49 protein-coding genes are annotated in these 57,414 nt (G+C 69.5%); 17 read left to right on the top strand and 32 right to left on the bottom strand.

The window, feature by feature from the left end:
• The first annotated feature begins 71 nt into the window (after positions 1–71).
• Positions 72–491 (top strand): glycosyltransferase, encoded by a 420-nt coding sequence (locus tag ACFQS2_RS03995; RefSeq protein ID WP_377792807.1) that lies wholly within the window; start codon positions 72–74, stop codon positions 489–491.
• Positions 492–651: 160 nt separating this feature from the next.
• On the opposite strand, the gene ACFQS2_RS03990 is transcribed toward ACFQS2_RS03995, so the two are convergent.
• The 11 genes from ACFQS2_RS03990 to ACFQS2_RS03940 form a co-directional block, all read right to left on the bottom strand.
• Positions 652–1,782, bottom strand: a complete 1,131-nt coding sequence (locus tag ACFQS2_RS03990) for a Gfo/Idh/MocA family protein (RefSeq protein ID WP_377792821.1) — start codon at positions 1,780–1,782, stop codon at positions 652–654.
• Between the two features lie 45 nt (positions 1,783–1,827).
• Entirely contained in the window at positions 1,828–2,559 is a 732-nt protein-coding gene (locus ACFQS2_RS03985; protein ID WP_377792806.1) for a sugar phosphate isomerase/epimerase family protein, read from the bottom strand.
• A 70-nt stretch (positions 2,560–2,629) separates the two neighbouring features.
• A complete protein-coding gene (locus tag ACFQS2_RS03980; protein WP_377792805.1) occupies positions 2,630–3,469 on the bottom strand; it encodes a carbohydrate ABC transporter permease in 840 nt (279 codons plus the stop codon).
• The gene (locus ACFQS2_RS03975) at positions 3,462–4,439 is read right to left on the bottom strand and encodes a carbohydrate ABC transporter permease (RefSeq protein ID WP_377792804.1); all 978 of its coding nucleotides are present in this window, start codon (positions 4,437–4,439) and stop codon (positions 3,462–3,464) included. The genes ACFQS2_RS03980 and ACFQS2_RS03975 overlap by 8 nt, the downstream gene beginning before the upstream one ends.
• Before the next feature lie 76 nt (positions 4,440–4,515).
• On the bottom strand, positions 4,516–5,826 hold the full coding sequence (locus ACFQS2_RS03970) for an ABC transporter substrate-binding protein (protein WP_377792803.1): 1,311 nt from the start codon (positions 5,824–5,826) through the stop codon (positions 4,516–4,518).
• A 187-nt stretch (positions 5,827–6,013) separates the two neighbouring features.
• A complete protein-coding gene (locus ACFQS2_RS03965; RefSeq protein ID WP_377792802.1) occupies positions 6,014–7,051 on the bottom strand; it encodes a LacI family DNA-binding transcriptional regulator in 1,038 nt (345 codons plus the stop codon).
• A 423-nt stretch (positions 7,052–7,474) separates the two neighbouring features.
• Positions 7,475–8,902 (bottom strand): FGGY-family carbohydrate kinase, encoded by a 1,428-nt coding sequence (locus ACFQS2_RS03960; protein ID WP_377792801.1) that lies wholly within the window; start codon positions 8,900–8,902, stop codon positions 7,475–7,477.
• Positions 8,902–10,491, bottom strand: a complete 1,590-nt coding sequence (locus ACFQS2_RS03955; RefSeq protein ID WP_377792800.1) for an FAD-binding oxidoreductase — start codon at positions 10,489–10,491, stop codon at positions 8,902–8,904. Before ACFQS2_RS03955 ends, ACFQS2_RS03960 begins: the two co-directional genes overlap by 1 nt.
• Before the next feature lie 211 nt (positions 10,492–10,702).
• Positions 10,703–11,479: an SDR family oxidoreductase gene (locus ACFQS2_RS03950; protein ID WP_377792799.1), complete on the bottom strand. Its 777-nt coding sequence runs from the start codon at positions 11,477–11,479 to the stop codon at positions 10,703–10,705.
• Positions 11,480–11,523: 44 nt separating this feature from the next.
• Positions 11,524–12,813: a nitrate/nitrite transporter gene (locus tag ACFQS2_RS03945; RefSeq protein WP_377018934.1), complete on the bottom strand. Its 1,290-nt coding sequence runs from the start codon at positions 12,811–12,813 to the stop codon at positions 11,524–11,526.
• A gap of 376 nt (positions 12,814–13,189) precedes the next feature.
• On the bottom strand, positions 13,190–13,783 hold the full coding sequence (locus ACFQS2_RS03940; RefSeq protein WP_377018935.1) for a glycerol-3-phosphate responsive antiterminator: 594 nt from the start codon (positions 13,781–13,783) through the stop codon (positions 13,190–13,192).
• A 396-nt stretch (positions 13,784–14,179) separates the two neighbouring features.
• On the opposite strand from ACFQS2_RS03940, the gene ACFQS2_RS03935 reads away from it, so the two are divergent.
• Together ACFQS2_RS03935 and ACFQS2_RS03930 are read left to right on the top strand one after the other, a co-directional pair.
• Entirely contained in the window at positions 14,180–15,337 is a 1,158-nt protein-coding gene (locus ACFQS2_RS03935; RefSeq protein WP_377018936.1) for an aromatic acid exporter family protein, read from the top strand.
• A 136-nt stretch (positions 15,338–15,473) separates the two neighbouring features.
• Entirely contained in the window at positions 15,474–16,043 is a 570-nt protein-coding gene (locus tag ACFQS2_RS03930; RefSeq protein WP_377792798.1) for a YdeI family protein, read from the top strand.
• Here the strand turns inward: ACFQS2_RS03930 and ACFQS2_RS03925 are convergent.
• Positions 16,030–17,097: an SDR family NAD(P)-dependent oxidoreductase gene (locus ACFQS2_RS03925; protein ID WP_377792796.1), complete on the bottom strand. Its 1,068-nt coding sequence runs from the start codon at positions 17,095–17,097 to the stop codon at positions 16,030–16,032. The two genes, ACFQS2_RS03930 and ACFQS2_RS03925, sit on opposite strands and share 14 nt — an antisense overlap.
• A gap of 73 nt (positions 17,098–17,170) precedes the next feature.
• Between ACFQS2_RS03925 and ACFQS2_RS03920 the strand changes: the two genes are divergently transcribed.
• The gene (locus ACFQS2_RS03920; RefSeq protein ID WP_377792795.1) at positions 17,171–18,100 is read left to right on the top strand and encodes an AraC family transcriptional regulator; all 930 of its coding nucleotides are present in this window, start codon (positions 17,171–17,173) and stop codon (positions 18,098–18,100) included.
• A gap of 57 nt (positions 18,101–18,157) precedes the next feature.
• Here the strand turns inward: ACFQS2_RS03920 and ACFQS2_RS03915 are convergent, their stop codons facing one another.
• The 13 genes from ACFQS2_RS03915 to ACFQS2_RS03855 form a co-directional block, all read right to left on the bottom strand.
• Positions 18,158–19,816 (bottom strand): alpha-L-arabinofuranosidase C-terminal domain-containing protein, encoded by a 1,659-nt coding sequence (locus ACFQS2_RS03915; RefSeq protein ID WP_377792794.1) that lies wholly within the window; start codon positions 19,814–19,816, stop codon positions 18,158–18,160.
• Positions 19,817–19,841: 25 nt separating this feature from the next.
• Positions 19,842–20,696 carry a carbohydrate ABC transporter permease gene (locus ACFQS2_RS03910; RefSeq protein WP_377792793.1) on the bottom strand — a complete coding sequence of 285 codons (855 nt, stop codon included), beginning with the start codon at positions 20,694–20,696 and terminating at the stop codon, positions 19,842–19,844.
• 3 nt (positions 20,697–20,699) lie between these two features.
• A complete protein-coding gene (locus tag ACFQS2_RS03905) occupies positions 20,700–21,665 on the bottom strand; it encodes a carbohydrate ABC transporter permease (RefSeq protein WP_377792792.1) in 966 nt (321 codons plus the stop codon).
• A gap of 61 nt (positions 21,666–21,726) precedes the next feature.
• Positions 21,727–23,109, bottom strand: coding sequence for an ABC transporter substrate-binding protein (locus tag ACFQS2_RS03900; RefSeq protein WP_377792791.1), 1,383 nt, complete (start codon positions 23,107–23,109; stop codon positions 21,727–21,729).
• Complete coding sequence (locus ACFQS2_RS03895) at positions 23,106–24,593, bottom strand: sulfatase-like hydrolase/transferase (protein WP_377792790.1); 1,488 nt, start codon at positions 24,591–24,593, stop codon at positions 23,106–23,108. Before ACFQS2_RS03895 ends, ACFQS2_RS03900 begins: the two co-directional genes overlap by 4 nt.
• Positions 24,590–25,741: an ROK family protein gene (locus ACFQS2_RS03890; protein WP_377792789.1), complete on the bottom strand. Its 1,152-nt coding sequence runs from the start codon at positions 25,739–25,741 to the stop codon at positions 24,590–24,592. The genes ACFQS2_RS03895 and ACFQS2_RS03890 overlap by 4 nt, the downstream gene beginning before the upstream one ends.
• 103 nt (positions 25,742–25,844) lie before the next feature.
• On the bottom strand, positions 25,845–27,125 hold the full coding sequence (locus ACFQS2_RS03885) for an FAD-dependent oxidoreductase (protein ID WP_377792788.1): 1,281 nt from the start codon (positions 27,123–27,125) through the stop codon (positions 25,845–25,847).
• Positions 27,122–27,820, bottom strand: coding sequence for a class I SAM-dependent methyltransferase (locus tag ACFQS2_RS03880; RefSeq protein WP_377792787.1), 699 nt, complete (start codon positions 27,818–27,820; stop codon positions 27,122–27,124). Before ACFQS2_RS03880 ends, ACFQS2_RS03885 begins: the two co-directional genes overlap by 4 nt.
• An 83-nt stretch (positions 27,821–27,903) precedes the next feature.
• Positions 27,904–29,103, bottom strand: coding sequence for a type III polyketide synthase (locus tag ACFQS2_RS03875; protein ID WP_377018951.1), 1,200 nt, complete (start codon positions 29,101–29,103; stop codon positions 27,904–27,906).
• A gap of 107 nt (positions 29,104–29,210) precedes the next feature.
• On the bottom strand, positions 29,211–30,656 hold the full coding sequence (locus tag ACFQS2_RS03870; RefSeq protein WP_377018952.1) for a sulfatase-like hydrolase/transferase: 1,446 nt from the start codon (positions 30,654–30,656) through the stop codon (positions 29,211–29,213).
• Between the two features lie 2 nt (positions 30,657–30,658).
• The gene (locus ACFQS2_RS03865) at positions 30,659–31,510 is read right to left on the bottom strand and encodes a carbohydrate ABC transporter permease (RefSeq protein WP_377018953.1); all 852 of its coding nucleotides are present in this window, start codon (positions 31,508–31,510) and stop codon (positions 30,659–30,661) included.
• A 38-nt stretch (positions 31,511–31,548) separates the two neighbouring features.
• Positions 31,549–32,496 carry a carbohydrate ABC transporter permease gene (locus ACFQS2_RS03860; protein WP_377792786.1) on the bottom strand — a complete coding sequence of 316 codons (948 nt, stop codon included), beginning with the start codon at positions 32,494–32,496 and terminating at the stop codon, positions 31,549–31,551.
• A gap of 3 nt (positions 32,497–32,499) precedes the next feature.
• On the bottom strand, positions 32,500–33,750 hold the full coding sequence (locus ACFQS2_RS03855; protein ID WP_377018956.1) for an ABC transporter substrate-binding protein: 1,251 nt from the start codon (positions 33,748–33,750) through the stop codon (positions 32,500–32,502).
• Positions 33,751–33,899: 149 nt separating this feature from the next.
• Here ACFQS2_RS03855 and ACFQS2_RS03850 point away from each other — a divergent pair, with 149 nt between their 5' ends.
• Positions 33,900–35,156 carry an ROK family transcriptional regulator gene (locus tag ACFQS2_RS03850; RefSeq protein WP_377018957.1) on the top strand — a complete coding sequence of 419 codons (1,257 nt, stop codon included), beginning with the start codon at positions 33,900–33,902 and terminating at the stop codon, positions 35,154–35,156.
• 155 nt (positions 35,157–35,311) lie between these two features.
• Positions 35,312–36,460, top strand: coding sequence for an acyltransferase family protein (locus ACFQS2_RS03845; RefSeq protein ID WP_377792785.1), 1,149 nt, complete (start codon positions 35,312–35,314; stop codon positions 36,458–36,460).
• A 307-nt stretch (positions 36,461–36,767) separates the two neighbouring features.
• Here the strand turns inward: ACFQS2_RS03845 and ACFQS2_RS03840 are convergent, their stop codons facing one another.
• Positions 36,768–37,475 (bottom strand): GntR family transcriptional regulator, encoded by a 708-nt coding sequence (locus ACFQS2_RS03840; RefSeq protein ID WP_377792784.1) that lies wholly within the window; start codon positions 37,473–37,475, stop codon positions 36,768–36,770.
• Between the two features lie 86 nt (positions 37,476–37,561).
• A complete protein-coding gene (locus ACFQS2_RS03835; protein WP_377018969.1) occupies positions 37,562–38,458 on the bottom strand; it encodes a hydroxypyruvate isomerase family protein in 897 nt (298 codons plus the stop codon).
• 70 nt (positions 38,459–38,528) lie between these two features.
• On the opposite strand from ACFQS2_RS03835, the gene ACFQS2_RS03830 reads away from it, so the two are divergent.
• The 7 genes from ACFQS2_RS03830 to ACFQS2_RS03800 all read left to right on the top strand — a co-directional run bounded on the left by ACFQS2_RS03830 (position 38,529) and on the right by ACFQS2_RS03800 (position 47,973).
• Entirely contained in the window at positions 38,529–40,691 is a 2,163-nt protein-coding gene (locus tag ACFQS2_RS03830) for a family 10 glycosylhydrolase (protein WP_377792783.1), read from the top strand.
• Positions 40,688–41,554, top strand: coding sequence for an NAD(P)-dependent oxidoreductase (locus tag ACFQS2_RS03825; RefSeq protein ID WP_377018971.1), 867 nt, complete (start codon positions 40,688–40,690; stop codon positions 41,552–41,554). The genes ACFQS2_RS03830 and ACFQS2_RS03825 overlap by 4 nt, the downstream gene beginning before the upstream one ends.
• The gene (locus ACFQS2_RS03820; RefSeq protein ID WP_377792782.1) at positions 41,551–43,707 is read left to right on the top strand and encodes an alpha-amylase family protein; all 2,157 of its coding nucleotides are present in this window, start codon (positions 41,551–41,553) and stop codon (positions 43,705–43,707) included. Before ACFQS2_RS03825 ends, ACFQS2_RS03820 begins: the two co-directional genes overlap by 4 nt.
• Before the next feature lie 136 nt (positions 43,708–43,843).
• Positions 43,844–45,151 carry an ABC transporter substrate-binding protein gene (locus ACFQS2_RS03815; protein ID WP_377792781.1) on the top strand — a complete coding sequence of 436 codons (1,308 nt, stop codon included), beginning with the start codon at positions 43,844–43,846 and terminating at the stop codon, positions 45,149–45,151.
• Positions 45,148–46,092 (top strand): carbohydrate ABC transporter permease, encoded by a 945-nt coding sequence (locus ACFQS2_RS03810; protein ID WP_377018974.1) that lies wholly within the window; start codon positions 45,148–45,150, stop codon positions 46,090–46,092. Before ACFQS2_RS03815 ends, ACFQS2_RS03810 begins: the two co-directional genes overlap by 4 nt.
• Position 46,093: 1 nt before the next feature.
• Entirely contained in the window at positions 46,094–47,002 is a 909-nt protein-coding gene (locus tag ACFQS2_RS03805; RefSeq protein ID WP_377792780.1) for a carbohydrate ABC transporter permease, read from the top strand.
• Positions 47,003–47,025: 23 nt separating this feature from the next.
• Positions 47,026–47,973: a D-2-hydroxyacid dehydrogenase gene (locus ACFQS2_RS03800; protein ID WP_377018977.1), complete on the top strand. Its 948-nt coding sequence runs from the start codon at positions 47,026–47,028 to the stop codon at positions 47,971–47,973.
• 80 nt (positions 47,974–48,053) lie between these two features.
• On the opposite strand, the gene ACFQS2_RS03795 is transcribed toward ACFQS2_RS03800, so the two are convergent.
• Positions 48,054–48,791, bottom strand: coding sequence for a GntR family transcriptional regulator (locus tag ACFQS2_RS03795; protein ID WP_377792779.1), 738 nt, complete (start codon positions 48,789–48,791; stop codon positions 48,054–48,056).
• A 278-nt stretch (positions 48,792–49,069) separates the two neighbouring features.
• Here ACFQS2_RS03795 and ACFQS2_RS03790 point away from each other — a divergent pair, with 278 nt between their 5' ends.
• From ACFQS2_RS03790 to ACFQS2_RS03775, 4 genes are all read left to right on the top strand, one after another.
• Positions 49,070–50,047: a 3-hydroxyacyl-CoA dehydrogenase family protein gene (locus tag ACFQS2_RS03790; RefSeq protein WP_377792778.1), complete on the top strand. Its 978-nt coding sequence runs from the start codon at positions 49,070–49,072 to the stop codon at positions 50,045–50,047.
• Positions 50,048–50,094: 47 nt separating this feature from the next.
• Positions 50,095–51,486, top strand: coding sequence for an Nramp family divalent metal transporter (locus ACFQS2_RS03785; protein WP_377018980.1), 1,392 nt, complete (start codon positions 50,095–50,097; stop codon positions 51,484–51,486).
• A 3-nt stretch (positions 51,487–51,489) separates the two neighbouring features.
• The gene (locus tag ACFQS2_RS03780; protein ID WP_377018981.1) at positions 51,490–52,290 is read left to right on the top strand and encodes a TIM barrel protein; all 801 of its coding nucleotides are present in this window, start codon (positions 51,490–51,492) and stop codon (positions 52,288–52,290) included.
• Between the two features lie 156 nt (positions 52,291–52,446).
• Positions 52,447–53,616, top strand: coding sequence for a MalY/PatB family protein (locus ACFQS2_RS03775; RefSeq protein ID WP_377018982.1), 1,170 nt, complete (start codon positions 52,447–52,449; stop codon positions 53,614–53,616).
• Here ACFQS2_RS03775 and ACFQS2_RS03770 read toward each other — a convergent pair.
• The 4 genes from ACFQS2_RS03770 to ACFQS2_RS03755 form a co-directional block, all read right to left on the bottom strand.
• Entirely contained in the window at positions 53,611–54,390 is a 780-nt protein-coding gene (locus ACFQS2_RS03770) for an ABC transporter ATP-binding protein (protein ID WP_377018984.1), read from the bottom strand. The genes ACFQS2_RS03775 and ACFQS2_RS03770 overlap by 6 nt on opposite strands.
• Positions 54,387–55,448: an ABC transporter substrate-binding protein gene (locus ACFQS2_RS03765; protein ID WP_377792777.1), complete on the bottom strand. Its 1,062-nt coding sequence runs from the start codon at positions 55,446–55,448 to the stop codon at positions 54,387–54,389. The genes ACFQS2_RS03770 and ACFQS2_RS03765 overlap by 4 nt, the downstream gene beginning before the upstream one ends.
• Before the next feature lie 174 nt (positions 55,449–55,622).
• Entirely contained in the window at positions 55,623–56,840 is a 1,218-nt protein-coding gene (locus ACFQS2_RS03760; protein WP_377018986.1) for a FecCD family ABC transporter permease, read from the bottom strand.
• Between the two features lie 84 nt (positions 56,841–56,924).
• The gene (locus ACFQS2_RS03755) at positions 56,925–57,338 is read right to left on the bottom strand and encodes an ArsR/SmtB family transcription factor (protein WP_377792776.1); all 414 of its coding nucleotides are present in this window, start codon (positions 57,336–57,338) and stop codon (positions 56,925–56,927) included.
• Positions 57,339–57,414: the final 76 nt, after the last annotated feature.

The raw sequence follows: 57,414 nt of genomic DNA, 5'->3' as shown, positions 1-57,414 counted from the left end.
GTGGCCGCTGGTGACTGTATCCGTGCCTCGTGGTGGGCCGTATGGGTTGTGGCGATCTGTGAACGCGCACGATGCCGGGGAGTCAGGGCAGGGGTGGCCTCCTCGGCGGTGCCGGGTCATGGCCGCGGCTGGTCGCCCCGTGTTCCCTCGTCGCCCGCGCCTCGTGCCTGGTCTTCCCCATCCGCTGGGAGGAGCCCTTCGGGATGGTCATGGCCGAGGCCCTGGCCTGCGGCACCCCCGTCATCGCGACCCCGCGCGGCAGCGTCCCGGAGATCGTCCGCGACGGGCACAACGGGTTCCTGGCCACCGGGGTGGAGGCCCTGGCGGCCGCGATCGAGCGCTCCGGGGAGATCAGTGCCCAGGAATGCCGGCGCGATGCGCTCGAGCGGTTCGACCTGCCCGTGATGGCCGCGAGGTACGAGCAGATCTACGGGATGCTGGTCGAGGGCGGCACCAGCATCGAGGAGGTCACCCGGGCGATCGCCCGCTGACCGCGTCGCGCCGAGGGCCCCTGCTCCCGGGATGGGAGCAGGGGCCCTCGGCGGGTGCGCCGTGCGAGCCAGGGCGATCCTGCTCAGCGGTACTCCAGCGGCCAGGCGCGATGTATATAGCCGCGCCTGTGCGTGTGAGTACCGTCCAGCCGCGCGGAGCTCAGACGGTCGCCGCGGCGGTGCTCAGGGTCGAGGCGAACGGGTCGAAGTCGGCCGGCATGGGCTCGACCTCGGTGAACGAGGAGTTCACGGTGACCGTCTCGCCGCGGCTGATGGCGGTCTCGATGGCGACCATGATGTCCAGCACGTGGGCGGCGATCTCGCCCTGAGCGCGGTGGGGGACGCCGGCGCGGATCGCGCGGGCCATCTCCAGCACGCCCAGACCGCGACCCGTGGTGGCGCCCGTGGCGGGCACCGGAGCCGGCTCCTCGCCGCGGTACACCGTCAGCGCGGAGTCTCCGTCGAACACGTTGGGATCGGGGAAGGTCAGGGTCGCCTCGGTGCCGTAGACCTCGACGAAGCCGGCGCGCTTGTGCGGGGAGTCGAAGCTCAGCAGCACGGTCGCGTTCTGGCCGGACTCGAAGCGCAGCAGCGCCGAGACCTGGGTGGGCACGGTGACGTCGAAGACCTCGCCGGCCTTCGGACCCGAGCCGATGGTGCGCTGGTCGCGGGCCTTGGAGCCGACCGCGGAGACGCTGGTGACCGGGCCGAGGGCCAGGGCCAGGGTGGTGACGTAGTACGGCGCGATGTCGTACAGCGGCCCAGCGCCCTCCTGGAACAGGAAGGCGGGGTTGGGGTGCCAGTCCTCCGGGCCGGGGGACTGGAAGATCGTCAGCGCGCTGGCCGGATCGCCGATCGACCCGTCGCGCAGGGTGCGCAGCGCGGTCTGGATGCCGGCGCCGAGCACCGTGTCCGGGGCGCCGCCAATGCGGACGCCGTGCTTCGCGGCCGCCTCGAGCAGGGCGGTGGCGTCGGCCGGGATCGTGGTGATGGGCTTCTCGGTCCACACGTGCTTGCCGGTGGCCACGATCGACTGGGACACCTCGGCGTGCGCGGTGGGGATCGTCAGGTTGATGACGATCTCCACCTCGGGGTGGTCCAGCACGTCCTGGGCGGTGCCGGAGGCGGGGACGCCGAACTCCGCGGCGCGGGTCGCGGCGGCCTCGGGGTAGAGGTCACCGATGATGTGCACGGCCACGTCCGGGAAGGACGTGAGGTTCTTGAGGTACTCGGCCGAGATGGTGCCGGCGCCGATGATGCCGATGCCGACGGGTCCGGTGGGGTTCTGCAGGTTCACGGGATTCCTTCGTGAGTGGGGGTGGGGGTCGTCTCGGCCTCAGGCGCTGCGGAGGTACTCGAGCGAGGCGGCGATGCCCTCGAAGATGTCGCCGGCGTACTGGTCGAACTCGATGACGCCGTAGGCGACGCCGGCGGAGGCCTTCAGGGTCTCGGCCAGCGGCATCTTCCCGCCGCCGAGCGGCTGCTGGCCGGAGGGGTCCTCCGCCAGGTCGCCGTCCTTGAGGTGGACCAGCTGGACGCGGTCGCCGAGGTTACCCAGCAGTGCGGGGACGTCGGCCCCGCCGACGGCGGCCCAGTAGGTGTCGACCTCGAGGATGACGCGCGGGTCCAGCTCGGCGGCGAACAGCTCCAGGGCGCTGCGGCCCTCGAGGGTGGAGGCCAGTTCGAAGTGGTGGTTGTGGTAGCCGACGCGGATGCCGGTGCCCTCGGCCTGGGTCGCCCGTTCGTTCAGCCGGAGGGCGAGGGAGCGGACCTTGTCCGCGTCCTTCCAGTCCTCGGGGTTCCAGAACGGGTCGATGAGGTACTCGACGCCGACGGCGCCGGCCGCTGCCAGCACCTCGTCGAAGTCGACATCGCCGAGGAAGCCTTGGTGGGCGCTGGGGAAGGTGATGTCGAACTGCTCGCGGGCGGCGACCAGGTCGTCCTTGTGCTCGACGAGGTGGAACGGCTCGGCGCAGCGGAGGCCGAGCTCGGCCAGGCGGGCCACGGTGCCCTGGTAGTCGGCGGCCAGCGCCTCGCGGACGCTGTACATCTGGACGGAGATTTCCATGGTGCTCCTTCGGGGAAGTCGTGGTGGTCGGGCGAGCGGGGCCGGGAGCGGGTGGCTCCCGGCCCGCGCGTCACTTCACGGCGCCGGCGGTCAGGCCTGCGACGAAGTTCTTCTGCATCATCAGGAAGCCGGCGACGACGGGGATGGACACCGCGAGCGAGGCGGCGAGGACCTGGTTCCAGTACACGTTGGTCTGGGTGGCGTACTGCCGCAGGCCGACGGCGAGGGTGCGGGTGTCCTCCGTGGTCAGCACGGAGGCGAACAGCACCTCGCCCCAGGCCGTCATGAACGCGTAGATCGCCACCGCCACGATGCCGGGCCGGGCGGCCGGCAGGATGATGCGCAGCAGGATGGTGATGTTGCTGGCGCCGTCGACCTTGCCCGCCTGGTCGAGCTCCTGGGGGATGCCGTCGAAGTACCCGGCGAGCATCCAGATGGAGAACGGCAGCGAGAACGTCAGATACGTGATGATCAGGCCGATCCGCGTGCCCACCAGCGGAACCCCGAAGGTGGCGTCGATGTTGACGAAGATGAGGTACAGCGGCAGCAGGAACAGCACGCCGGGGAACATCTGCGTGGACAGCACGGTGGTCATGAACGGGTTGCGCCCGCGGAACCGCCAGCGGGAGACGGCGTAGGCGGCGAACGTCGCCACGCCCACGCTGAACAGGGTCGCGACCCCGGTGACGACCAGGGAGTTCATGAAGTAGCGGGCCAGCGGCACCGTCGACCACATCTGGACGAAGGGCTCGAACGTGATCCGCTCGGGGATCCACGAGAACCCGGCCTGCACGTCCCCCAGGGGCTTCATGGAGGTGGTGATCATGACGTACAGCGGCACCGCGACGAACACGGTCAGACCCACCAGCACGATGACGCGGAAGATCTTCTCTCCGACGGTCTCACGCATTGTTCTTCTCCTTCCTCCACTGAGTGAAGTAGAGGTATGTCAGCGACACCACCAGCAGGAACAGCAGCAGGAGCACGCTCATGGCGCTGCCGACGCCGAAGTCCCAGGACAGGAACGAGGCGTTGTAGATGTGGAAGCTGATGAGGTCGCCGGCCGGGGGCTGGGCCGTCCCGAACAGCACATAGGGGGTGTTGAAGTCGTTGAACACCCACAGGAACATCACCAGCACCATGGTCTGGTTCACCGGTGCCAGCATCGGCAGGGTCACCGAGCGCCACTGCCGGAAGGGGGTGGCGCCGTCCATCGAGGAGGCCTCGTACAGCTCCCCGGGGATGGACTGCAGGCCCGCCATGAACATGAGGAACGCGAAGGGCCACATGCGCCAGATCGCCACGATCACCACCGACAGGAACGCGTTGTCGCCGATCAGCCAGAACGGGGCGCCGTCGAGGATGCCCAGCTGGTCGACCAGGACGTGGTTGACCACGCCGGTGTCGCGCTGGAGCATGAAGTTCCAGGTGATCACCGCCGCGTACAGCGGCAGGGCGTAGGGGATCAGGAACAGGGTGCGGAACACCCCGCGGCCGCGGAAGGGCCGCTGCAGGGCGACGGCCGCGGCCATGCCCAGGCCCCAGCTGATGCCCACCACGAGGATCGTGTAGCCCACGGTGACCACGAAGGAGTTCAGCAGGCCCTGGCCGATCGGGGTGCTGAGATCGACCGAGATCTGGTAGTTCTCCAGGCCGACGAACGGGGCCTCGCCCCAGCGGCGGATGAAGAACTTGGTCAGCTCGATGAAGCTCATCCAGAAGCCGGTGACCATCGGGACGATGTGGATCAGCAGCTCGAGCAGCACCGCGGGCAGGATGATCAGGTACGGGAACCAGTTGCGGCGCGGGCGGCGCGGTGCGGGGTGCTCCGGACTCGAAGCGGGCGTCTTCGAGCCCTCCGGGGCGGTGAGGGTGGTCATGAAGCTCTTCTCTTCCTGGCGACGGCGGGCACGCAGCGGCCGACGGGAGGGCGTGTCCCGTCGGCCGCTGTGGGGCTCAGGCGCGGATGGAGTCCTGCGCCGTCTGCATGGCCGTCATGACGTCGTCACGGGTGACGGTGCCGCCGGTGGCGATGGTGGCGAACATGTCGTTCATCGCCTGGCCGACGGAGGTCTCGAACTGGTCCTCCCACGGCACCAGCGGCAGCGGCTCGGCCCGCTCGGCGTAGATCTCCATGAACAGTTCCGCCTGCTCGGTGTCCTCGGTGAAGGTCGGCTCGCCGTCCTTGAGCACCGGCAGCGCGGCGAAGGGCTTGCCCAGCTCCTTCTGCGTCTCCGGGGAGGTCATGAACTTCATGAACTCCAGTGCGCCGTCGCGGTTCTGGGTGTCCTTCATGATCGCCAGATTGATGCCGGCCAGGTGCGAGGCGCAGTCGCTGGCGGCGCCCTCCGGGGCGGGGAACGGGACCGCCGCGAACTGGTCCGGGGTCATCCCGTTGGACTCGATGGTGGAGTGGGCGTTGTTCTGGTTGATGATCAGCGCGGACTCCTCGTTGGCGAACGAGGTGACCGACATCGTGCCGTTGTCGAACTGGGCGTTGGAGGGATTGACGACCTTGTGCTTCTGCATCAGATCCAGGTAGCGCAGGATGCCGTCGACCACGCCGTCCTCGGTGAAGGAGGGCTCGCCGTCGGGCGTGTTCAGCGCCGCGCCGTTCTGGACGGCGTTGATGAAGGCGAAGTGGTTGTTCTCCGTGTAGGAGCCCGCGGCCAGGGACATGCCGTACACGCCGTTGTCGGGATCGGTGAGCTCCTTGGCGGCCTCGACCATCTCCTCCCACGTGGTGGGCGGCTCGAGGCCGGCCTCCTCGAACATCCGCACGTTGTAGAACATGCCGTAGGCCAGGCCGTACAGGGGCACGGAGGTGGGGTCGGTGTCCGGGGCGCCGCCGGTGGCCAGCGCCGCCTCCACGTACTTGTCGCGGCCGCCGAGCGCCTCGAACTCCTCGTCGCCGAGGTCGAGCAGACCGCCGGTGGACTGCAGGCTCACGCCCCAGGTGTTGCCGATGTTGACCACGTCGGGGCCCTGCCCGGAGGTGATCGCCGTCTGGATACGGGTCTGGAGGTCGTTCCAGCCGATGACCTCGAGGCTGACGGAGATGCCGGTCTCCTCCTCGAACCTCTCGAGGACCGGGGTGAGCACCTCTTTGTCGTGCTCGAGGCTGGTGCCCTGGTTGGACGCCCAGTAGGTGAGGGAATCAGGGCTCTCGTTGGAGCCGCCGCTTCCGGACCCTCCGCCACAGGCGGCGAGTCCGGTCACGCCGGCGGCGGCGAGAGGGGCTGCGGTCAGAAGTGTGCGTCGTCGCATCGGGGGACTCCTAGATACACCGTCATTGGTGGTGGGACTCGGAACGGGTCGGTGGCACCTCACCCCTCCGAGGGCTTCGGGCCGGATCTGCTTAATCGATTCGGACTTAATCGATTCGGCGAGTATTGCGCGGCGCACGTGCCGGTGTCAACTGCGTCACGTCACGACGTGGTCACGGTCCGCGGGATCAGGTGCGCGGCGGGGCGCCGGTGGACTGCCGGGGGACCAGGCCGGCCGGGGCGTTCTGCAGCTCCGCGCCGCCGAGCGCCTCGCCTTCGATCCGCCGTACCAGCAGGTCACCGGCGTGGTGGCCCATGTCGAACGGCTGGCGGGAGAGGGCGGTGATCCCGGGGGAGGCCACTTCCGCGATCAGCGAGTCGTCCCAGCTGACGATGCCGAGCGAGGCCGGCACGTCGAGTCCCCTCGCCAGCGCCGCGCGCAGCGCCCCGATCGCGAGCAGGTCGCTCGAGGCGATCACGGCGGGCCGCTCGCTGATGGCCAGGTCGGAGCGCTCGAACGCTGCGATGCCGGCGTCGATGGTGTACGAGCCGGAGGCGTGGGTGTGGGCGATGCCCTGCTCGCAGCACAGCTGCCGCAGCAGTTCCAGACGCCGGCGCTCGTGCGCGTAGCCGGCCGGTCCGGTCAGCTGGATGCAGCCGTCGTAGCCGCGGGCGACGATGTGCTCGACCACGGTGCGCGCGTCCTCGGCCTCGGCGGTGGTGACCTTCACGAAGTCCTCGGGGCCGGTGTAGTGGCCGAGCACGGCGAAGTCGAGGTTCAGCGACTCCAGGACGGCCGGGCGATGGTCGTCCTCCGCCAGGTCCAGCAGCACTACGCCGTCCACGCGGCGCTGGTGCGCCCAGCCGCGGAAAACCTCGATCTCCTCGTGGCGGCCGCCGCGCACGAAGCGGATCAGCAGCTCGTAGCCGTGGGACGAGCTGGCCGACTCGATGCCCGCGGTCACCGAGGAGTAGAACGGCTCCCGGGAGACCTCTTGCGGGTCCCTGATCAGCACGAGGCCGATGTTCCCGCTGCGGCCGCGGCGCAGTGCCTGGGCGCCGGAGTGCGGGGTCCAGCCCACCTTCTCGGCGTGCTCGACCACGCGGGTGCGCAGCGCGGCGCTGACCCCCGGCTTGTCGTTGAGGGCGTAGCTCACGGTGGCGGCGGAGATGCCGAGGTCGCGGGCGATGGTGGCGACAGTGGGGCGTTGGGTCTTCGGCGGCATGAGGGTGCTTCCGGTCTGACGGCCGCGAGGCCGATGACGAGGTCTCCAGCGCGGAGAACGCCGCTGTTCGGCAGGGCCACTGGATGGGCACATGATAGGTCCCGGCTCGGCGCGCGCAAGCATCGGGGCCGATCCGGTGCTGGTCCGCCGCGCGCGGAGGCACGCCGACCCCGCTGGGAGGCCGGCCAGCCCCGCGGGAAGGCAGGCCGACCTCGCGCGGAGGCACGCCGACCCCGCGGGAAGGCCGGTCCGCCCCGCGGGAAGGCCGGTCCGCCCCGCGGGAAGGCCGGTCCGCCCCGCCGGATCCGTGAGTGTGTTGGAACTCGGCGGCCATAACCACTGGGTCGCGGATCTGGCGGGGAGGGGACGGCTGAGGGTCCCCGCCGTTCGATGTGTGGTGGCGGGCGCCGACGCCCGGCAGCCCTAGCCGACGACCTCCCACGTGCGCCGGTAGATCCGGTCCGTCACGCCCCGCACGTCCCGGTAGACCGCGCCGAGCTGCCGGTACACCTCCGCGTTCTCGGCGAGAGGGGCGGTGCGGTCGGCCACGACGGCGAAGCGCTCCGCGCCCTCACGGAACGAGGGGACGATCCCGGTGGCGACGGCGGCGCAGATCGCCGCACCGCGACCGGCGGAGCTGCCGCCGGCCAGGCGCACGGTCTCCAGCCCGAAGACGTCCGCGAGGATCTGGGTCATGAGGTCCGAGGAGGCCCCGCCGCCGGTGATGACCAGCTGATCGAAGCGCGTGCCGAGCTCGGTCGCCATCTCGTCGGCCCGCTCCTTCATGGTCAGGGCGATGCCCTCGAGGATCGAGCGGAACATGTGCGCGCGGCCCTGCCGCCCGTCGAACCCCAGCACGCTGCCCTTGCGGGAAGGCACGTCGGCCGGGGCCAGCCAGTCGGGGACCGTCAGCAGCCCGTCCGAGCCGGCCGGCACCTCGAGCGCCTCCCGGCCCAGCATCTCCTCGACCGATTCGCCGCGCTCGGCGGCCTCCCGGGCGGTGCCCTCGCCGAGGAGGTCGCGGAACCAGCTGACCGTCCACATGCCGCGGCGGATGCCGCCGCTCTCGTAGAGGTATGTGCCGGGCTGCGACCCGAAGTTCGTCCAGAACGCCTCCGACCCGGTCGCGCCGGCCTCGCCGACGGACATCCCCGCGATGTAGGTGCCCAGTGACAGCAGCAGGGACCGGGGATCCTGCAGGCCCGCACCGAGGGCCTCGACCGCCTTGTCGTTCGCCGTGGCGATCACCGGCACGCCGCCCGGCAGCCCGGTCGCCGCGGCGGCCCGGGGCGTCAGCCGCCCCAGCACCTCTCCCGGCATGACCAGGTCGAACAGCAAGCTGCGCGGCATGCCGGTGCGCTCATAGTCGGCCTCGTCCTGGGACCAGGCCCAGGCCGCGGTGTCGATCGGCCACATGCCCTGGTAGTTCGCGACCGTGTCGGTGAAGTTCCCGGTCATCCGGTGGGTGATGTACCCGGAGGAGGTCGTGACGTAGGCGGCCTCGGCCGTCTCCTGACGGTACGGGCGGCCCACCCGCTCATCCATCCAGCTCTGGACCGGCTGGGCGAGACTGCCGTCGGCCCGCAGCACGGCCCGGCAGAACCGGATGGTGCACAGGCCGACGCCGACGATCTCCGTCGGGTCCCCCTCGAACTCGGCGATGGCCTGCCGGCTCGCCGCGGCGATCGACTCCCACAGGACGTCGTCGGGATACTCGACGACGCCGGGGCGGGGCGTGTGGTTCGCCGGCAGCGGCACGCGGCCCACCGCGCAGGTGCGGCCGTTCTCGTCGAAGATCGTGACCTTGGAGGATTGGGACCCGTTGTCGATCCCCACCACGTACCTCGTCATCAGTCCATGCCCTCGGTGCTCTCCGCGTCGGCGGTGTCCCCGGCGGCCTGCGCGCCGCCGGTTCCCTCAGGTCCCCGGCGCCACTGCGCCAGCTGGTCCTGCGGATGCGCGGCGGCCGGCTGGATCGCACCGTCGGCCGGGAAGATCGTGCCCCTGTTCATGATCCCGTTCGGGTCGAAGCTCTGCTTGAGAGCGGCCAGGATCGGGTAGGCGCTGCCGTGCTCCTGCTCCGTCCACGGGGTGCGGTACTTGCCGATCCCGTGATGGTGGACCATCGAGCCGCCGTGACGCAGCGCCTCCTCGACGATGATCGCATTGAGCGGCAGGTGGTACTTCTCGATCTCCTCCTCGGGGGAGGCCTCGATCCGGTAGTCGTAGACGAAGTACATGTTCGTGCCGGTCTGGTAGCTGTGCGAGGAGTGGCCGCCCAGCATCGTCAGGTCGCCCGCGTGCGGGTACTCCTCGCGGATGCGGCGGATGACGGACTCGTAGAGGTCCACGACCTGGGACCAGTCGGCCGAGACCTCCGTGGTGTATCCCAGGTGGTGGGACTCGAGCATGGCCGCCTTCTCGGCCTCGATCTTGTCGGGCCCCCAGTTGAGATTGTCGAACCAGGCCTCGATCAGGGACGGGTCGACCTTCACGTGCTCGTGCTGGTCGAGGACGCGCGTGATCTCCTCGCTGGTGGCGCGCACGATCCCCTCGGGCCCCTCCGCGACCAGCACGACGACGCACTTGCCCTGGCTGAAGTGGGAGAAGTGCTGGTTCGCGTCCTCGGGGGAGTACAGGCGGGCGACCGAGGGGCGGAAACCGTTCGTGATGATCTCGCGCAGCATGGCGATGCCGGTGGCCATGTCCTCCACCAGGGCGCCGTGGAACCGGTTGTTCTCCGGGTAGTAGCGGAACACCTTCAGCGTGACCTCGGTGACGACCGACAGGGCGCCCTCGTTGCCGATCACGATGTGGCGGATATCGGGGCCGGCGGCGCGGCGGGGCACGGCCTTGATGCGGGTGACCCGGCCGCCGGGGAAGACGGCCTCCAGGCCGACGACCATGTCCTCGATCGCGCCGTATAGCGTGGAGAACTGCCCGATGCTGCGGGTGGAGACCAGCCCGCCGTACTGGGCCAGCGGCTTGGACTGCGGGGAGTGGCCGGTGGTCAGACCCTGGGCGCGCAGCTGGTCCTCCAGTGTCTGCAGCGTGACCCCTGCCTGCACGGTGACCTGCATGTTCTCGGGATCGACCGAGAGGATCTGGTCCATGCGGGAGAGGTCCAGGACGATCGTGTCCGCCACGCTGGTCTCGAGCCCGCCCTCGGTCCCGGTGCGTCCGCTGCGGGCGACGATGTTGATGAGGTTCTCGTCGGCGAAGGCGAGCACGGCGGCGACGTCCTCGGTGGAGGTCGCGTAGGCGATCGCGACGGGCAGCGGTGCGCTGTAGACGCCGTGCACGGACTGGTACTTCTTGAACCGGTCGACGCTGGATTCCTGCAGCGCGTGCTCGTCGGTCTCGATCTGGTCCGGGCCGAGGATCGTGGTCAGCCGGTCGAGGATCTGGTCGCGGGACAGGGGCGAGCGGGATTCGATCATGGGGTGGAGGGTCCTCTCACGATGGGTGACGGCGCTCGGGCCGACGGGTCGGGTGGGGGTGATGGTCGTAGGCGGTCTGTGTGGTCGGGGATGGGCTGGTGGGCGATGCCGGCCGCTTGCCTCGGGGCCTCTGCGGGCCGACGGGAGCGGCGGGGCTGCGGGCTCCGGCGGGACTATGGGCTCCGGTGAGTAGGGCCGACGGGGAGGTGTCTCAGCGGACGAGGTATCCGCCGTCGACGGTGAGGACGTGGCCGTTGACGTAGTCGGAGGCCTTCGAGGCGAGGAAGACGGCTGCGCCCATCAGGTCGGAGACCTCGCCCCAGCGGCCGGCGGGGATGTGCTCGAGGATCTGGCGGGAGGCGTCCGGATCCGCGCGCGTCGTCGCCGTCAGCGCCGTCGCGAAGTACCCGGGCGCGATGGCGTTGACCTGGATCCCGTGCCCGGCCAGCTCGTCGCTGTAGGCCTTGGTGAAGCCGACGATGCCGTGCTTGGTCGCAGCATAGGCCGGGGAGGACTGGCCCCCGAGGAAGGCGAAGAGCGAGGCGATGTTGATGATCTTGCCGGAGCCCTGCGCGATGAAGTGCTCGACCGCTGCCTGGGAGAGGGCGAACGGTGCCGTGAGGTTGAGGTCGACCATGGGGTCCCACTGCTCCCGGTCGAACTCCTGGACGCCGGCGAGCTTCGAGATGCCGGCAGAGTTCACGATCACGTCCAGGCCTCCCAGGCGCTCGAGCGTGTCCTGGATGACGCGGGCCGGTGCCTCGGGGCCGGTGATGTCGATCTCGAGGAACTCGTAGCGGCGCCCGGTGGCCTCGATGAGGGAGCGGGTGGTGCCGTCGTCGTCGGCGATGCTCGGCACGAAGATGTCGGCGCCGGCCTTGGCGAGTGCGAGGGCGAACGCCTGCCCGAGGCCGGAGTTGCCGCCGGTGACGATCGCGACCTTCCCCTCCAGGGAGAAGACGTCGAGCGAGAAATCCGTGATGTCCATGGTCATGTCCTTCAGGGTGAGGGGTCGAAGTGGGGGAGCGGCGGTCACGTCGAGGAGAGCTCGGGTTCGGGCTCACGGGCTGCGTCCCGGCTCTCGCGGGCGTGGACCCGCATCGTCACGGTGCACAGGACCATGCCGATCACGGCCGCCAGGATCAGCACGGTGAACATCGCCGAGAATCCGCCGCCCTGGGCCGGGACGCCGTTGGCGGGGTCGCCGATCCACCACGAGGCGACGGCCGGCAGGAACGCGTCGGGCAGGTAGGCCAGTCCGGAGGCGAGGCCGATCACGCCGCCGCGCTGGGCGACCGGGATGCCCAGCTCGCCGACCGATGACCAGAACACCCCGCGCGCCGCGAAGACGGTGAGGCTCATGATGATCATCAGGGCGACGGCGATCCACAGCATGCCCGCCTGCCGGGGCAGGACGAGGTAGCCGACGGCGGTGAGGCCGACGATGACGAAGCTGACCCGCAGGAACCGCGGGGTGGAGCCGAAGTACTTGTCGACCAGGATGCCGCCGACGGGGCCGGCGAGGAACTGGAACACGTAGGTGCGGATCACGCCGATCACACCGATCATGCCCGCGGCGACGCCGAAACCGTCCTGCAGCAGCGGCGAGAGGTAGCCCATCAGGGTGTAGAAGCAGTACATCATCATCACGGAGCCGCCGATCAGCCACGTGTACTTGTTGGCTGCCGCCCGCAGCAGCTGCCGGGGGCCGACGGACTGGCGCTCCGCCTTGTCCAGCTGGTCCTTGCCCTGGTGGACGACGAACAGGACGAGGACCGCGAGCACGATCGCCAGGACCCCGTAGATCTGGATCAGCGTCGTCACGCCGGTGCTGGCCACGACGGCGCGCGCGACGATCACGGATCCGACGAGACCGATGATGGTGGTCGTCAGGCCGCGGATCCCCTCGAGGAAGCCGAACAGGCGGCCCTGCTCGCCCTCGCTGCCGAGCAGACCGATCGACTTCACCAGCGCCGACCAGTACAGCCCCATACCGAGCACCGCGAAGAGCACGTGCACGATCAGCACGGCCAGGTATCCCGGCGCTGTGGAGACGTACAGGTCCAGCACGCCGGTGCCCGCCATGGCGATGACGATCAGCAGCTTCGGCGAGAACCTGTCGGCGAACCAGCCGCCGACGAAGTACATGACGACGGCGACCGCGCCGAACACCGAGGTGACGGTGCCGTACTGCTGCAGGGAGAGGCCCAGGGCCTCCGCGCCGTCGTGGAGGAAGAGGAACCGCAGGTAGGCGACCTGGAAGACGACCCCTCCGGTCATCGCCAGGATCAGGAAGCTGACCGATCTTCGCATTCGGGTCATGAGGCCACTCCTTTGTGGGCTGATCGGGGAACGGGTGAGGGAGGCGGGAAGCCGCCCGCGATGACGGACGGGACCGCCACCAGGGCGGGGGCACCGCCCCGAGGGCGGGCGCACCGCCACCAGGACGGGGGGCACCGCCGTGAGGGCACAAAAAAAAGAGACCAGCAAGCAGTCGCCCCCCGAAGGGAGCGACGCCACTGATCTCTTGGTGTCTGTCGTGACGTCCGGGATGACCCCGGAGCTATGAAGTTTTGACGAAAGCTACCAGCGTGCCCGGCCGGGTGTCCAGACGGTCATCGATGCCGCGCGGGGGCGGCCCGAGCGAGCCCGTCCGTCGCGGGCTCGCGTGGCCCTCGCGGCAGCGTTCGTCGTCGGCTCACATCGCCCACACGGCCCGATCGGAGGTGGCCACGGCCAGGGCGCCGGCACCGAGCGCGGCGATGACGTCTCCGCGCTCGCAGACCAGTCCGCCGGCGATGACCGGTGTCGAGAAGTCCGCGCGCAGCCACTCGATGACGCGCGGGATGCATCCCGGCAGGATCTCGACGAAGTGGGGCTCGCCCTGGCGGAGCACCCGCGCCAGCTGGTGATACGAGATCGAGTCGACCAGGAAGTATCGCTGGACGGCGGTGAGGCCTGCCCGTCGGGCGGCCCGCACCACGGCCGGCTTGGAGGAGAGGATGCCATCGGCCTCGGTGTGGGTCGCCAGCCACTGGACGGCGACGTCCTGGGAAGACAGGCCCTCGATGAAGTCGACGTTGACCAGGACGATCTTGCCGGCCGCGATGCACCGGGCCACGGTCTCCTCGATGTCGATCAGGCTGCCGTAGAGCAGGAACAGGACCTCGTGGTCCGTCTCGAGAGCCGCCTCCAGCGCCCGGTCGTCCTTGATGCTGGTGATGACCGGATCGGACTGCAGCGACTCCCGGACGGCCTCCTCTCGGGACAGCGCGGCACGGTCCACACACATATCTGGTTCCTCTCGAGATGAACTGCCTCGCGGCCATGGCCTGCCGCGTCCCCGGAGAGCAGGGCGGGTGGTGCCGGCGGGAGGCACGTGCCCGATCGGGTCGGGGCCGCGGCGTCGAGGCGGGCCGGGAGCTTCCACGCTACCGGACCCGGAACGCGTGCCGACCGCGCGCGGACGCGCACGGCAGGGCATGCCGTGGGCCGAGCGGGAGCGGGGTTCTCGCGGCGCCTGTGATGTGCACGGGCACGGGTTCCGAACCGCAGACGTGGGTGGTTAGCTTGGCTCTGCAGGATTCCCGACCGGCCCTCGCCGATGTCCGGAGTGCGATGGCGGAGCACCTCGGAGTCGAGGCCGCCCCAGCGGCCCACGCCGCGCGATCACCGAACGGACTGACTCATGACCTTGTTCGCGCCCCTGCGACGGAGAGGAAGAGCGTTCCTCGCTCACCTGGCTGAACCGGAGTCGGTCACCAGCGGCCTGCAGATCCTCAAGGCAGTGGTCGCGGGCACCGCCGCGTGGTGGATCTCCGCCAATGTCCTGGGCTCCGAGCTCCCCTTCCTCGCCCCGTGGACCGCCCTGCTGACAGTGCACGCCACCGTGTACCGCTCGCTGTCTCGCGGAGCCCAGACCACCGTCGCCTCTGCCATCGGCGTCGGCCTCTCCTTCGCGATCGGTGCTGTGCTCGGCGTGAGCGTGTGGACCTTCGCCCTGGCCCTGCTGGTCGGGCTGGTCGGGGCTCGTGCCACCTGGATCCGCGACGAGGGCATCGCGATCGCGACCACGGCGATCTTCGTGCTCGGCAGCGGGTTCGGAGCCCAGCAGCCGTTGCTGAACGACCGGATCCTGGAGGTGGGGCTCGGTGTGGCCGTGGGGGTGCTGGTCAATCTCATGCTCATCCCGCCGCTGCGGGAGAGCCAGGCCGCCCGCTACGTCGACAGCATCAATCGCCGGATGGGCGAGCTGCTCGGTCAGATGGCCGAGGAGCTCTCGGAGGACTGGCAGACGGCTCACGCCGACAACTGGGTGGCCGAGACGCACGCGATGAGCGACGAGCTCACCACGGCCTGGCAGGCGGTCCGCTTCGCCCGCGAGAGCGAACGGGCCAACCCACGCCGGGGGCTGCGGCGGGCACGTGCACGGAAGAGTGGACGGAAGACCGGCGCCTCTGCGCAGAGCGAGGCCGAGAAGGCCTCTTACGAGGAGATCCTCACCCGCGTGGACGAGGGGATTTCACACCTTCGCCACCTGGCCCGGACACTGCGTGAAGCCGACTACGCCGACGGCGACTGGGATGCCGACTTCCGCGAGCGGTGGGTCGCGATCGTCCGCGACGCCGGCCGCGCCATCGCTGATCCCGACATCGAGGTGGAACCGATCGCCGACCGCCTCGAGGAGCTGACCACGGACCTGGCCGACCACACGGAGCTCCCGCGACGCTCGTGGCCGCTGTACGGGTCGCTGCTGGCGGGCATGCGCCACCTGGCCCTGATCGTCGACGACGTCGCCTCGGCGCGTGCGGCGCGCGAACAACGGGGGACGACCCCGACGGGCTGAGACGCCCGGCCACCCCGCCCGCTGATCACGGTTTCGACCACCTCGCCGCGGTCACCGACCTCCGACGGGAGGACATCGCGCCGGCGGCATGACGGGCGGACAGCTTCGGTCCGCACCGTCGGGGATACTGCACGACATGGACGAGAACATGCCGCCGGACCCGCTGGTCATCGCCGACCGCGCCGGCTGGCGCGCGTGGCTGGATCAGCACGAGCACACCTATGACGGGGTCTGGCTGCTGCTGGCGAAGAAGGGGCGGGATTCGCCGACGACGCTGACCTACCAGGAGGCCCTCGAGGAGGCACTGTGCAGCGGCTGGATCGACGGCCAGCGCACCACCTACGACGAGCGCAGCTTCCGGCAGCGATTCACGCCGCGGCGGACCCGGTCGATCTGGTCCCAGCGCAACGTCGTGATCGTCGCGCGACTGGCCGACGAGGGCCGGATGCGCGAGCGCGGCCAGGCGGAGATCGACCGGGCGAAGGCCGACGGGCGCTGGGAACGCGCCTACGCCGGCCCCGCCACGGCCGAACCCCCGCCGGATCTCCTGGCCGCGCTCGCCGCGGAACCCGAGGCTCAGGCGGCGTTCGAGCAGCTCACGCGCTCGGCCCGGTTCTCCGCGCTGAGCCCGATCCTCACCGCGGCCACGGAGCGCACTCGCGAGCGCAGGATCGCCGCGCTGATCGCCCGCCTCACCTGCGGATGAGCGTCTCGCTGAGCTCCCAGAGCCGGCCAGCCGCGGCCGGATCGACCGCGTGCGGCACGACGGTGGTCTCGGGAGCGGTCATGTCGATCGGCTGAGGATCCAGGTCCAGCTCGGAGATGTCGTTGTCCTTGAGGTAGACGCCCCCGACCTCCGCGAGCAGCGTACTGGTCGCCGCGAACACGCTGGTGCTGGCGCCCTGCTGGAGCGTCTTCTTCTCGTGCTCGGGGTCGATGATCTGCTGGCCGTGCTCGTTGATCAGTCCCTGCGCGCGCAGCGCCTCGGAGTCCATTCCGCCTCTGGCGGTCGCCCCCGGAGCCCGGGCCGGGCCCAGGCTCGTGGTGACGATGATGCCGGGGTGGACGGCATAGCCGCGGATCCCGTCGGCCGCCCATCGCCGGTCCAGCTCGACCGCGAAGAGCACGTTCGCGGTCTTGGACTGCCCGTAACCGAGCAGCCCCATCTCGTCGTAGCCCGACTCGAAGTGCGGGTCCTCCCAGCGGATGCCGGAGAGCCGGTGCCCGCCGGAGGTCAGGGTGACCACGCGGGCGCCGCCGGCGGCGCGCAGTGCCGGCAGCAGGGCGAGGGTGAGCTGGAAGTGGCCGAGGTGGTTGGTGGAGAACTGCGACTCGTAGCCACGTGCGTCCCGCACCAGAGGCCCGGCCATGAGGCCGGCGTTGTTCAGCAGCACATGCAGCGGGCGGCCGGTGGCGAGGTAGCGCTCGGCGAAGGCGTCGATCGAGTCGGGATCCATGAGGTCGAGCCGGCTGGTCTCGACCCGCTCGATGCCCGCGAGCTTCGCCGCGGCCGCTTCCGGGTCTCGCGAGCCGACGGTGACGGAGGCGCCGGCCGCGGTCAGGGCGCGGGTGGTCTCCCGGCCGATGCCGTGGTGGCCGCCGGTGACGACGACGTGGGTGCCGGTGAGGTCCCGACCGGCGAGGACGTCGTCGGCCGTATTCGCAGCGGTGAAGCCGCTGTCGAGGGGGCGCTGCTTGTCGAGGACGGACTGGGGGAGTTGGATGTCGGTGGCCTGTGCGGCGGGTATCTGTGTGGTCATGTCTCCACTGTGAGGCGACGGCGGCGAACTCTGAATACTTGTCAGTCCGGATTTCTTGCGCGAGAGTACGGGCATGCGCCCTGATCATCTGTCCCAGGTCTTCGATGTCGTCGACGTGCGGGGCGTCCTCTCGGGCGGCTTCGCGGTGCAGGGGCCGTGGGTCTCCAGGGCGCCGATCGAGGGCCTGAAGTTCTTCGCGCTCGTCAGCGGACGAGCTCACGTCCTGGCCGACGGGCTGACCGAGCCGCTCGAGGTGGGCGCGGGGGATGTCCTCCTGCTCAACGAGAGCCGCTGGTTCGAGGCATGGGGCGGGGAGGGCACCGGGCCCCGACGCGAGATGGTGCCGGAGGAGGGCTTCTCCACGGCTCGCTTCACCCCGGCCGGCGGCCTTCACGACGTGCTGGTCGGCGGGCACGTCGAACTGAGCCCGGCCGGCCGGACGCTGCTGACGAGCGCACTGCCGCAAGTGGCGCATGTGCACGGGACCGGCTCGTCGGCCACGAACCTCCGCGGCAGCGTGCACCGGATGTTCCTCGAGGCCGCGAGCGACCGGATCGGCTCCGCCTTCGCGATGCGCCAGCACGGCCAACTGCTGCTGCTCGAGATGCTCCGCGCCTATGTCGAGCAGGACGAGCTGCTGCCCGGCTGGCTGCGACTGCTGACCGACGAGCGCCTGCGCCCGGCGGTGAGTCTCCTGCACGACGAGCCCGGCCGGGCCTGGGGCCTGGCCGAGCTCGCCCGCGCCGCGGCGATGTCCCGCACGACCTTCGCCGAACGTTTCCGGGCAGTCGCCGGCATGCCGCCCTTGGCCTACCTCAGCCGCTGGCGCATGCTGCTGGCCCAGCACGCACTGCGCGAGGCCGGAACCCGCATCTCCGTGCTCGCCCGCGAGCTCGGCTACTCCTCCGAGAGCGCCTTCAGTGCCGCTTTCAAACGTGAGGTGGGAATGGCGCCGCGGACGTTCCGGCAGGTGCGTGCATCCGCTCGGTCTTCACCGCTATGAGACTACGCATCACGATAGCCGTGACCGGACCGTCCGTGAGCACGCCGAGAGACTGCTTCAGCCCACGCTCACCTCCCACGACACCACGCTCACCGAGTGCGCCGGGGCTACGAACACCCCGCCGCTCAGCTCCGCCGCGCTTTCCCGCAGCCTCAGCACGTCGGGCCGGTCAAGAGTGTTCACCGCGAACAGGTCCTGCGCGTCGGCGCCGAGCGTATGCACCGACACCGGCCCTTCGACGAGCTCTCCGTCCACGGCGAGCACGGCTTCCACGTCCTGATCGGCCGAACGGTTGATCACCGCCGCGTATCGCCGCGACCCATCGGCCGACGCGGAGGCGCTCACGTCCAGGACGCCCACGCTGGTCGCCACGTCCACACAGTGCGCCTCGCCGCCCCATCCCTGCTCGTGGCGCACCGGCAACGTGACGGACGGACCGGCGACCCGCGCCGGCAGCGGCACGGTGCCGAAGTGGTTCAGGTACAGATCCCACACGTGGTAGGTGGCCGAGCGCACCAGGCCGCCCTCGCGCACTGCGAGAAGTCCGTTGGCGTTGACGAGATTCACGGTGTTGGCCATGGTCACGGGCACCTGGTTGCTCGACGTGCGGTGAATGGCGTGGAACACCCCGGAGTAGAACAGGGCATCGGCCAGGGTGCGCGGCGAGTACCGGCTCACCCGCCAGCCGTGCTTCCCGGCCACGCCCGGCTCGTCGGTCGGGCCGGAGGTGTCGCGCTCGGCGATGCCACCGTCGGCCCCCGGTCGCGGATCATCCCACGTGCGTGGCTCGTAGTGGCGCATGTTCCACTCGTCGAAGGCGATCTCCAGGGGGCTGGTGATGCCATGGCGGGCAGCAGCACCGGCGATCTTCCGTGAGAAGCCTTGCAGCACGTTCTCGACGTGGACGGCCTGCGCGACGATCGCGTCGAACTCTGCCCGGGAGGGATCGACGAGGTGGAAGCTCGCCCCGTAGGCGTGGATGGAGACCCAGTCGGTGATCTCGCCGAGCTCGCGCACCACCACGTCGGTCCAGCGGTCGTCGTCGACGCCGACGGCGACGAACCGGATCGAGCCGTCGACGGCTCGCATGAACTTCGCGTGCTCGAGGGCGTCCTCGGCGTAGCGCTCGGGGCTGCGGTGTCCCATCTGCCACGTTCCGTAGACCTCGTTGCCCAGGCCCCAGATCGGCACGGGGCGTCGGCTATCGAGCCCGTCGGAGGTGCGGCGCCGGGTCATCTCGGTGTCCCCGGTGTAGTTGCAGTACTCCACCCAGCGCACCGCGTCCTCGACGCTGCGGCAGCCGTGGCCGAGGTAGGGAGTGGCGCCGGTGGCCTCGCACCAGGCGAGGAACTCCGGGGTGCCGAACCGGTTGGACTCCTCCGAGCCCCACGCCAGCTCGAGGCGTCGCGGCCGCCGGTCCCGCGGCCCGGTGCCGTCCTGCCACCAGTAGGCCGAGGTGAAGTTCCCGCCCGGCCAGCGCACCACAGGCATGCCCAGGTCGCGACAGGCATCGATGACGTCCTGACGGCATCCGGCCAACGGTCCTTCTCCACTGACGGACAGCTGCGAGCCCTCGTCGAACACCCCGCCTTCTATATTGTGGAAGAACGCCGACTCGAGGAAGTGGCCGTAGATCATCGGTTCGATCGGTCGCTCGGGGTCGGCGCCGGAGACGTCGATGCGAGCCTGGGCAGTGTGCGGCGCGTTGGTGGTCATGGGGTCCTTTCGGGGGAATGGGAGATCAGCCCTTGAGGCCGGTGGTCGAGACGCCCTCGATGATCCAGCGCTGGGCGATGACATACAGGGCTAGGACGGGGACGCTGGCGATGACCGCGCCGGCCATCATCACGTCGTAGCGGGTGCCGTTCTCCGCCTGCAGCAGCCGCAGCCCGGAAGGAAGCGTCTGCATCTCGCTGCTGAAGAGCACGAAGACGGGCCAGAGATAGTCGTTCCAGCTCGTGAGGAACGAGAGCACCACGAGAGTGGCGATGGCGGGCCGGGCCAGAGGGAGCATGACTTGTACGAACGTCGACCACTGCGAGCAGCCGTCGACGATGGACGCCTCCTCGAGCTCCTTGGGGATCGCGGCGAAGAACTGACGCAGGAAGAACACGCCGAAGGCGCCCGCAGCGCCCGGGATGATGAGCGCCGCGTACGTGTTCAGCCAGCCCAGGGAGTTCACGATGAGGAAGTGGGGGATCAGCATGACTACCGCGGGCACGAACATCGTGGCGAGGACCACCCCCATCATGAGCGTGCGGCCCCGGAACTGCATGCGCGCCAGTGCGTATGAGGCGAGCACGGCGAGTACCACGGTCAGAGCGGAGTGCGCGACCGCGACCACCAGACTGTTGGCCACCCATCGCAGCACCGGGACTGAGTCGTCACCCAGGATGTGTTTGAAAGCCCCCAGGGTCGGGTTGCGTGGCCACAGCCGGAAGTCCGGAGATACCGACTCGGCGGGGGTCTTGAACGCGGTACCGAGCATGTACAGCAACGGAAGGGCGAATACGCACGTTAGGAGGATCAGCGCTGCCCACAGCGCGATGCGCTGGAGGCGTACGGGTCGGCGACGGGAGGGGCGAGAGGTCGCCATCGTCTACACCTTTCCCACGAAGCGGAAGATCTGGTTCACGAGCAGACTCGCCGCGATCAGGCACACGGCGAGGATCATGCTCATCGCACTCGCCATACCGATGTCATAGGACTGCATTCCGGTCTGTGCGATGTAGCCGATCGCGGTGCGAGTCGCCCCGCCGGGCTGCTCGTTGGTGATCAGCGCCGACTGGCCGTACATGTTGGCCGACGCGATGATCGTGATGACCACGACGAACTGCAGCACTCGACGCATATGCGGGATGGTCACCACCCACAGCCGTTGCCAGGCGTTGGTCCCGTCGATCCGAGCGGCCTCGTACAGCTGTGCGGGCACGTCCTGCAGGGCCGCCAGGTAGATGACGGCGTTGAAGCCGACCGTCCACCACACCGTCACGCCCACGAGCGAGACCCAGCCGGCGGGCAATGAGGTCGTCCAGGCGACCGTGTCGGGCAGCCCCAGGGAACCCAGCAGATGGTTCACCGGGCCCACACGGGCATCGAGGAGGAAGTGCCAGAGCACGCCCACCACGGCGACGCCCAGCACATACGGAGCGAAGTACACCGCGCGGAAGAAGGTGCGCCCGGGGAACTTCTGGTTCAGCAGCAGTGCGAGGGCGAAGGGGACGACGACCAGCAGAGGGACCGACAGGGCGGTGAAGATCGCGGTGACCCTCATCCCCCGCCAGAACTCCTCGGACAGCACCCCCTCACCGGACAGCAGCGTCGTATAGTTCTGCGCCGCGATGAATCCTCCGCTGTCGAAGCCCAGGATCCACTGCCGCGTGCTCGAGTAGGCCAGGACCAGGATCGGTGCCAGCACGAATACCGCGAACAGCACCAGGAACGGGGCGACGAACAGATAGGGCGTGACGGGACTCCCGACCCGGATCCTGCGCCTGTCGCCGCTCGCGGGCGGCGCAGGTAGAGGCGCGGGGGGCGCGCTCAGGCTCGGAGCAGCGTTGCTCATCAAACCTCTTCTCTCGGCGGTCTCTCGCCTGGTCGATGACGTCGCGCGGGACGTCGGAAGGTCAGAATTCGTACAGCTCCCGGTTACGGTCGAGCATCTCCTGCGCAGTCGTGACCGCGGCCGTGAGCGCGGCTTCCGGATCTTCCTCGCCGAGCACCGCCCGACTCACCGCGCGCTGGTAGCTGTCCGCTGCGATCTCACGGGAACCGGGAACCTGCTGCAGGAAGATGAAGCTCTCGAGCACCTCCTCGGTCGCGAGCTCGGCCTGGCGGCTATCGGTGAACTGCGTGTCCTCCCGCGCCGAGGCCCGCGCCGGGATGTTGCCCGACGCCGCCCAGGTCGCGGAGTTCTCGCTCATCCAGGAGATGAACACCCGAGCGGCCTGACCGCGATCGGCGTCGGCGTCGGCCTGCTTGGTGAGCGTGAAGTTGTGGGAATTCGCGAACACGCCAGGGGAGTCGCCGATCGTCGGGAAGGCGCTGATGCCATACTCCATCCCATCGGTGGTGTCCTCGAGGTCATTGATCAGCCACAGCAGCTCATGGATGAGGGCCGAGGAGCCGTTCTTGAAGGCGGTGGCCAGGTCGGTGGCGTCCGAGGGACTGATGTCGTCGGCCACGAGGTCTCGCATCCAGGTCAACGCCTTCGCTCCGGCATCGTCGCCGAAGGTGACGGTGGTGAGGTCCTCGGAATAGAGGGAGCCGCCGAACTGGCCGAGCAGACTCACGAAGATCTGCCAGTTGTCGGGAGAGACCCAGAAGGGGTTCTCGATACCTGCGGACTGCAGGGACTGGACGGCGGCGTCGAACTCCTCGCCGGTGGTGGGGCCGGCCTCAAGCCCAGCGGTCGACAACTTCTCCGTGCTCCAGTACTGCGCAATGGTGAACATGTCCAGCGGAATGCCATAGCGCTGCCCCTGGAACACGCCGCCTTGCCACACGGCCGGGGTGAAGTCCGATTCGCTGAGACCGAGGGATTCGGCGAGGTTGTCCAGCGGCACGATGGTCCCTCGGGAGGCGAAGCTCGCGAGCTGGTCCAGGTGCATCGCCGCGACATCGGGCCCGCTGCCGGCATCGGTCGCAGTGACGACCTTCGAGTAGAAGTCGGCCCACTCGAGGGAAGACTGCTTGACGGTGATCGCAGGGTTCGCTTCGGTGAACTCGGTGATGAGCTGTTTCATGTACGGGCCGTCGCCTCCGGTGAAGCCGTTCCAGAAGGTGATGGTGACGTCCGGCCCGTCGTACTCGGCAGTGAAGGGTTCGGATCCCGCCGCAGGAGCCTCATCCGAGCCTCCGATCGACTGTCCGCCCGAGCAGGCGGCAACGGTGAGCGTGGCGCCGGCTGCGCCAGCGCCGGAGAGGAGACGGCGTCGGCCGAAGTCCTGGGCTGAGCGCGGTGTGCCGCCGTGGAGGCGGTGCGCGGTGGATCGTGGGGAGAGCATCATGATCCGTTCCTTTCGAACGAGCTGAGGGAGGTGTCGTAGTCCTTGCCGCCCACCGGATACATCGACGTCATCCAGTGATAGAAGTTGTCCCCGCGGTCGCGGAGGCGGCGGTACAGCAGGGCCAGGTGGGCATCGCGCACCTGGCGGCATTCGGGGAAGCCATAGCGGTTGGTGAGCTCGTACGGGTCGGCGACGAGGTCGTAGAACTCGTTGACGGACTCGGGGTTCACGACGAGCTTGTAGCGGTCGGTGATGAGCATCCGCTGCGGGTACGGGAAGTGGTGTCCGTGGAACTCGGCGACGTAGTCGGTGCGCCACCGTGGATGCTCGCCGCGCAGGATCGGCAGCAGGCTGGTGCCGTCGGCGGACCTGACGGGCTTGATCCCCGCGAGTTCGTTGATGGTGGCGGGGAGGTCGATGAGGTCGGCGAACTCGCGGCGGTGCTGGGCCGGACCGCCGCCGGGCGGCCGGATCACGCCGGGCACCCGATAGATGTCCTCGTACATCGCCGGCCCCTTGTCGTGCAGGCGGTGGGCACCGGTGAACTCGCCGTGATCAGCGCTGAAGAACACGGCGGCGTCGTCGTAGACGCCTAGCTCCCGGGCGACGTCGACGATCCGGCCGATCTCGTGATCGATCATCGTCACGTATCCCCAGTAGGCGGCGATCAGCTTGCGGCTGGTCTCCTCGCCGAGGGTGTCGAACGTCCAGTGCGCCGAATAGTTCGACTGCACCGGGGGCTTGCCCAGGAACGTCTCGGCGATCGAAGGCGGCAGCTCCACGTCTTCGGGGTCGTACAGGTCGAAGTACTCTGGCGGCAGGTTGTAGGGAAGATGCGGACCGAAGAAATGAGTGGCCAGGAAGAATGGCGTCCCGTCGCGACGGAAGTCCTGCACGTACTGGCGGAGCCGCTCGATCGCGAGGTCCCCGAGGAACCGCTCGAAGGTGGCCTCCACGCCGTGCTCGAGACGGGCAGCGAGCAGGTTGCCCGGGCTGCCGTTGGGGAAGGTCCCGCGGATCTCGTCGCGCAGGCGGTATGCGGGAAGGCCCCGCTCGGCGAGGTAGCGCTCGTAGGTGGGATGGTCGACCGGGTTGTGCCAGCCGTGCATGTGCAGGGCGTCGAACCCGAAATCCTCCGCGGTGCGCTTCAGCCCCACATGCCACTTCCCGGCCAGTCCGACGTTGTAGCCGTGCTCGCGAAGATCACGGCTGAACGAGCCGTGATCGGGATCCAGGTCCTCCTTGTAGCCGACGTTGCGCTCGTAGTTGGCAAGCAGCTGGTGTCGGAAAGGCGCCTCGCCCGTCAGCAGACTCGCCCGCGCAGGGGTGCAGATCGCAGTGGGCGTGTAGAAGCGGTCGAAGACCGTCCCCTCGGCGGCGACGGAGTCGAGCCACGGGGTCTCGACGATCTCGTTGCCGTAGCAGGGCAGGGTGTCCACCCGATGCTGATCGGTCAGGAAGAAGAACATGTTGGGGCTGGTCACGAGGAGAGTCGTCCCTTCTGGGCGGCGGGGGAATCGGGCCGGGACAGCGCGATGGCTGGGTCACGCAGGATGAGGGCGATCCCACCCAGCGCACCGTCGACCGCACGGATCCGGCCCGCGTGGAGGGCGATGCGGTGCGCTCGCGCCGGCATGAGGTTCTTTGTGAATGCGACCTCGAGCGGAGCGGTGAGATGTGGGCCGAGGCCGATCAGGTCGCCGCCGAGCACGACCCCTTCCACGTCGAGTGCCGTGCAAACGTTCGCGAGCACGACGCCGATGCGCCGGCCGGCGCCGGCGACGATCTCGCGGCGGCGCACATCGCCGGCGTCGAGCGTCGTGCGCAGCGCATCCAGATCGCGGTGGGCCGTCGTGGCCAGGATCCGCTCTCGTGAGACGTAGGACTCGAGACAGCCGCGCTTGCCGCAGCGGCACGGGGGGCCTCCCGGATCGACCGTCATATGGCCGAACTCGCCGGCCGTACCGTGGAGCCCGTCGTACATCGCGCCCTGGGTGATCAGGGCTCCGCCGACGCCGTCCATGAGCCGCAGATACACGAAGCTCTGCAGATCGCGGCCCGAGCCCCACACCGCCTCCGCAAGACCGGCCAGGCGGGAATTGTTGTCCGCCCGCACCTCGCGCGCCACACGGGAGGCGAAGGTCGCCACCAGGGATTCCATGACGGCTTCGCGATCCGGGATACGGCCGGGAATGCCCAGGCCGACGGCGATGACGTCGCGCCCGTCCAGGACGTCCAGCGCCGCCATCCGTGAGAAGGCATGCTGGATACGTCGCGGCCACGGAGTGTCGTGTTCGTAGGCGGCCGAGGCCGAGCCCTCGATGCGATGAGCCTCGTTCATGGCGGTCACGGTGACGCGCCGGTGCCCGAACTCGACACCGAGAATCACGGCCCCCGACACGCTCAGGGCAAGGAGCTCCGGATTGCGCCCCACGGCGCGGGAGGACGGGGCTGTGCCCATGCTCTCGACGCGGCCACCGGTGAGGAGGCGGGCCGTCACGGTGGACACGGTGGCGCGGGATAAGCCTGTGCGCCGGACCAACTCGGCGCGGGTTGAAGGACCTTGAAGGCGCAGTGCCAGCAAGACCTCGTGCTCAGCGCCGCGCAGGGGCCTCGTCGTCCCGTTCTTCATCCCGACAGCATGGAGTCGGTCGGCGAAGGCCGCAACGACATGCGTTGATTTCTGACAAATAGCCGACGGAATGCGTCCGAACGAGAGGAGTGATCCGTGTGCGTCAGCGGGTGCGCACCCACGCCATCGAGTACGCCCGCGCCATGACGCGCCGAACCGGAGAGTGGAGGGCGGCTCGCACGGCCAGTCCCCGGAGGGAGGACAGTGGTTCCGCGAGCGGGCGTCCCAGTGCCATGTTCAGGTGCGCGAGCAGACGGGCGGTACGCGCCCGACGTTGACAGGTCTTTTCGAACTGCAGCCACTCGCGGCTGCCCCGGAGGGTGCCGCTAAATTTGCTTGTCACCGTCTGCGGGATGAGGGGCGCCAGGTCGTAGGCATCCAGCCAGCCCAGGGAGATCCCCTGGCCCCCGATCGGGCTGATTTCGTGGGCGGCATCGCCGATCAGCATGCAACGCCCAGTTAGCAGGTGCCGCGCCGTGCGCCGGTGCACGGTGAATGCACTGATCATGCGGATCGCCGTCGTGTCGATCCGCACTTTGGTGCGCGAGCGGACGATCTCAGCAAGGGCGGCAGGGGAAGGATCTGCCGAACGGTAGCGCCCGCTGTGGGCCCCGGCATGGGCCGACCCGGTGTGGACCACCCAGCGGCGCAGCCCGCCCGGCAGCGGAAAGGACTCGACGACGCCGTCGGGGTCCAGGTGGATGAACCCCTCGCGGTCTTCACCGTCCCCATCAGGATCGGCGGCGTCGCCCATGAGGTAGGTATCCGGGTACGTAGTACGGGTCGTGGGTACGCCGAGGAGCTCGCGCACCCGGCTGTGGGACCCGTCGGCGCCCACGAGCATGCGGGCGCGCCGGTGTACGACCGGGGCTCCGGCATCGCCCGGGGCGGTGTGCCGTGCGGTCACCTCGATGCGGTCACCGATCTCGCGCAAGCCCGTAACCTCCCAGCCGCGTTGTAGCGTCCCGGGGGCGAATTCGGCCAGTCGGCCCTCGAGCAGCTCCTCGGTGCGGCTCTGCGGTAAGGACAGGACAAACGGTCGGTGCGGCCATGCCCCCTCGAAGCGCAGTCTGCCGAGCTCCCCGCGGCGGCCGCGCGCACTGCCGCCCCGGAGCCGCACTCCCGCGGCGATGGCGGCGTCGTCGAGGCCGACCTCCCGCAGCGCACTCAAGGCCGGGGGATGCAGGCCGATGGCTCGCGAATGGGTGCTGGGCGCGGTGCGACACTCGAGCACGAGCACGCTCACCCCTCGTCGTACCAGCAGCGCTGCGAGGAACAGGCCTGTCGGGCCACCGCCCACGATCAGCACGTCGCAGTCTGGCGGCGGGCCGTCCGGTTCCGCAGCGCCGGGCGCCGCGTCATCGAAGCTGCCGGGCGCGATCATCGTGTCGGGACCTCGTGGGTCAGCAGCAGGCGCCATGGGCCCAGCTCGCTCACATCCCAGCCCTCGGGCGCGATGTCACGCAGTTCGGCGGCGGTGAAGCTGCGGCGGATCGAGATCAGCCCGTCCTCCCGGATGAAGGAGCCGGGGAAGAAGGGCCAGGTGCCCACCGAGAACAGGGCGTAGGCGAGACGGTCGCGCTGGATGTCGCTGTGGACCACCGCGGTGCGGGACAGCCGCCGAGAATCTCTCAGCAGGTCCCGCAGCTCGTCCTCCTCGAGGTGGTGGAGCAGGTGGTTGGAGACCACCAGATCGAACTCGGCGCCCTCGGTGACCAGGTCGGAGGAGAGGGCCCGCCGGAAGTACACGCCCTCGACGGGCCTCTGCCGCATCGCCCAGGCGTGCGCCCGCGGGTCGGGGTCGATGCCGGTTACGCGCAGGTCGAAGCCGTCGCGGCGCGCCCATCGGGCCAGGGCCCGGGCGAGGTCCCCGCCGCCGCTGCCGATGTCCAGCAGCGTGGTCGGACCCTCGCGGTGCAGTCTCGGGCGCAGGTGCCGGCGGTAGGTGGTGCGCCAGCCCGTCACCAGGGAGTTGATGACGCGGAACTGGGCGTAGGTGCGCTCGAGCCGGCGCAGATCGCAGTCCGGGTCGTCCATGCGCTCGGCGGCGTGGCGGTCTCGCTCGGTCAGGTCTGGCACGCGGAGCCGCTCCGGCATGCGAGGGCGCTGCGCCGCGCGAGGACGACCGGAGACGCGGGGTCGACCAGGCACGCGCGGCGCCGTCACGGGTGGATGCTCAGTGCGGCGTCGGTCAGGGCGCCGGTCCCGGGCTCGGGCGCGGAGGCGGCGACGGGGGCGCCGATCGTGGTCAGCAGGGCCGTCTCGACCGTCAGCCCGGGACCGAATGCCATGGAGCACACGCGCTCCTCGGCGCCGGGGGCGGCCTCGTCCAGGATCCGGCGCAGCACGAACATCACGGTGGCGCTGGACATGTTGCCGAAGTCCCGCAGCGTCTCGCGGGCGGGGACCAGCTGGCTCTCGTCCAGCTCGAGCTTGGCCTCGACCTTGTCCAGGATGCTGCGGCCGCCCGGATGGATCGCCCAGCGCTCGATCTCCCGGTAGGGCCGCTGCGCCACCGACGGGTCGTGGGCGAGCAGCGGGATCAGGGCGCCGGTGATGTGCTCGTCGATGATGTGCGGGACGTAGGTGCCCAGCACCATCTCGAAGCCGTTGTCACCGATGTTCCAGGCCATGGACTCTTCGCCCACGGGGGTCAGCACGGTCTCGAAGTGGTCCAGCTGCAGCAGCGGCGAGCTGTGGGGGAGGTCCTTGCCGGTGATGATCGCGGCGGCGGCGCCGTCGCCGAACAGTGAGGAGCCGACGATGGTGTCGGGATCGTTCGAGGTGCGCACGTGCAGCGTGCACAGTTCGACGGTGGCGACCAGCACCACGGCGTCGGGATCGGCCCGGCAGATGGTCTGGGCCTGGCGCAGCGCGGGCAGGGCGGCGTAGCAGCCCATGAATCCCAGGTGGTAGCGCTGGACGGAGGGTTCCAGGCCGAGCGCGCGCACGATGCGGTAATCCGGCCCCGGCGCGAAGAACCCGGTGCAGGAGACGGTGATGACGTGGGTGACGTCGGCCCGCTCGATGCCTTCGGCGACCTCGAGGGCGGCGGCCGCGACGCCGGTGTACAGCTCGGTGGCCTCGCGGGCGAAGATCTCGTTGCGGGTACCGGTGGTGGGGTTCAGGAACCGGCCGGTGCCGACCTCGAAGAACACGGGCTCCTCATCGGCCGACGGGCCGTCCCATTCGGAGATGGCGCTGTAGCGGCGCTCGATCCCGGAGGAGTTGAACGAGGTGGCCACCAGGCGCTGGCCGAGGCGGCTCAGGTCGGGCTGGGCGGCGAAGACGTCGCGGACGTCGTCCTGGGCGAGCTCGGTGGAGGGGACTGCGACTTCCAGGGACCGGAGAGTGACCGTCATGGTTCATTGTCGGGCCGGGAGCGGGGGAGGGGCAATGGTCTGAACGGATGGTCGCTCCCGGCCCTGGTTCGTGAGAGGCCTTGGCCGGAGCAACGGCCCGGCACGGGTCAGGTGGCGGCCACCCATGCATGATGGGTCCGCTGCCACCCCGATAGGGCGTGCTCGAGCTCGGCGGTGAGGGTGGGCGCGTCTGCGGAGATATCCCGTGTCTCTGCCGGATCGAGGTCGAGGTCGAACACCGCCCGGGAGACCGTGATCGGAGGATCCATACCCTCCCGCGCTCCGATGACCAGCTTGTATCGACCGCGGCGCACCGCCCACTGGTCCTCGTACGTCCACATCACCGTGCGCTCCTGGGATGCCTCGTCGCCGGGCCCGGTCGTCTCCGCGGGGCCGGGCTCGGTCGCGGCAGGTTCCGCTCGGCCATGGCCCGGGGCTTCTGCGTCGTGCACCCGGTCCGCACCGCGCAGTGTCTCCAGCTGGGAGACCCCGTCGACGTCCGCCAACTCGGGCTCGGCACCGTCGACCGCATGCAGGATCGTCGGCAGCAGGTCCATCATGAGGCCCGGACGGTTGACCTCGGTGCCGGCCGGCAATCGGGCGGGCCAGGCCGCGATGCTCGGGACCCGGGTGCCGCCCTCGAACACGGAGCCCTTGGAGCCGCGCAGTCCGCCCGCGGAGCCTCCTGTGTAGGAGATCTCCTCACCGCCCAGCCAGTTTCGGCTCTCGCGCGAGGGTCCGTTGTCGGAGGAGAAGACCACCAGCGTATTCTCCCGGGCGCCGGCGGACTCCAGTGCTGCCAGGATCTCGCCCACGGCATCGTCGAGGGCCGCGATCATGGCGGCCATCTCGCGCCGGCCCTCAGGAAGGTGGGCGACGCGGGCCATGTGCTCGGCCGGGGCGTGCATCGGATAGTGCGGAGCGTTGAAGGGCACGTAGCAGAAGAAGGGATTCCGGGGCGCCTGGCGGGCGATGAACTCCGCCGCGCGGCGACCGAGGACGGTGGTGAGGTACTCGCCGTTGAGCCAGACCTCGTCCTCGCCGTCCCACAGATCGTGGACGGGATCGTGATCGCCCCAGTAGAAGATGTGCGAGTAGTAGTCCACGCAGCCGGCCCTGATGCCGAAGACCTCGTCGAAACCGTAGTTTCCCGGCGCATACTCGGCGTCGACCCCGAGGTGCCACTTGCCGAACAGGCCTGTGGCGTAGCCGCGATCACGCAGGAGCGAGGCCATGGTCTCCTGCGGAGGAAGGCCGGGGGTGTCCCGGCGGCCTCCCAGGATCTCCTCGACCCCGGCGTGCGCCGGGTACTTACCGGTCAGCAGCGAGGCCCGCGAAGGCGAGCAGACGGGAGAATTCGCGTACCACTGGGACAGCTTCACCCCGTCAGCGCACAGGGAATCCAGATGCGGGCTCGGGATGTCCTCGGAGCCGAAGCAGCCGAGGTCTCCCCAGCCCAGGTCGTCCGCGTAGAGGACGATGACGTTCGGGCGGGGATCGACGGGACGAGGGTCGACGGGGCGCTGGCCGTCCTGAGGGCGGTCGGCGGTCATGATCACTCCTTGAGAGCGCCGGCGGTCATACCGGCGACGAGTCGGCGCTGCAACAGCGAGAACAACACGATGGTGGGAAGTGCGGCGACCACGGAGGCAGCCATCACCACGCCCCAGTCGGTGCCGTACTCCCCGAACAGGCCGGCGATGCCTACCTGCACGGTCTTGACGGATTCGCTGGTGAGGAACACCTGGGCGAAGAGGAACTCATCCCACATGGCGATGAACGCGGTGACGGCCACGGTGACCACGCCGGGCCACACCAGCGGCGCGATCACCCGAGTGATGACGGTGAGGGTCGAGGCGCCGTCGATCCGTGCGGCCTCGTCCAGGGTGCGTGGCACGGAGTTGAGGAACCCGGTCATGAGCAGCGCCGCCAGGGGCGTGGTCATCGCGACGTAGACGATGATCAGCCCCGCGTACGAGTTCAGCAGGCGCAGCTCCGCGAAGACCAGGTACACCGGCGTGATGAGCACGACGAACGGCAGCAACTGCGTGGCCACCAGCACCAGCATCACAGCTGGCCTGCCGCGGAACGCGAAACGTGACAGTGCGAAGCCGGCCAGTGTCGCGATGGCCACCGTGATCACGGTGCCGACGCTGCACACCAGCAGGCTGTTGGGCAGGTACCTGCCGAAGTTCGTGGCCTCGAACAGTCGTGCGTAGGAATCCAGGCTCAGGTCGGACAGTGCGTTCGACCAGGTCACGCCCTGCGAGATCTCCTGGACCGGTCGCAGCGAGCTGTACAGCATCCACGCCACAGGGAAGAGGATCACCGCCAGCACCACGGCGAAGGGCGCCAGGAACAGCAGATCACGAGGCCTGCGCGCGTCACTCGAGCGGCGCGGTCGCACCGGCCGAGCAGCGGAAGCTCTGGAAGATGCCGTCCGTGTCATCGCGTCTCCTCCCGGTCCGAGGTCAGGCGCATGTAGGCGACAGCGAAGACCGCCATGATCGCGGTCATGACCAGGCCGATCGCGGCGGCTGCGCCGAGCTCGTTGTCGAAGAACGCGGCGTTGTACAGCTCGGTGGCCAGCACCGCCGTGTATCGGCCGGGGCCGCCGCCGGTGGTCAGCCATACATAGACGAAGTTGTTGAACGTCTGGATCACGGTCACCAGCACCACGATGGTGATCACCGGTCGCAGGCCGGGCAGGGTGACGCTGCGGAAGGAGGTCCAGCGACCGGCACCGTCCACCGAGGCGGCCTCGTACTGCTCGGACGGAATCGACTGCAGTCCGGCCATCAGGACCATCACCACGAACGGCAGCTCACGCCAGACGATGATCGCCACGATCGACCACCACACGGTGCTGGTCTGTGCGAGGAACGGGATCCCGTTCTCGACCAGGCCCAGTCCGGTCAGCGCCTGGTTCAGAACTCCCGAGCTGCCATCGAGGATCCATCGCCAGGCGGCGATGGCGACCACCTGCGGCACCATCCACGGGATGAGGATGATCGTGCGGGACACCCCACGCAGCTTCCAGCGCCGCAGGACGGGGGACTGCAGCGCGAGCGCCAGGGCGAGCCCTATCAGCAGTCGCAGCACCACTGTCATGGCCGTCAGCCAGACCACGGTGTTGACCGCGGCTCCGCCGAAGTCGCCATTGCTCCACAGCTCCGAGAAGTTCTCCGCACCCACCCATTCGCCGTCGCGGGGGGATTGGTACGGCGAGAGGCTCTGGAAGGCCAGGACCACGTTGTAGACCGAGGGAACGAGGAACAGAAGGGCGATGACGGCCAGCGCCGGCGTGCTGAGCAGGTACGGCTGCAGCGGTCGGGCAGCTCGTCGCGTGGGAGGGCGTGAGTCCTTCTGCGCGGGTGCGGACGGCGGTGCCATGCGTTACTCCTCCAGCTCGTCGGCGAGTCTGGTGATGATCCGGTCGGCCGCCTGGGCGGGTTCCGCTTGGCCCGAGTAGACGGCGGAGAACTGCTGGTTCACGAGTTCCTGCAGAGCGGCGATGGTGATCGGAGCGTCCGCGTATCGCGCGAAGGATCGTGCGTGGGGAAGCTGGTCGATGAATCCCTGCTCGGAGGGGTCGACGTCGACCTGGGTGAGGGTCCCGGCCGACGCGGGGTACTGCGGGTAGGTCCGGAAAGTCTCCGGGCTGAGCAGATGGGTGACGAACTCCCAGGCCGCCTCCGGCTCCTGGCAGTTCGCGTTGATGCCCAGGGCCCGGCCTCCCAGATGGGTCGCGCCGTCCTTCAGGCCCGCGGGCATCGGCGCGGTGAGCAGCTCCGCCTCGACGCTGTCCCGGGCCGTGCGGAAGGCCGCCGGGGGCATGAAGGTCATCGCGCAGGAGCCGTCATCGAGCGCGCCGATGATGCTCGGATCGCCGTAGTCGGTGACGGCCTGCATCGCGGTGGGAGTGATGCCTTCGGTGAAGAAGGCGGCGAAGTAGTCGATTGTCGCGGTCAGCTGCTCCGGGTCGACGCCCACACGCCAGAGGTCACCGTCAGCCTCGATGAGCTGGGCGCCGTGGGCCCATAGGTGGTAGTTGATCGGGAACCACTGGGCGCTGGAGAACTGTGCCCCGGCGGGGAAGACGAATCCGTGGATCTCCCCGTCGGAATCCTCGGTGATCCGTGCGGCAGTCTCGGCGAGTTCCTCCCAGTCCTGGGGCGTGCGGTCGATCCCGGCGCGCTCGAGCAGATCGGGGCGGTAGACCAGAGCCATGGTGTCCGCCGTCCACGGGATGGCCCACATCGACCCGTCATAGGTGGTCATATCCGTGGCCAACAGCTCGTCGGCGCCCTGGGGCGGGGAGCCGGTCAGCAGATCGTCCAGCGGTGTGAGGATCCTGGGCTCGGCCATGAAGGAGACGTCGGTGAACGCGAGCTGGGCGATGTCCGGTCCGGAGCCGGCGTTGGCCTCGCGGGCGAACTGCTGGGGATTGTTGGGGGAGAGGGTCTCCATGGTGACGCGGTAGTCGGGATGCTCCGCGTTCCAGGCGTCGATCGCTTCGACCAGTCCAGCGGCTTGGTCCGCGGGATCGAATTGGCGGAAGACCCGGTCCCCGTCGGTGTCCCCGCCGCTGCATGCCGATAGCGGCGCCGCCAGCAATCCGGCAGCGAGCACGGTACGTCTCCTCATGGCGCCTCCCCGTCGAGTACTGCCGGGGCGAACCCGGCGCGCACCGGATGTCCTGGGATCCGGTGCGCGCCAGTAGACATGATCAATTTGACATAGTCAATAGGTGCCCGCGAGGGCTTCGCGGCACGGCGGCCCGTAGCATCGGGCAGATGAGCGGGGCGAGCGAGACGGCTATGACAGGCGCGGTGCGTCGCGGGACGAACCTTCCTCGAGTCGCGGGATACAACCAGGTCCTGGTGCTCGACCTGATCCGGCGCGCGCCCGGGCTCAGCCGCAGCGACCTGGTGCGGCGCACAGGGTTGACGATGCAGACACTCTCGAACATCTGCCGTCGCCTGGTGGAGGCCGGGCTGATCCGCGAAGCCGGCCGAGTGCGTTCGGGCATGGGGGCACCGCGGATCGTCTATGAGGTCGAGCCCGAGGGGCGGTACGCCGTCGGCCTGCACATCGATCCTGCCCGGCTGACCTTCGCCGTGCTCGACCTCGCCGGGAAGGTGGTCGCCGAGCGGACATCGCCGGTGCCGGATCCTTCGGACCCGCCGCACGTTCTCGACGCCATCGACGGCGGCGTACGCGCTGTACTGAGAGAGCTCGAGATCCCGATGGATCGAGTGGCCGGGCTAGGGGTCGCCACGCCCGGCCCGATCGACGCTCCGCGCGGGGTGGTCGTCGCCCCGCCCCAGCTGCCCGGCTGGGATCTCGTCCCCCTGCGAGACGATCTCCAGGCGCGGTTGGAGATGCCCGTGGTGCTCGAGAAGGACAACACCGCGGCCGCCATGGGCGAGGTGTGGAAAGCCCCCCGGGACGGCGAGAGCTTCGCCTTCCTGTATCTGGGAACCGGTGCGGCCGCCGGGATCGTGCGGGACGGCGAGGTGCTGCGCGGCTCCGGGGCAAGCTTCGGGAATATCGCGCATATGGCTGCTGACCCCGACGGGCCGCACTGCTCCTGCGGCGGGCGGGGGTGCGTCAACGTCTCGGCCTGGCCGGGCGCGATCGTGGCCGACGGCATGGCCGCGGGTGCTCTGGAGCCCGTGGACACCGGCGATCCGCACGCTGTCGAGCTGGCGCTGGCCGAGCTGGCGCGCGCGAGCCGGGAAGTGCCGGATTCGTCCGCAGCCCAGGTCCTCGAGCGCGCGGCGGGCAGCTTCGCCCGGGTCGCCGTGCAGCTGGCGAACCTGCTGGACCTCGATGCGATCGTCTTCGGAGGGTCACAATGGCCGGCGTTGGAAGAGACCTTCCTGCGGGTCGTGCCCGAGCTCGTCAATCGAGCGTTCATCGCTCGCTCGTTCCGCTCCGTCGAGGTGCGAGGCACCTCCGTCGGTGGGCCGGTCGGGGCGATCGGCGCCGCAGCGCTGGTGCTGCAGGAGACGATGTTCGACGCGACGGGACAGCTGCACCTGCAGTGAGCGGGCGTATCTCGCCGGCTGTGTCGGCGTCCCTCAATCAGTCACGAAATGTCTGTCTGTGGCGTGGTCTGTCCGGTTTTGGCGAGCAGGTTTGTGGCGTTCGCGACGCCGTGGCGCAACCTATCGGGGCGGTATCCGGCCTAGTCTGACTCCCCATGAACGGAACCGGACCGGCTCCTGCCCGCGGGCGGATGCAATGGATGGACCTCCTGCGCGGATTGGCCATCCTGCTGGTGATGACCCTCCACATCAGCCTCGTCCAGCAGGTGTGGGACGGTCCCGCGCCGCACGGAGCCGTCCTGGTCTCCGAGGCCGCGGCCCCCTTCCGGATGCCGATCCTCCTGTTCTCCTCCGGGATCCTGCTGCCCAGGGCGCTGGCCAAGCCCACACCGCGGTTCCTGGCCGGCAAGGCGCGCAGCCTGCTGTGGCCTTGGCTGCTGTGGTCCTTCGTGATGCTGCCCCTGGCGGGCTGGCAGATGGCGAAGGACCCGTACTGGTGGAGCAACGGGATGTACACGTGGTTCCTGCTGGCGCTGTTCGTGTACTACGTCATCGGGCTCGTGACCCAGAAGATCAACCCCGCCTGGATCGCGGTGGCGAGCGTGGCGCTGTGGACGCTGCTGCCGCCGATCGGGGTGCACCTGGACCCCTATATCTACCGGCCCGACAAGTTCCTGCTCTATGCGGTCTTCTTCTTCGCCGGAGCGGCTCTGCGCAAACCGCTGACCTCCCGCAACGTGCCGCTGCCGGTTCTCGTGCCCGCTGTCGTCGTGGCTCTGGGCTGGGCGGCCTACGCCGTCTGGCTCGACCGCGCCCCGCTGACCCCGGTGATCTCCCAGATCGCGATGCTGATCGGCGTGGTCGCTGCGATCGGTATCGCGCAGCGCCTGCCACGGTTCTGGCTGGTGCGCGGCCTCGAATGGATCGGCCGCAACTCGGTGGTGGCATACCTCGTGCACCTGCCCATCGCCGAGCTCCTGGCCCGCTACCTGGCTCTTCCCGCCGGCTCGGTCGGCTTCGCGATCTCCTTCACGGTCACGCTCGGCGTCTGCCTGCTGGCGATCCGCCTGCGGCCGTGGACGTCCTTCCTCTATGCCTTCCCCAGCCTCGACGGTGCCCGCGTTCCCCAGCGTGCCCGGGAGGCGGCGGCAGCAGCGACTGCGCCCGGTCTGGGTGCTGCGATGGCCGACGACGCCGCAAAGGTGCCGGCGGGAGCTCCTGCTGCGGTGCCCGCCGCCCCCGTCGACGCGTCGGCCCCTGCACAGGACGCGTCGCCGTACGCTCGGTTATCCGACGCCCGGTGATCCGACGCTCGGTGACATGAGGCGTGACCGCAGCGACGGCGGCGCCCGGCGCACCCTGTCCTGACAGCGGCGTTCTCCGTGCACTGCCGGCGCGAGGAGATTCCGCTCGCATCGCCCGCGGTAGCCGTTAGCGCCCAGCGTGCATGATCGCGCGTTCGCGTTATGTCAGCACTGATGCGCGGCGAGCCGCTCTCGCTGGAGCATGAGAGATTCGCGGGTGAGTTCCTGACGGGCCGGACCCTGGGAGCGCCGCGCGGCGTGCGGTGACCGGGTGGGCCGGTGAGGCTACCGCGCTCGCGCTCCGGTGTCAGTCATCCCCGGGCCCAGCGCCGCTCTTCGCCGGAGTGGATCCGCCCGCGACCTGCGTTAGGACTCTCTCGCGCGCCCGGCTCAGATGGGTCGCCAGTGCGGCTCGCGCACCGTCCACATCGCCGTCGCGGATCGCCGTCATGATGGCGTCGTGCTCGCTGACAACGGTGGTGGGGGAGGTGCGTCGATGCGCCGCGTACTGCCCCATCGTCAAGTGGATCTCCCCGGCGATGATCTCGTACATGCGGCTGAGCCGGTCGCTGGCGACGCCGTTGACCAGAGCCCAATGGAAGTCGATGTCGTACTGGACCTGATCGCGGAAATCCGCTCGTTCGGCGGCCTGGGTCATTGCTGCCTGGGCACGTGCGACGTCGTCGGTGAGATTCCGAGCCTGCGCCAGGTGCGCCGTCGCGGCGGATTCGAACGTCTCCCGGCTGAAGAACAGGTCCTCGATCTCGCTCGCGTCGAGCACGGGCACGGAGGCGGAGCGGTGCGCGGTGCGTCGCAGGAGGCCGAGGGAGGTGAGACGCTCGAGGCATGCTTTCGCCGTGGGACGGGCCACGCCGTACTCGCCGGCCACCCGCTGTTCGGTGACCTTCTCGCCCGGGACGATCTCGCCGTTGATGATGCGCTCACGCAACGAGGCGAACAGGGCCTCGGTCAGTGACGCTGGCCCGAGCTTGAACTGGCCCGATGGTGTCGACACGGCGACTCCTCTTCCGTCCATGCCGCCAACACCGGCGACGTTCCCTGCGGACACTACACATGTCCGGCATGTTTCCCGGGCTTACATCATGCCAGCGGTTGCGAGTCCGGTGCCGGAGTCAGCCAGTCCAGAGTGCGCAGCGTCTCCTCGGTGGGCCGGTACTCGGCGGCGACGGTGCCGGTATAGCCGTGAGCGCGCAGAGCCGAGCCGATCGCCGCGAAATCCACGGAGCCGCCGCCCGGCTCGCCGCGGTCCGGGGAGTCGGCGAGCTGGACATGACCGATGCGGTCGGCGGCGCCCTCGATGAGATCCACGATGTCGACCCCGTTCCGGGTGAGGTGGAACGTGTCCAGCAGCAGCATCACGTTCGGCGCGCCGACCTCGTCGATCAGCTCGAGCGCGTCCTGCGCGGTCTCCAGGGGGTATGCGCCGTTGAGGCCGCGGGCGAGCGGCTCGACCAGGATCACTCCGTCGCTGATGTCGCTGCCGTCGCGCGCGGTGAGGCCCGACATGGTCTCGGCGGCCCGACGGTAGGCGTGCACGGCCGCTTCGCGCGCCGCCTCCTGCGCCGCCTCCTGCGCCGCCTGGTCGGCGTCCGGCGGCACCTGTCCGTGCAACAGGTTGAAGCCGCGGCAGCCCGTGCGCTGGGCGATGGTGCGCAGCACGGCTAGGGAAGCCTCCAGCTCGTCCGCGCGCTCCGGGGCGCAGGCGATGCCGCGCTCGCCGGCGGCCATGTCCCCGGCGAATACGTTCATGCCGGTCAGTCTCACGCCCGAGTCCTCGATCGTCTCGAGGATCTCCTCGACCGCACCGGGGTCCGGGTCGGCGGTGGGGAAGGGCCACCAGCACTCCACGGCCGTGAAACCGGCCTGCCGTGCCGCGGCGAAGCGCTCAAGGAGGGGCAGCTCGGTGAAGAGCAGGGAGACGTTCGCGCTGACGTCATATCGATGCCAGGTCAATCCTGTCTGTACGTGGGAATCCATGCCGCCATCTTGTCACATGAAGCTATACATGTCAGCATGTCTAACAATTACTTCATCTCAAGGGGGATCAGTGACGATCGACGAAGCCCAGCCCGAGCTGACCAGTGCAGTGCGCAGCCCGCAGTGGTACCTCAGCGCGACACGATGGACGCAGCTGACACTCACGGAGGACGACCCCTCCGCGCTCGACGTCGACTTCTGGGTCGACGTCATGACGCGGACCAGATCCAATGCGCTGTGTCTCAGCGCCGGCGGGTACATGGCCTTCTATCCCACGCAGATCCCATACCACTACCGCAGTACGCACCTGGGGGACCGGGACGTGTTCGGCGAGCTGGTCGAGGCTGCTCGCGGCCTCGACATGCACGTCATGGCACGTGTGGACCCGCACGCCGTCCACGCCGAAGCCGCGCAGGCGCATCCCGAGTGGTTGGACCACGGTCTCGACGGAGCGCCCGTGGAGCACGAGTCGATGCCGGGCCTGTGGTGGACCGACCCCATGAGCCCCTCGCACTGGGAGTTCACCACGCAGATCGCCCAGGAGATCGTGCGCGAGTACGACGTGGACGCCGTCTTCGCCAACCGCTGGGAGGGGCGCCGCCGCGTCAGCTACAACCCGCTCACCCGCGCCGCCTTCCTCTCGGCCACCGGGCAGGAGCTGCCCGTAGAGACGGACCCCTCCGATCCCGCCTGGCCCGCCTTCACCGCGTGGCGGCGCCGACAGCTCAGCGAGCTCGTCGTCCACTGGGACGACGCCGTCCGTGAGATCCGCCCTCACGTGCGGTTCATCCCCAACCGCGGAGGCGCCCTCACCCGTGATCTGGACAGCGATCTCGTCGAGGACCGGTATCCTATGTTCTTCGTCGACAAGCAGGGGCGGTCCGGGCTCGAGGCCTCATGGACTCCGGGTCGCGTGGGCAAGCGTGCGCGCGGCCTGTACCCCGACCGGCCCGTCGCCCTGATCACCTCCGTCGGCCCCGAGGACGGGGAGCTGCGCTGGAAGGATTCCGTCGCCGACCCCCACGAGACCCGCGGGCTCGTCGTCGACGGGTTCGCGCACGGGGCCCTCCCGTGGTTCACGAAGTTCAAGGGCGAATGCTTCGACACGCGGTGGGTCCAACCCATGGCCGACGCCTTCCGGTTGCACGCTCGCGTCGAGCAGGCCACGGGCCACCTGCGCCACACCGCGGAGGTAGCGCTTCTGGACTGCGTGGACCGCGCCTCGGCGACCCCCTTCGGGCAGGGCCACGGCGGGGGAGCGCACGAGGACGGCGTCTACCAGGCCCTGATCGAGGCCCGGATCCCCTTCGAGTACATCGCCGAGGAGGCACTGACCGCCCAGCGCCTGCGCGGCGTGCGGGTGCTCGTGATCCCCACAGGTGCCGATCTCGTCCCGGCGACCGTGGCTGCCATCGAGCAGTACGTCGCCGACGGCGGCGGCCTGGTGGCCGGGTACGACGCCGGGCTCACCGGCGGCTCGGACGGAAGCCCGGGCCGACTGGCCCTCGGGGACCTGCTCGGGGTCCGGCTCACCGGCGGCGTGCGTGGCCCGCTGAAGAACAAGTACATGAGCCTCGAGGCCGGCCACCCGCTCACCGCGGGATATGACGGCGCCCAGCGCATACTCGCCGGCGCCCACGTACTGGACATCGAAGCGCTGCCGGACGCGGACGTCGCCTTCCGCTTCGTCCCGGACTATCCCGACCTGCCGATGGAGGAGGTTTACCCCCGCCCCGGCCCGACTCCGCCCGCCGTGGTGACACGTCAGCATGCGGGTGGAGGGCGCACCGTGCACATCGCCTTCGACATCGGCGAGGTCTATTGGCGCGCACTCCAGTCCGACCACGGCCGTCTGATCGCCGACTCCGTGACCTGGGCACTGGGGCGGCAGCCCTCGCGCGTGAGCGTGAACGGGCAGGGCCTGGTGGACCTCGCGGTCCGCGAGGGCGAGGACGAGATCGCGGTGACCGTGGTGAACCTGACCGACCCCATGGCGATGCGCGGGCAGCGCCACGACGCTCTGCCTCTGCATGACCAGGAGGTCGTGCTGACCATCCCCGACGGCGCTGAACTCGGCACCGCCGATCTCGTCATTGCCGGTGGGCCGGCCCGCACCGAGGAGCGGGACGGCAGGCTGCACATCCCGCTCGAGACCGTCGACGACCTCGAGGTCGTCCACGTGACCTGGACACCGACCCGCACCGATGCGGTGCAACACGGAGGGCAAGCATGAGAATCGGATTCATCGGACTCGGCGTCATGGGCACCCCCATGGCGAAGAACCTCCTCGACGCCGGACATGACCTGCAGGTCCATCGCGTCAAGGAACGCTCGCAGCACCTCGTCGACGCCGGAGCCACCGCCGCGTCGACGCCAGCCGCAGCCGCCGCGGAGGCCGAAGCGGTGATCCTCATGCTGCCGGACACTCCCGACGTCGAGACCGTGCTCCGCGGCGAGGACGGTGTGCTCGCTGGGCTCGCCGACGGTGCGCTGGTGATCGACATGAGCTCGATCTCCCCCGTGCGAACCGAGCGGCTGGCCGCGGCCGTGCGCGAGACCGGCGGCGGCTGGGTCGATGCTCCCGTCTCCGGTGGCGAGGTGGGCGCGCGCGATGGTGCCCTGACCATCTTCGTCGGCGGTGAGGACGCCGACGTCGAGCGGGCGATGCCCCTGCTGGAGATCCTCGGGGCCCGCGTGACCCACATGGGACCACCCGGCGCCGGCCAGGCCACGAAGGTCGTCAATCAGGTCATCGTCGGCATGACCATCGAGGCCGTCGCCGAGGGGCTCGCACTGGCCGAGGCCTCCGGCATCGATCCCGAACGGGTGCGCGCCGCTCTCGACGGCGGTTTCGCGAGCTCGCGGATCCTCGAACTGCACGGGCAGAGGATGGTCGAGCGCGCGTTCGACCCCGGTTTCCGGCTGCGGCTGCACCGCAAGGACCTGCGTCTCGCCGAGGACGTTGCCGCGCACCGGGGCCTCACGCTGCCGGGGATTGAGGTCGTCGCCGCCCAGATGGACGAGGCCATCTCCCGCCAATGGCAGGAGCTGGACCATTCCGCGCTGTTCCGTCTGTTCGGCGAGGACTTTCGATGACAGGCGAGATGGCAGGGGGCGAGCCCGCTGCTGGCCAGGACCCCCGCGACGGGGCGCAGTGGTGGCACCAGCCGTTCCGCACCTTCCAGACAAACCTGCGGGAGATCGACGCCGAGCTGGACGTCGAGGCCGTGCTCACGGCCATCGAGTCCTACGGGGCGGACACCTGGCTGCTGAGCGTCGGCGGCATCATCGCCAACTACCCCAGTCGCCTCGAGGCCCAGACGGTCAACCCGCGGCTGGACCGGCGCCCTTCCGGCGACCTCGTGGGGGACGCGACGCGTGCCGCAGAGGCCCGCGGCATCCGCGTCCTGGCCCGCATGGATTTCTCGAAGGTCGACGCGCGGCGCGCGGAGCGGAATCCGCAGTGGTGTTTCGTCGCCCCGGACGGGCGGCCCCAGGTGTACAACGGCTATCGCAGCGTCTGCCCCAGCGGCGAGTACTACCAGCGCGAGATGTTCGACGTCGTCGCGGAGGTGCTGGAGAGGTACCCCATCTGCGGGCTCTTCTTCAACTGGATGTCCTTCAACGAGGTCGACTACAGCCGCCGCTACTGGGGTGTGTGCCAGTGCGAGGCGTGCCGTCGCGGCTTCGCGCGGTTCGCCCCCGGCGTGCCACTTCCGGCCGGGCCCGAGGATGAGGGTTATGGGACGTGGAAGGTATACACCGCGGCCGTGCTCGCCGAGCTGAATCAGCGGATGCGGGCACACGTGCGCCGGCTCGCCCCCGGCGCCGCGCTCATCCAGGGCGATCGTGCCGACATCACGTTCCACGAGGCCAACAACGCCGTCGGCCGCGAGCTGTGGCACCAGGCCATCGCCGACGCCGTGGACGTCGCGCGCTCCGAGGACCCGTCCCGAACGGTCTTCGTCAACGCTGTGGCCTTCATGGACATGCCGTACCGCTGGGCGGGGGAGGACCCGCGGCACATGGAGCAGTACGCCGTGCAGTCCATCGCCCATGGCGCCCAGCCGTCCACCTACATCATGGGTACGCCGGCCGACAGTCCGTTCCAGGCTCTGAAGGCCGGCGAGGCGATCACCCGCTTCCACCGCGACCATCAGAGCGAATACACCGATCTCGTCGCCACGGCGCGCACCGCACTGGTACGGCCGCGCGGCGGGCACGTCCGCAGCCGCCGTGAATTCGAGGGGTGGCACAGCGCTCTCAGCGAGAACCACATCCCCTTCGTGGTGCTCGCGGAGCCTGCACTCGCGACGATCTCCCGAGACCGGGTGGACCTGATCGTCCTGCCCGACCTCGGCGACCTGCCCGAGGAGGCGACTGTCGCCCTGACCGGCTTCGTCGCCGCCGGCGGAGCCGTGATCGCCACCGGCAGCTCCGGCTGGTCCCCGAACGGGCACCAGTTCGATGCCGGTGGCGAGCACCTCGCGCAGAAGGCGGTGTTCGACACCGAGGAATCGCTGCGCTCTCTGCACCTGGACATCGGTCGGTCCGTCGCCGGCGGTATGCGGCCGACGGAAAGTACCACGCGTTCCCACGGGCCGCAGTCCGGGGATGCGGCACCCCTCCACGTGCCCGTGATCGGGGAGTTCCGGGCCATCGGTGTGACTGGCGTGATCGATGGGACTGCTTCGTCGGGCGACGATGGGGCAGACGGCACGGCCGGGGACGCCGCCGCGCTCGAGGTCGACTGGCCCGTTCTGGGCCGTTCCTTGTACGGCCCGCCGGAGAAGTGTTATGGGAACGAACCCACCGGTCATGCCGGCCGGATCCGCCGGCGGTGCCCCACGGGCGGATCGGTGACGGTGCTGCCCTGGCTGCCCGGACAGGTGCTGCGCGAGCTCGGCCTGTCGGCCGTGGCCGCGGCGCTCGCAGAGACGGTGGCGACCGCGGGGCCTGCGAACCTCCGGTGGTCGGCGACCGTGCCCTCGTTCGTGCGAATCGTGCCGGGTCGCGGCGCAAAGGGCCCGCTGATCCACCTGATCAACCGCAGCGGGGAACGACCCCAGCGGTTCGTCGACCCCGTGACCACCGGGGTGGCGGAGCTGGACATCCCGTGCGAGGCCGAGCCGCGGGCAGTCCGCGCGCTCGTGGCCGGTGAGGACCTCGAGTGGGACTGGTCGGCCGGGACGCTGAGCGTGCGCACGCCCCCGGTCGACGTCTTCGAGGCTCTCTCCGTCCGGTGCTGAGGCACGGCCATACCGTGCGGCCCAAGGAAGCTGAGCCAGATAGGCATGTACTCTTGACAGACAATCTGTCATTCGCGAGGATTGTCCACATGGGGGCTACGAAGCCCTCGGTCCTTCCAACGACGGGAGCACAGCAATGCGTCACCTCAGCCGACGGAGTCTTTTCACCGGGGCCGGCGCGATAGCCGGCACGAGCGCGCTGGCCGCCTGCGGCGGTGTGGCAGGAGGTGGAGGCGGTATCGCTGACGGCGGCGTCCGCTACGCCTTCTGGGGCAACAACGTCAGGCAGCAGAACTATCAGGAAGCCTTCGACCTGATGGAGCAGCAGAACGAGGACCTCACCCTCACGGTGGAGTTCGCCGAATACTCCGCGTTCCAGGAGCGCATGACGACCCAGATGGCGGCGGGAAATGTCGCCGACATCTTCTGGATCCCCTCCGCGCAGGTCATGACCTACTACGCCAATGGCCTCTACCGGCCGTTGGACAGCGTCGGGAGCCTGGACCTGAGTGACTATTCCGAGCAGGACATCGAGGACTTCTCCCTGGACGGCGAGCACAACACGATGCCGTTCGGCATCTTCGTGCCCGTGATCCGCTACAACGCCACCTTCGCCGAAGAGGACGGCGTGGACTGGCCCGAGTCGTGGGACTGGGACGGCTTCGCCGAGTTCGCCAAGGACTACTCCTCGAACACGGAGGATCGCTGGGCCGTGGCCTACGCCGCCGACGCCGACCTGCCCTTCGAGGGATGGCTGCGCCAGCACGGCGAACAGCTGTGGACCGAGGACGGCCGCATCGGCTACACCCAGGAGGGTCTCGAGAGCTGGTTCGCCTGGTGGGAGGACCTCCGCGAGGCCGGCGCCACCCCCAGCATCGGGGAGCAGGACGGCGTGGCGGCCGGCTGGGAGGACGTGGGCGACCGTTGCCTGGCCTGGTTCAGCAACTCCAACCACATCGTCGACGACGCGACGATGTTCCCCGATTTCGAGTTCGGTCTCTCGCACCTGCCCGTGGACCCATCGGCGCCCGAGGGGCACCAGTTCCTCTACTATCCCCGCCAGGCGATCTACGCCGACGCCAGTGACGAGAAGGCCGAGCTGGCCGGTGAAGTCTTCAACTTCACCCACGGGACCGTGGACATGCTGAAGATCGTGGGCCTGACGATGGGTGCTCCGGTGAACCCGAGGGTGACCGAGGAGTACAGGGAGTTCGCCAGCGACAACGAGAAGAAGATGCTCGACGTGGTCACCGAGGATCGCGACGTGGATCGCCAGCCCCGGTACGAGGCACCCGCCGGATCGAGCACCTGGCGCACCGTCATGACCCGGGTGCTGGAGGAGATCACCAGCGGCAGCTCGACGATCCCCGAGGGGGCCGCAGACATGATCGCTGAGATCAACCAGGGCATCGATCGCGCCGCCAGCGGTGAGGAGGACGGATGAGCGCGCCCGCGGCGGCGCCGGCGGCGGAGGAGGCCTCGGCCGGCTCACCGCGGCCGCGGCGGAAGACGCGACACAATCAGGAGCTCGCGGCGCACGCGTTCATGTCGCCGTGGCTGACCGGACTGCTGCTGGTGACGGCCGCGCCCATGTTGGCCTCGCTGTACCTCTCCTTCACCGACTACAACATCATGACCGCGCCCGAGTTCATCGGGCTCGACAACTTCCAGCGCATGCTCGGCGACGACAGGTTCTGGGCGTCGGCGCGCGTGACCAGTATGTACGTGCTGGTCTCGGTGCCGCTGCAGCTGGTCTTCGCGCTCGCGCTGGCTCTCGTGCTGGATAGGGGACTGCGCGGGCTGTCCATCTACCGCAGCGCGTACTACCTGCCCTCTCTGCTGGGCACGAGTGTGGCCGTGGCGGTGCTGTGGAAGCAGATCTTCGGACAGGAGGGCCTGGTCAATCAGGCTCTCGCCCTGATCGGCATCGACGGCGCGAACTGGCTGCAGAATCCGGACAGCGCCCTGTGGACGCTGATCGTCCTCAACGTCTGGACCTTCGGTTCGCCGATGGTGATCTTCCTGGCCGGGCTGCGGCAGATCCCGGAGGAGCTGTACGAGGCGGCGAGAGTGGATGGGGCCTCGAAGCTGCACATGTTCCGTCACGTCACCATCCCCCTGCTGACTCCGATCGTCTTCTTCAACCTGATCCTGCAGACCATCGGCTCGTTCCAGGCGTTCACGCAGGCCCACGTGATCAGCAGCGGCACGGGCGGCCCCGTCGACTCGACGTTGTTCTACACCCTGTACATCTACCAGCAGGCTTTCGTGAACTTCGACATGGGGTACGCCTCAGCTCTGGCCTGGGTGCTGCTGCTCGCAATCGCGCTGATCACCGCCCTGCACTTCACCCTGTCCAAGTACTGGGTGTTCTACGGAGACTGATATGGCCACTTCCACCCTTGACCCCGCCCCGGCCGCCGGGGAGACCGCGCCACGGCTCGCCGCGGCGCCCTCGATGCGCCGATCCCGGACCCGTGGAGCGATCATCCGGCACTGCGGACTGGTCCTCTTCGGGCTCTTCATGCTCTACCCACTGATCTGGATGGCGGTCAGCGCATTCAAGCCCTCGCACCTGGTGCTCACCGACCCCAGCATCATCCCCACCGAGCTCACACTCGAGAACTTCATCAACGGCTGGATGGTGGGAGGGTTTCCGTTCTGGGTGTTCTTCGGCAACTCCGCGGTGGTCGCCGTCAGCGCCATCCTGGGGAATCTGCTGTCCTGCTCGCTGACCGCCTACGCCCTCGCCCGGCTCGAGTTCCGCGCACGAAACGTCTACTTCGCGATCGTACTGGTCACGGTGATGCTGCCGATGCACGCAGTCATCATCCCGCAGTACATCGTCTTCTCGAGCCTCGGGCTGGTGAACACGTTCGTGCCGCTGATCCTGCCCAAGTTCCTCGCCACGGACGCGTTCTTCATCTTCCTCATGGTCCAGTTCATCCGCGGGATCCCGCGCCAGCTGGACGAGGCGGCCGCGATCGACGGCGCTGGACCGTTCCGGGTGTTCCGCAGCATCATCCTGCCGCTCATGAAGCCCGCCCTCATCACCACCACGATCTTCACGTTCATCTGGACCTGGAACGACTTCTTCGGACAGCTGATCTACCTGACGGACTCCTCGGTGTTCACCGTCCCGATCGCGCTCAACGCGCTCGTGGATTCCCAGTCACAGCAGGGGACCGGCACTCTCATGGCGATGTCCCTGCTGTCGCTGATCCCGCTGCTGCTGTTCTTCGCGTTCGCCCAGAAACACCTGATCCGCGGTATCGCGACCACGGGGCTGAAGTGAGCGGGCTGAGCAGCGGCAGCGGCATGAGCGCGTGGGCCGCTAGCCCGGCGCGGATCGGGGTGACCGGCAGCGCTCGTGCGGACCTCGAGGCGATCCGGGAGGCCGCCGGCGAGAGCGTGGCGGACCTGGACGCGGGCGAGCCCGCGGACGACGTCCGCGCGCTGCTGGGGGCGTCTCCCAGCAGCGACCTGCGAGCCTTCCCGTCCCTCGAATGGGTCCACAGCACTGCCGCGGGAGTCGACGCGTGGCTGCGGCCCGGCTCCGTGCCCGCCATGGTCACGCTGACCTCCGCAGCCGGCAACGGAGCGATCCCCCTTGCCGAGCACGCCCTCATGCTGATGCTCATGATCAGCCGCGATGCCCCCGCCTGGGCCGCGGCGCAGCAGCGTCACGTCTGGCAGCGGCGTGTGCACGGAGAACTCGCCGGGACGCGCCTCGGGATCATCGGGTACGGCCACAGCGGCAAGGATCTCGCAGCCAAGGCCCGGGCCTGCCACATGCAGGTGACGGCCCTGCGCCGCCGGGGCGAAGCGGAGTGCGACGGACTGGTGAGTCTGCGGTACGGCGCCGACGGGCTGCGCAATCTGCTGAGCACCAGCGACATGCTGGTGGTGACGGCCCCGCTGACCCCTGAGACGACGGGAATGATCGGCGCCGCGGAGATCGCGCTGATGCCGCCGGGATCCGCGATCATCGTCACCTCCCGCGGCGGGATCGTCGACGAGGACGCCCTTGTCGATGCTTTGCGCTCGGGTCACCTCGGCGGGGCCGGCATAGACGCCCACGCGGTCGAACCCCTGCCGGTGAGCAGCCCGCTGTGGAACGCCCCGGGCGCCATCATCACCCCGCACAATGCGGCGACCACACCGGCGACGGTCGAACGCGGCCGGCAGATCATGCTCGAGAACGTCCGACGGTGGGTGCGGGGCGAGGAGCTGCGCAACATCGTGGATCGGGATGCGGGGTACTGACGTGTAGGGCGCTGAGGGGCGGTGCCCGGGCGACGACAGCACGTAGCCGCGCACCGGGAGCCGAGCCCGGCGGCTCCGGACTACGCCTGGTCGCTCGTCGACCGCTCGATGACGTTCCGGATGTGCTCACGCATGGCCGATTCGCCGGCCGCTGCGTCGCCGCTCTCGAGAGCGTCGATGATCGCCTCGTGCTCGCCGATCGCTTCCCGGACGTCGGTGACGCCCCGGTGGACCATGCGTCGCAGCCGTTGCACCAGCGAACCGAGATCCTGCGACATCTCCATCAGGTAGCGGTTCCCGCAGTGACGGAAGATCACCTCGTGGAACTCGCGGTCGCGGGCGAAGTAGTCCGCAGCCAGCGACACGTCGCGCCGCCCGGAGTCGAGCGCCGTGATCACGGCCTCCCCGGCGCGGCGGTGCTGTTCCTGTGCGGCGCGCAGCTCGGGGAGCAGCGCCGCCGGGGACGCGGCCGCGGCGAGCCGGACGGCGGTGCATTCGAGCATCTCGCGCGCCGTGAACAGTTCGGCCAGCTGATCCTGTCCCAGCGGCGGAGAGACCCGGTATCCCTTGCGGACCGTGCGCGTGACCAGGCCCGTGCGCTCCAGCTGGACCAGGGCCTCGCGCACCGGGGTGGGGGAGACGTCGAGTTGCTCGGCGATGGTGCTGATCGACAGGCGCGCGCCCGGAGGGGCGTCGTCGCGCAGCAGCATCTCCAAGATGCTGTCGTAGACGTATTCACGCAGGTCAGAGCGAGCAGGACTGCGGGACGTCGGCATGAGGGAACTGGCCGGCACCCCGGGCTCGTCGCGAGTTTCCATGCCCATGAGGGTAGCCGTGTCCCGATGGTCGGACGGGCGTCATCGCGCTTGACGTAGATCGTAGATCGTATCTTCTCTACGAGATCGTGTTGCGTGGCGCACGCCGCGAATCGCATCGCGCACTCATCCCCTGGCACTCACCGTCGAGCCGGCCGTGCCGGAGTCGCTCAGCCGTTCGTCCTCGCCGTCCCGTGCAGGCGGTCCTGCAGACATCGAGGGCGGTCGGTCGCACCGTCAGCACGGCGCCCCGCGCCGAACAGCACACGAGAGGACACACCATGCCACGCGAGGTTCGCACGGTCGCCGTGCTCGGCTCCGGCTACATGGGAGGAGGGATCGCGCAGGTCTTCGCCGCGGCCGGATTCACCGTCCAGCTGGCCGACCAGAGCGCCGAGGTGGCCGCGGCTGCCCGCGACCGCCTCGTCGCCCAGAGCCGCGAGTTCGAGGCCCGTGAGCTCTTCGCCTCGGGCGCGGCAGACGCGGTCGACCGTCATCTGCACGCCGCCGACTCCGTGGAGGAGGCCGCCGGTCAGGCCGACCTCATCATCGAGGCCGTGTTCGAGGACGTCGACGTCAAGAGCGAGGTCCTCGAGCGGGCCTCCGCCCATGCACGCCCAGACACGATCATCGGCACGAACACCTCGACCATCTCGGTGAACACCCTGCGATCCGCCGTGACCGCCCCGGAGCGCTTCCTGACCATCCACTTCTTCAACCCGGCACCCTTCGTGCCGGGAGCCGAAGTGGTCGCGAGCGAGGACACCGACGAGGCCGCCGTCGAGGCCGTCGTGCGTGTGCTCGAACGCGCGGGAAAGCGTCCCGCCGTGGTCGGGGACACTCCGGGCATGGTCGTCAACCGCATCCAGTACGCCATGGTCAGCGAGGCCTTCCGGGTCGTGGAGGAAGGCGTGGCCTCGATGGAGGCCATCGACACCCTGGTGCGCAACAGCTTCGGATTCCGGCTCGGCCTGGTCGGACCGTTCTCGATGGTCGACCAGGCGGGTGTCGACGTCTACGCCAAGTGCTTCGGGATACTCCGCGACGCGTTCGGCGACCGCATGGCCCCGCCTGCCGCGCTGGAGTCGGCAGTCGCCGAGGGCGCGCTCGGCATGAAGTCCGGCCGGGGTCTGCTCGGCGAGTACGACGAGGACACCCGCGCCGCGATCCAGGGCTACCGCGACCACGCGTACGTGCGGATGCAGGGACTCCAGGACGATCTCGGCGCCCCTCCCTCCGCCGGCGCCACCCAGCACTGACCTACTCCCACCCCAGCCCAGATTTCCACGCGATCAACGGAGACGACGTGACCGACGCGACCATGCCCGTCATCAAAGCCGACCCCTACGTGCGCGACACGAGCAAGATCCTCGAGCCGCCACGGGGCTGGAGACCCTCGCTGAGATTCCTCGGTCCCGGAATGGTCACCAGCGCCGCCGTTGTCGGTTCCGGTGAGCTCATCACCGCCACCGCGCTCGGCGCCGAGGTCGGGTTCATCCTGCTGTGGGTGATCCTGCTGTCGACCATCGTGAAGGTCGGCGTCCAGATCGAACTGGCCCGCTGGAGCATCTCCACCGGGAAGTCCTCGGTCACCGGCTACAACGACGTCGCCCCGAAGCTGTTCGGCAGGAGTTGGATGACCTACCTGGGTCTGCTGAACTTCACCCAGGGCATCATCGGGCAGGGCGGGGTGCTGTCGGCCGCAGCCTTCGCGTTCTCCGCCGCCCTGCCCGTGCTCGGCGCACCGCTGTCGGCCCCGTCCCTGGCGTTCTGGATCATCGCCATCGTCGCCGCCACCATCGCGATCCAGGTGACCAACAAGTACGAGCTCGTCGAGCGGCTGTGCACCGTCCTGGTCGTGGTCGTCACCGGTTGCGTGCTGGCTCTGGTCATCGGTCTGCAGTTCACCCAGTTCTCCTGGACCCTGATGGACGTCGGCCAGGGGCTGTCCTTCCAGCTCTCGGCCGGCGCGATGGGTCTGGCCCTGGCCGTCTTCGGCTTCACCGGCATCGGCGCCGACGAGATCACCAAGTACACCTACTGGTGCGTCGAGAAGGGCTACGCCGCCTGGGCGGGACCGAATGACGGCTCCCAGGAGTGGGCCGACCGCGCCCGCGGGTGGATCTCCGTGATGAAGAAGGACGCCTGGCTCTCGTGGGTCATCTACACCGTCTCGACCGTCGCGTTCTACGTCCTCGGCGCCGCCGTGCTGCACCCCCAGGGACTGCGGCCCGAGGGTACCGACGTCCTGGCGACGATCTCGCGGATCTTCACCGACACCCTCGGCACCTGGGCGGAGGTGTTCTTCCTGCTCGGCGCCGGTGTCGCCCTCTTCAAGACGGTGCTGGCCAACACGCCCGGCTTCGCGCGCCAGATGACGAACACCCTCGCCATGGTCGGTGCGTTCCGGTGGGAGGACGCCGCGGCGCGTGACCGGTGGGTGCGGATCTTCATCGTCGGCCTGCCTCTGGTCTGGGGCGGATTCGCCTACGGGCTGCAGGCACCGCTGACGATGGTGATCATCGCCGGCATCGTCAACGCCTTCTGGCTGATGGCGGTGGTGATCGCGGTGGTCTACCTGGGACGGACGCAGACCGACGCGCGGCTGCGCGACGGATGGGCCTTCACGGTCTACTTCGCCCTCTCCGCCGTCGTCGCGTTCGGCATCGGCATCGTCACGCTGATCGACCAGTTCTGAGCCATGGACGCTCGTGACCTGTCGCTGAATTGCTCGCTGTCGCTGCAGTCCACGCCACTGCGTGAGCGCGCCGCTCGGGCGAGAGACCTGGGCTTCGAGGCCGTGGAGTTCTGGTGGCCGTTCGCGGCCCAGCACCCCGACGAGAGCGAGATCGCCGCCTTCGTCGACAGCATCCGCCGCGCCGAGGTCGAGCTGGTGCTGCTGAACTTCCCGGGTGGCGGGCCCTCGGTCGACGACCGCGGTCTGCTGTGCGTGCCGGGGCGGGAGGACGACTTCGCCCGTGCGGCGGAGACGGCGATCGGCGTCGGCCGGCGCCTGGGCGTGCGCCGGTACAACCCCATGGCGGGCAACCTCGCCGAACCGGGGCCGCCGACACCGGAAGAGTTCGAGACGGCGCTGCACAACCTGGTGCGCATCGCCCCGATGGTCGCCGCCAGCGGGGCGCGGATCGTGCTGGAGCCGCTCTCCGGGTTCGCCCGTGCCGCGTTGACCTCGTTCGCGGACGCTCGGACGCTCGCTGTGGAGGCCCGCGGCGCGGGAGCTGCCGATGTGGACGTCCTGCTCGACATCTATCACGCGGCGGTCCAGCGCGATGCCGTTCTGGAGGGGGGCATGCCCGACCCGGCGCTGATCGGCCACGTCCAGGTTGCCGACGCCCCCGGACGCGGGTGGCCAGGTACGGGCGAGCTTCCTCTGCGGACCTGGCTCCACGATCTGCGCCGTCGCGGTTACCAGGGCAGGATCGGCATCGAATGCTCCGGGGAGCAGCCGCTCCTGGCCCGCGAGGTCGCTTCGCGACTGTGAGCGCTATCGTGCGCTCGCCTGGCCGAATACGGCCGGCGAAGGGCGGGAGAGCCCGACTGCGCGCACCGAAGGGACCGCAACCGAGGGCTCCGTGAGAAGATGCGCCGTCGGAACCGCCACCTCTGTGCGCCGCATGCCTCGACCCCAGGAGCCCCAGTGCCCACCACCGAACAGCTCGATGCGATCACCTATGAGGATCTGACCGCCACCGGCGCCACCAAATGGGTCCGGGGCGACGGCGTGATCGGCGCGTTCGTCGCCGAGATGGACTACGGCGTCGCCCAGCCCATCACCGACCGTCTGCACCGCGAGGTCGACCGCGGCGCGTTCGGATACCTGCCCGGTGACCTGAAGGCGGAGATGCAGGCGGCCACGGCGGAGTTCGTACGGCGCCATGCCGGCTGGGAAGTCCCGCCCGAGGACATCCACGAGATGCCCGATGTGATCACGGTGTACCAGGCGGCCATCGACTCGTTCACGTCTCCGGACTCGAAGATCATCGTCCCCACCCCGGCCTACATGCCCTTCCTGCTGCTGCCGCCGCTGATCGGGCGTGAGGTCATCGAGGTCGAGATGGCGCTGGATGCGGAGACGAACCAGTACCGCTACGACCTCGAGGCCCTCGAAGCGGCCTTCGACGCCGGCGGGGAGCTGCTCGTGCTGTGCAATCCGGGCAATCCCACCGGGCGAGTGCTCACCCGCGAGGAGCTCGAGCAGATCGCCGAGCTCGTGGACCGCAAGGGCGGCCGGGTCTTCTCCGACGAGATCTGGATGCCACTGGTGCTCAGCGGCTCCCACATCTCCTACGCCTCCCTCAGCGAAACCACTGCGAACCACACCATCACGGCCGTCGCCGCCTCCAAGGCCTTCAACCTTCCGGGGCTGAAGTGCGCCCAGATGATCACCAGCAACGATGCCGACCGGAAGCACTGGCGCGCAGTCGGTCACTTCGTCGAGCACGGCGCCGCAAACCTGGGCCTGGCCGCGACCTCGGCCGCATACACGGAGGGAGAGGACTGGCTCGGCGACATCGTCGAATATCTGCGGCGCAACCGCGACGAGCTCTCTGCCCTGGTCGCCGAACTGCTTCCCCGCGCCTCGGTCACGACGATGGAAGGCACCTACGTCGCCTGGCTCGATCTGCGCGCCTACGACGTCGACGGGTCCCTGCACTCGTACCTGCTCGAGCACGCCCGGGTCGAATGCACCGACGGCACGGCATGCGGGCGGGCCTGGGACGGGTACGTGCGGTTCATCTACGCCATGCCGCGCCCGCTGATGGTCGAGGCGATCACCCGGATTGCGAGGGCCCTCGACCCGTCATGAGGTCTCCTTCGGCGGGCGGAACAGGAACTGCGGGACGAGATCTTCGGCGATGCGACGGTCCACGCCGACGTCGTACAGCGAGCCGACGAGTTCCGGGCGGAGCACGTCCTGTGGTGGGCCGTCGGCCCGGATCCGTCCGTCGGCCAGAACGATCACCCGGTCGCAGTAGCGGGCGGCGAGGTTGAGATCGTGCAGCACCACCACGGTGGCCGGGCCCTGCTCGCGCACGAGGGCGAGCACCTGGTGCTGGGAGCCGATGTCCAGATGGTTGGTGGGCTCATCCAGCAGCAGCAAACGCGCCTGCTGGGCGAGCACGCGCGCCATCAGCACGCGCTGGCGCTCGCCGCCGGAGAGGCTGCCGAACTCCTGGCGAGCCAGCTGCTGGGCGCCGGTGCGGCGCAGGGCGTCGGCGGCGACGGCGAGATCCTCCTCGGTGCGGCCGCCGAAGGATCCGCGATGGGGGATGCGTCCCAGCAGCACCACGTCGGCCACGGTCAGCGGGACATCGCCGGGCGCCTCCTGCGCCATCACCGCGATCTGCCGGGCGCGTTCGCGGCTCGTGCACGAAGCCAGATCTTGGCCATCCAGCAGCACTCGCCCGGACTGGGGCACCAGCGCCCGGTGCAGGATTCTCAGGGCGGTCGTCTTGCCGCTGCCGTTGGGGCCGACGAGGCCCACCACCTCGCCCTCGCCGGCGGTGATGTCCACCCCGCGCAGCACGGCGTGGTCCCCGAAAGCATGGTGCAGCCCAGTGGCCTCCAGCAGCGGCCTCACGCGGCGGGCTCCTGCTCGGCCAGCCATGTGTGGATCCGTTCCAACCCGTCGACGACCAGCGGTGAGGCCGGTTCGCAGAAGTTGAACAGCAGCGGCAGCACCGTCTGCTCCGTGACGGCGCGCAGACTGGAGAGCCGGTCGGAGGCGACCATCTCCCGGGCGATCTCGCTGCCATCGCGCTGTCCCTTGTGGAGCACGATGACGACGTCCGGATCCGCCTCCAACAGCGGCTCGGCGCCGACCTCGAAGACGCGCTCGGCGGTGTCCTCGAAGACGTTGGCGAGACCCACGGCGTCCAGCTGCGCGGTGACCATGCTGGCGGCGCCGTAGGCGTACAGCGGGCCGCCGCCGACCGACGGGTACAGCACCGCGGCGGTGCGGGCGGCCGACGGGTTCTGCTGCGCGGCGGCGGTGACCGCGTCGATGCGCTCGTGCAGCTCGGTGGTGAGCCGCTCGGCCGGCTCCGCGCGGTCCAGGATCTGCCCGTACACGGCGATCTCCTCATCGAGCTGCTCGAAGCTCGCGCGCTCGGTGCCGGCGCAGAAGACGTTCTGGACCAGCACCTCGGCGCCGGCGGCCCGCATGCCCTCCCGGGTGATGCCATCGGGCAGGCCCAGCACCAGGTCCGGCTGCTGGGCGATGACCAGCTCCTGGGAGATCTGGAGGTGGCCTGCGGCGTCGACGTCCTCCGACAGCGCGGGGATCTGCTCGATGCGGGCAGAGAGCTCCTCGCTGTAGTAGCCGGGGGAGAAGGTCCCCGCGCGGCCCACCACCCGATCGAGCGCCCCGAGGCCGTCCAGTGTGGTCACGGGGGCGGTCTCCAGCAGCATGATCCGGTGCGGCGGGGCATCGAAGCTCAGCTGGCTCTCGCAGTTCTCGATCTGCAGTGGGAAGCCGGTCGCGGTCGTGCCGCCGCCGTCGGACCCCTCCGCAGCGGACCGACCCGCGCCGGTGCCGCCCGCGTCCGAAGCTTCCGTGGCCGAGCCGCCGGAGCAGGCGGCCGTTCCGAGCGTGGCGAGGGCGGTGAGAGCGGTGAGGGAGAAACGGCGACGGTCCATGGGACCTCCGATCACGGTGCGGCGGGAGTGAGGGGCGAGAGTGTGCGGGGCGAGGAGAGACGAGGGAGCGGGGAGATAGGGGAGCGGTGCGGGGAGAGACGGAGGTGGGGGCGGGGACAGAGGGGCGGTGAGAGACGTGCGTCGGACAGGCGATGGCGAGCCGCGCGGGCCGGCTCAGTGCCGCTGGGCGTAGAGCCGGCGCACGAGGACCAGCAGGAACGGAGCGCCGACGGCCGCGGTCAGCACGCCGATCGGCAGTTCCTGCGGCGGCATGATCACGCGGGCCAGCGCGTCGGCCCACAGCAGGAACAGCGCGCCCAGCAGCGCGCTCGCCGGGATCAGCACCCGGTGCCGGGCCCCGACCACTCGGCGAGCCAGATGCGGGATCACCAGGCCCACGAACCCGATCGCGCCGGCGCCGGCGACCGCCGCCGCGGTGCACATCGAGACCACCACCAGGAATCCGATGCGGGCGCGGTCGGGGTCGATGCCCAGGCCGTGGGCGGTCTCGTCGCCGGCGCTGAGGGCGTCGAGGGTGGTGGAGAAGAAGGTCAGCACGGCGGCGCCGAGCACCGCGGCCGCCGCGGCGAGGACGAGGAATGCGTTCCACTGCGCGAGCGAGAGGGAGCCGAGCATCCAGAACATCACCGAGCGGGAGCCCTCCGCGGAGTCGGAGGAGAAGATCAGCAGGTTCGTCGCCGCCGAGAGGGCGTAGCCCACCGCCACGCCGGACAGCAGCAGCCGCAGCGAGGTGACGCGTCCGCCGGTGCGGGCGATCAGGAACACCAGCAGCGCCGCCCCCAGCGCTCCGGCGAAGGCGAGCACTCCCTGCGCATAGTCGCCCAGCGCTGCGCCGACGCCGAAGAGGATCGCCCCGGCAGCCCCGGTGGAGGCGCCGCCGGAGATGCCCAGGATGTAAGGGTCGGCCAGCATGTTGCGCACCAGAGCCTGCAGCGTCGCGCCGCAGATCGCCAGGCAGGCGCCGACGGCCGCGCCCATCAGCACGCGGGGCAGGCGCACAGTCCAGACGATCGCGTCGGTCGCCGGATCGGCCGCGGCGGCGGCCTGCGGCGAAAGCCAGGCGGGAGCGCCGAGATGGTGGGTGAGGACCTGCCAGGTGGCGGCCGCGGGGATCGCGACGGGGCCGACGCCCATGGTCAGCACGAGGCTGGCCAGCACGGCGAGGGCGAGGCCGAGGAGCAGGAGGGTTGAGCGGCGGTCGCGGGCGCGGACGCCCAGGGAGTCCTGGGTGGGGCGATCCCTGGCGGGACCCCTATCGCGCGGCGGTGAGACAGGGTCGTGCGCGGACGGGAGCGCGATTGGGGAGCGGGCTGCACGTCCCGGGGCAACCGCGTCCGGCGGCTGCGGGACGGACGGCAGGTTCGAGGTCACTTGCATGAGGGTACAAATATCGCCGCCGGGGCACCGGCTCCGTCCGCGCCGTGACCCGAACGTGACCGGCGCGGCACCACGCCCTCACTCGGGGTGATGCACTCCCGGCAGATGCGCCGAACCCAGACGGTGCAACAGCTCATGAGCGAGGCCATCACTGATCTCGTAGCGGATCTCCCGGCCGGCACGCTCGGCACTCACCCATCCGGCCTCACGCAGCAGGGCGAGGGCGTGGGAGGTGGTCGACTCCCGAGCCTCGATCGCGCGCGCGATATCGGTCGAGCGCACTCCGGGATGAGCGTGGATGCAGAACAGGATCTGCAGCCGGCGCGGATCGGAGAGCAGCGCCATCCGAGAGGCGATCTCCTCCATGCTCCCCACGCTCGCGAGCATGTCGCGCAGCTCGCCCACCAGTGCGTCGTCCGTGGCGGCGCTCTCGCCCGTGCGGGTGTGCGTCGGGCAGTCGGGGAGAGGGCCGGTGGGCGCAGGGCTGCTCATGACGGTCACTGTAGACGCCGGCTGGCATAGCGCTCCGTGACGTCACAGCGCAGGGTGCCGCTTCCCGCGACGGAGC

It is taken from the genome of Brachybacterium sp. GCM10030267, assembly GCF_042666875.1.
Taxonomy (GTDB): Bacteria; Actinomycetota; Actinomycetes; order Actinomycetales; family Dermabacteraceae; genus Brachybacterium.
Note: the sequence above shows the minus strand (reverse complement) of the source record. Positions and strands in the feature narration are given on the sequence as shown.

Excerpts from the sequence above, each read along its gene's own strand:
- ACFQS2_RS03965 (WP_377792802.1), bottom strand. The coding sequence starts at position 7,051 with ATGCCGCCGAAGACCCAACGCCCCACTGTCGCCACCATCGCCCGCGAC.
- ACFQS2_RS03885 (WP_377792788.1), bottom strand. The coding sequence starts at position 27,125 with ATGATCGCGCCCGGCAGCTTCGATGACGCGGCGCCCGGCGCTGCGGAA.
- ACFQS2_RS03915 (WP_377792794.1), bottom strand. The coding sequence starts at position 19,816 with ATGACCACCAACGCGCCGCACACTGCCCAGGCTCGCATCGACGTCTCC.
- ACFQS2_RS03940 (WP_377018935.1), bottom strand. The coding sequence starts at position 13,783 with ATGTGTGTGGACCGTGCCGCGCTGTCCCGAGAGGAGGCCGTCCGGGAG.
- ACFQS2_RS03825 (WP_377018971.1), top strand. The coding sequence starts at position 40,688 with ATGAGAATCGGATTCATCGGACTCGGCGTCATGGGCACCCCCATGGCG.
- ACFQS2_RS03850 (WP_377018957.1), top strand. The coding sequence starts at position 33,900 with ATGAGCGGGGCGAGCGAGACGGCTATGACAGGCGCGGTGCGTCGCGGG.
- ACFQS2_RS03875 (WP_377018951.1), bottom strand. The coding sequence starts at position 29,103 with ATGACGGTCACTCTCCGGTCCCTGGAAGTCGCAGTCCCCTCCACCGAG.
- ACFQS2_RS03905 (WP_377792792.1), bottom strand. The coding sequence starts at position 21,665 with ATGAGCAACGCTGCTCCGAGCCTGAGCGCGCCCCCCGCGCCTCTACCT.
- ACFQS2_RS03870 (WP_377018952.1), bottom strand. The coding sequence starts at position 30,656 with ATGACCGCCGACCGCCCTCAGGACGGCCAGCGCCCCGTCGACCCTCGT.
- ACFQS2_RS03985 (WP_377792806.1), bottom strand. The coding sequence starts at position 2,559 with ATGGAAATCTCCGTCCAGATGTACAGCGTCCGCGAGGCGCTGGCCGCC.
- ACFQS2_RS03765 (WP_377792777.1), bottom strand. The coding sequence starts at position 55,448 with ATGGACCGTCGCCGTTTCTCCCTCACCGCTCTCACCGCCCTCGCCACG.
- ACFQS2_RS03800 (WP_377018977.1), top strand. The coding sequence starts at position 47,026 with ATGAGCGCGTGGGCCGCTAGCCCGGCGCGGATCGGGGTGACCGGCAGC.
- ACFQS2_RS03955 (WP_377792800.1), bottom strand. The coding sequence starts at position 10,491 with ATGATCGAATCCCGCTCGCCCCTGTCCCGCGACCAGATCCTCGACCGG.
- ACFQS2_RS03890 (WP_377792789.1), bottom strand. The coding sequence starts at position 25,741 with ATGAAGAACGGGACGACGAGGCCCCTGCGCGGCGCTGAGCACGAGGTC.
- ACFQS2_RS03835 (WP_377018969.1), bottom strand. The coding sequence starts at position 38,458 with ATGGATTCCCACGTACAGACAGGATTGACCTGGCATCGATATGACGTC.
- ACFQS2_RS03900 (WP_377792791.1), bottom strand. The coding sequence starts at position 23,109 with ATGATGCTCTCCCCACGATCCACCGCGCACCGCCTCCACGGCGGCACA.
- ACFQS2_RS03820 (WP_377792782.1), top strand. The coding sequence starts at position 41,551 with ATGACAGGCGAGATGGCAGGGGGCGAGCCCGCTGCTGGCCAGGACCCC.
- ACFQS2_RS03975 (WP_377792804.1), bottom strand. The coding sequence starts at position 4,439 with ATGACCACCCTCACCGCCCCGGAGGGCTCGAAGACGCCCGCTTCGAGT.
- ACFQS2_RS03810 (WP_377018974.1), top strand. The coding sequence starts at position 45,148 with ATGAGCGCGCCCGCGGCGGCGCCGGCGGCGGAGGAGGCCTCGGCCGGC.
- ACFQS2_RS03815 (WP_377792781.1), top strand. The coding sequence starts at position 43,844 with ATGCGTCACCTCAGCCGACGGAGTCTTTTCACCGGGGCCGGCGCGATA.
- ACFQS2_RS03845 (WP_377792785.1), top strand. The coding sequence starts at position 35,312 with ATGAACGGAACCGGACCGGCTCCTGCCCGCGGGCGGATGCAATGGATG.
- ACFQS2_RS03935 (WP_377018936.1), top strand. The coding sequence starts at position 14,180 with ATGACCTTGTTCGCGCCCCTGCGACGGAGAGGAAGAGCGTTCCTCGCT.
- ACFQS2_RS03780 (WP_377018981.1), top strand. The coding sequence starts at position 51,490 with ATGGACGCTCGTGACCTGTCGCTGAATTGCTCGCTGTCGCTGCAGTCC.
- ACFQS2_RS03945 (WP_377018934.1), bottom strand. The coding sequence starts at position 12,813 with ATGACCCGAATGCGAAGATCGGTCAGCTTCCTGATCCTGGCGATGACC.
- ACFQS2_RS03860 (WP_377792786.1), bottom strand. The coding sequence starts at position 32,496 with ATGGCACCGCCGTCCGCACCCGCGCAGAAGGACTCACGCCCTCCCACG.
- ACFQS2_RS03920 (WP_377792795.1), top strand. The coding sequence starts at position 17,171 with ATGCGCCCTGATCATCTGTCCCAGGTCTTCGATGTCGTCGACGTGCGG.
- ACFQS2_RS03790 (WP_377792778.1), top strand. The coding sequence starts at position 49,070 with ATGCCACGCGAGGTTCGCACGGTCGCCGTGCTCGGCTCCGGCTACATG.
- ACFQS2_RS03970 (WP_377792803.1), bottom strand. The coding sequence starts at position 5,826 with ATGCGACGACGCACACTTCTGACCGCAGCCCCTCTCGCCGCCGCCGGC.
- ACFQS2_RS03930 (WP_377792798.1), top strand. The coding sequence starts at position 15,474 with ATGGACGAGAACATGCCGCCGGACCCGCTGGTCATCGCCGACCGCGCC.
- ACFQS2_RS03995 (WP_377792807.1), top strand. The coding sequence starts at position 72 with ATGCCGGGGAGTCAGGGCAGGGGTGGCCTCCTCGGCGGTGCCGGGTCA.
- ACFQS2_RS03755 (WP_377792776.1), bottom strand. The coding sequence starts at position 57,338 with ATGAGCAGCCCTGCGCCCACCGGCCCTCTCCCCGACTGCCCGACGCAC.
- ACFQS2_RS03805 (WP_377792780.1), top strand. The coding sequence starts at position 46,094 with ATGGCCACTTCCACCCTTGACCCCGCCCCGGCCGCCGGGGAGACCGCG.
- ACFQS2_RS03925 (WP_377792796.1), bottom strand. The coding sequence starts at position 17,097 with ATGACCACACAGATACCCGCCGCACAGGCCACCGACATCCAACTCCCC.
- ACFQS2_RS03950 (WP_377792799.1), bottom strand. The coding sequence starts at position 11,479 with ATGGACATCACGGATTTCTCGCTCGACGTCTTCTCCCTGGAGGGGAAG.
- ACFQS2_RS03980 (WP_377792805.1), bottom strand. The coding sequence starts at position 3,469 with ATGCGTGAGACCGTCGGAGAGAAGATCTTCCGCGTCATCGTGCTGGTG.
- ACFQS2_RS03855 (WP_377018956.1), bottom strand. The coding sequence starts at position 33,750 with ATGAGGAGACGTACCGTGCTCGCTGCCGGATTGCTGGCGGCGCCGCTA.
- ACFQS2_RS03795 (WP_377792779.1), bottom strand. The coding sequence starts at position 48,791 with ATGGAAACTCGCGACGAGCCCGGGGTGCCGGCCAGTTCCCTCATGCCG.
- ACFQS2_RS03960 (WP_377792801.1), bottom strand. The coding sequence starts at position 8,902 with ATGACGAGGTACGTGGTGGGGATCGACAACGGGTCCCAATCCTCCAAG.
- ACFQS2_RS03910 (WP_377792793.1), bottom strand. The coding sequence starts at position 20,696 with ATGGCGACCTCTCGCCCCTCCCGTCGCCGACCCGTACGCCTCCAGCGC.